This is a genomic window from Chryseobacterium taklimakanense, from assembly GCF_900187185.1.
Taxonomy (GTDB): domain Bacteria; phylum Bacteroidota; class Bacteroidia; order Flavobacteriales; family Weeksellaceae; genus Planobacterium; species Planobacterium taklimakanense.
Genome location: NZ_LT906465.1, coordinates 459,680 through 517,350, shown reverse-complemented (window position 1 = coordinate 517,350; position 57,671 = coordinate 459,680). Strand labels below are relative to the sequence as shown.

The 57,671-nt window shown below is 39.8% G+C and carries 58 protein-coding genes and 1 other RNA gene (2 of these 59 running past the window's edge); 30 read left to right on the top strand and 29 right to left on the bottom strand.

What is annotated here, in order from left to right:
• Window positions 1-327 carry the 3' end of an HNH endonuclease gene (locus CKV81_RS02550; RefSeq protein WP_095070138.1) on the top strand. Its footprint begins 444 nt before the window's first position, so 327 of the gene's 771 nt are visible here — the last part of the coding sequence; its start codon lies beyond the left edge, outside the window; the stop codon is at window positions 325-327.
• Between the two features lie 2 nt (window positions 328-329).
• Here CKV81_RS02550 and ffs read toward each other — a convergent pair.
• An RNA gene (ffs, locus tag CKV81_RS02545) (signal recognition particle sRNA small type) lies at window positions 330-427 on the bottom strand.
• Window positions 428-501: 74 nt separating this feature from the next.
• Between ffs and CKV81_RS02540 the strand changes: the two genes are divergently transcribed.
• From CKV81_RS02540 to CKV81_RS02505, 9 genes are all read left to right on the top strand, one after another.
• Complete coding sequence (locus tag CKV81_RS02540) at window positions 502-1,083, top strand: DUF4199 family protein (RefSeq protein ID WP_095070136.1); 582 nt, start codon at window positions 502-504, stop codon at window positions 1,081-1,083.
• A 49-nt stretch (window positions 1,084-1,132) separates the two neighbouring features.
• Window positions 1,133-1,276 carry a hypothetical protein gene (locus tag CKV81_RS13280; protein ID WP_157727346.1) on the top strand — a complete coding sequence of 48 codons (144 nt, stop codon included), beginning with the start codon at window positions 1,133-1,135 and terminating at the stop codon, window positions 1,274-1,276.
• A 15-nt stretch (window positions 1,277-1,291) separates the two neighbouring features.
• Window positions 1,292-2,251: a glycosyltransferase family 2 protein gene (locus CKV81_RS02535; protein WP_095070134.1), complete on the top strand. Its 960-nt coding sequence runs from the start codon at window positions 1,292-1,294 to the stop codon at window positions 2,249-2,251.
• 12 nt (window positions 2,252-2,263) lie between these two features.
• Complete coding sequence (locus CKV81_RS02530; RefSeq protein WP_095070132.1) at window positions 2,264-2,968, top strand: GIN domain-containing protein; 705 nt, start codon at window positions 2,264-2,266, stop codon at window positions 2,966-2,968.
• A gap of 13 nt (window positions 2,969-2,981) precedes the next feature.
• On the top strand, window positions 2,982-4,709 hold the full coding sequence (locus tag CKV81_RS02525; protein WP_095070130.1) for a phospho-sugar mutase: 1,728 nt from the start codon (window positions 2,982-2,984) through the stop codon (window positions 4,707-4,709).
• 114 nt (window positions 4,710-4,823) lie between these two features.
• Window positions 4,824-6,077, top strand: coding sequence for a pyridoxal phosphate-dependent aminotransferase (locus tag CKV81_RS02520; RefSeq protein ID WP_095070128.1), 1,254 nt, complete (start codon window positions 4,824-4,826; stop codon window positions 6,075-6,077).
• Window positions 6,077-6,811: a 3-deoxy-manno-octulosonate cytidylyltransferase gene (kdsB, locus tag CKV81_RS02515; protein WP_095070126.1), complete on the top strand. Its 735-nt coding sequence runs from the start codon at window positions 6,077-6,079 to the stop codon at window positions 6,809-6,811. The genes CKV81_RS02520 and kdsB overlap by 1 nt, the downstream gene beginning before the upstream one ends.
• 104 nt (window positions 6,812-6,915) lie before the next feature.
• Window positions 6,916-7,581, top strand: a complete 666-nt coding sequence (locus CKV81_RS02510; RefSeq protein ID WP_185116911.1) for a histidine kinase — start codon at window positions 6,916-6,918, stop codon at window positions 7,579-7,581.
• A gap of 48 nt (window positions 7,582-7,629) precedes the next feature.
• Window positions 7,630-8,205, top strand: a complete 576-nt coding sequence (locus tag CKV81_RS02505) for a glutathione peroxidase (protein ID WP_095070122.1) — start codon at window positions 7,630-7,632, stop codon at window positions 8,203-8,205.
• An 84-nt stretch (window positions 8,206-8,289) separates the two neighbouring features.
• Here CKV81_RS02505 and CKV81_RS02500 read toward each other — a convergent pair whose 3' ends face one another.
• Window positions 8,290-8,946 (bottom strand): NAD(P)H-binding protein, encoded by a 657-nt coding sequence (locus tag CKV81_RS02500; RefSeq protein WP_095070120.1) that lies wholly within the window; start codon window positions 8,944-8,946, stop codon window positions 8,290-8,292.
• Between the two features lie 119 nt (window positions 8,947-9,065).
• On the opposite strand from CKV81_RS02500, the gene CKV81_RS02495 reads away from it, so the two are divergent.
• The 4 genes from CKV81_RS02495 (at window position 9,066) to CKV81_RS02480 (ending at window position 13,292) form a co-directional block, all read left to right on the top strand.
• Window positions 9,066-9,431 (top strand): MmcQ/YjbR family DNA-binding protein, encoded by a 366-nt coding sequence (locus CKV81_RS02495; RefSeq protein ID WP_095070118.1) that lies wholly within the window; start codon window positions 9,066-9,068, stop codon window positions 9,429-9,431.
• A gap of 136 nt (window positions 9,432-9,567) precedes the next feature.
• Window positions 9,568-9,846: a hypothetical protein gene (locus CKV81_RS02490; RefSeq protein ID WP_095070114.1), complete on the top strand. Its 279-nt coding sequence runs from the start codon at window positions 9,568-9,570 to the stop codon at window positions 9,844-9,846.
• A gap of 42 nt (window positions 9,847-9,888) precedes the next feature.
• The gene (locus CKV81_RS02485) at window positions 9,889-10,644 is read left to right on the top strand and encodes a GLPGLI family protein (protein ID WP_095070109.1); all 756 of its coding nucleotides are present in this window, start codon (window positions 9,889-9,891) and stop codon (window positions 10,642-10,644) included.
• A complete protein-coding gene (locus tag CKV81_RS02480; protein ID WP_124806549.1) occupies window positions 10,644-13,292 on the top strand; it encodes a TonB-dependent receptor in 2,649 nt (882 codons plus the stop codon). The genes CKV81_RS02485 and CKV81_RS02480 overlap by 1 nt, the downstream gene beginning before the upstream one ends.
• On the opposite strand, the gene CKV81_RS02475 is transcribed toward CKV81_RS02480, so the two are convergent.
• Entirely contained in the window at window positions 13,276-14,211 is a 936-nt protein-coding gene (locus CKV81_RS02475; protein WP_095070101.1) for a bifunctional riboflavin kinase/FAD synthetase, read from the bottom strand. The two genes, CKV81_RS02480 and CKV81_RS02475, sit on opposite strands and share 17 nt — an antisense overlap.
• 207 nt (window positions 14,212-14,418) lie before the next feature.
• Here CKV81_RS02475 and atpD point away from each other — a divergent pair, with 207 nt between their 5' ends.
• Window positions 14,419-15,927, top strand: coding sequence for a F0F1 ATP synthase subunit beta (atpD, locus tag CKV81_RS02470; RefSeq protein WP_095070097.1), 1,509 nt, complete (start codon window positions 14,419-14,421; stop codon window positions 15,925-15,927).
• A 78-nt stretch (window positions 15,928-16,005) separates the two neighbouring features.
• Window positions 16,006-16,287 carry a F0F1 ATP synthase subunit epsilon gene (locus tag CKV81_RS02465; protein ID WP_095070096.1) on the top strand — a complete coding sequence of 94 codons (282 nt, stop codon included), beginning with the start codon at window positions 16,006-16,008 and terminating at the stop codon, window positions 16,285-16,287.
• A gap of 88 nt (window positions 16,288-16,375) precedes the next feature.
• Here CKV81_RS02465 and rnk read toward each other — a convergent pair whose 3' ends face one another.
• From rnk to CKV81_RS02450, 3 genes are all read right to left on the bottom strand, one after another.
• Window positions 16,376-16,786, bottom strand: a complete 411-nt coding sequence (rnk, locus tag CKV81_RS02460) for a nucleoside diphosphate kinase regulator (RefSeq protein WP_095070095.1) — start codon at window positions 16,784-16,786, stop codon at window positions 16,376-16,378.
• Between the two features lie 82 nt (window positions 16,787-16,868).
• On the bottom strand, window positions 16,869-18,143 hold the full coding sequence (locus CKV81_RS02455) for an aminotransferase class I/II-fold pyridoxal phosphate-dependent enzyme (RefSeq protein WP_095070094.1): 1,275 nt from the start codon (window positions 18,141-18,143) through the stop codon (window positions 16,869-16,871).
• 93 nt (window positions 18,144-18,236) lie between these two features.
• Entirely contained in the window at window positions 18,237-19,274 is a 1,038-nt protein-coding gene (locus CKV81_RS02450; protein ID WP_095070092.1) for a PLP-dependent cysteine synthase family protein, read from the bottom strand.
• A 220-nt stretch (window positions 19,275-19,494) separates the two neighbouring features.
• Here CKV81_RS02450 and CKV81_RS02445 point away from each other — a divergent pair, with 220 nt between their 5' ends.
• The 4 genes from CKV81_RS02445 to kdsA all read left to right on the top strand — a co-directional run bounded on the left by CKV81_RS02445 (window position 19,495) and on the right by kdsA (window position 25,926).
• Window positions 19,495-22,980 carry a protein O-mannosyl-transferase family gene (locus tag CKV81_RS02445; RefSeq protein ID WP_095070087.1) on the top strand — a complete coding sequence of 1,162 codons (3,486 nt, stop codon included), beginning with the start codon at window positions 19,495-19,497 and terminating at the stop codon, window positions 22,978-22,980.
• Between the two features lie 108 nt (window positions 22,981-23,088).
• Window positions 23,089-24,579, top strand: coding sequence for an LTA synthase family protein (locus CKV81_RS02440; protein WP_095070085.1), 1,491 nt, complete (start codon window positions 23,089-23,091; stop codon window positions 24,577-24,579).
• On the top strand, window positions 24,579-25,103 hold the full coding sequence (locus CKV81_RS02435) for a DUF1697 domain-containing protein (RefSeq protein ID WP_185116910.1): 525 nt from the start codon (window positions 24,579-24,581) through the stop codon (window positions 25,101-25,103). The genes CKV81_RS02440 and CKV81_RS02435 overlap by 1 nt, the downstream gene beginning before the upstream one ends.
• A 13-nt stretch (window positions 25,104-25,116) precedes the next feature.
• The gene (gene kdsA, locus CKV81_RS02430) at window positions 25,117-25,926 is read left to right on the top strand and encodes a 3-deoxy-8-phosphooctulonate synthase (protein ID WP_095070082.1); all 810 of its coding nucleotides are present in this window, start codon (window positions 25,117-25,119) and stop codon (window positions 25,924-25,926) included.
• 60 nt (window positions 25,927-25,986) lie between these two features.
• On the opposite strand, the gene CKV81_RS02425 is transcribed toward kdsA, so the two are convergent.
• Window positions 25,987-26,658: a hypothetical protein gene (locus CKV81_RS02425; protein WP_095070077.1), complete on the bottom strand. Its 672-nt coding sequence runs from the start codon at window positions 26,656-26,658 to the stop codon at window positions 25,987-25,989.
• Between the two features lie 10 nt (window positions 26,659-26,668).
• Window positions 26,669-27,355: a hypothetical protein gene (locus CKV81_RS02420; protein ID WP_095070074.1), complete on the bottom strand. Its 687-nt coding sequence runs from the start codon at window positions 27,353-27,355 to the stop codon at window positions 26,669-26,671.
• A 126-nt stretch (window positions 27,356-27,481) separates the two neighbouring features.
• Here CKV81_RS02420 and CKV81_RS02415 point away from each other — a divergent pair, with 126 nt between their 5' ends.
• The 3 genes from CKV81_RS02415 to CKV81_RS02405 all read left to right on the top strand — a co-directional run bounded on the left by CKV81_RS02415 (window position 27,482) and on the right by CKV81_RS02405 (window position 31,087).
• Complete coding sequence (locus tag CKV81_RS02415; protein ID WP_095070070.1) at window positions 27,482-28,360, top strand: IS982 family transposase; 879 nt, start codon at window positions 27,482-27,484, stop codon at window positions 28,358-28,360.
• 111 nt (window positions 28,361-28,471) lie between these two features.
• On the top strand, window positions 28,472-30,661 hold the full coding sequence (locus tag CKV81_RS02410; RefSeq protein WP_407641680.1) for a TonB-dependent receptor plug domain-containing protein: 2,190 nt from the start codon (window positions 28,472-28,474) through the stop codon (window positions 30,659-30,661).
• Between the two features lie 6 nt (window positions 30,662-30,667).
• Window positions 30,668-31,087 (top strand): hypothetical protein, encoded by a 420-nt coding sequence (locus CKV81_RS02405; protein WP_095070065.1) that lies wholly within the window; start codon window positions 30,668-30,670, stop codon window positions 31,085-31,087.
• 33 nt (window positions 31,088-31,120) lie between these two features.
• Here CKV81_RS02405 and CKV81_RS02400 read toward each other — a convergent pair whose 3' ends face one another.
• From CKV81_RS02400 to CKV81_RS02385, 4 genes are all read right to left on the bottom strand, one after another.
• Window positions 31,121-32,629, bottom strand: coding sequence for a bifunctional GNAT family N-acetyltransferase/carbon-nitrogen hydrolase family protein (locus CKV81_RS02400; RefSeq protein WP_095070063.1), 1,509 nt, complete (start codon window positions 32,627-32,629; stop codon window positions 31,121-31,123).
• Window positions 32,630-32,634: 5 nt separating this feature from the next.
• Window positions 32,635-33,996, bottom strand: a complete 1,362-nt coding sequence (locus tag CKV81_RS02395) for an MATE family efflux transporter (RefSeq protein WP_095070061.1) — start codon at window positions 33,994-33,996, stop codon at window positions 32,635-32,637.
• A gap of 122 nt (window positions 33,997-34,118) precedes the next feature.
• Complete coding sequence (locus CKV81_RS02390; RefSeq protein WP_095070060.1) at window positions 34,119-35,303, bottom strand: sigma-54-dependent transcriptional regulator; 1,185 nt, start codon at window positions 35,301-35,303, stop codon at window positions 34,119-34,121.
• A 113-nt stretch (window positions 35,304-35,416) separates the two neighbouring features.
• Window positions 35,417-36,076 (bottom strand): YggS family pyridoxal phosphate-dependent enzyme, encoded by a 660-nt coding sequence (locus tag CKV81_RS02385; RefSeq protein ID WP_095074155.1) that lies wholly within the window; start codon window positions 36,074-36,076, stop codon window positions 35,417-35,419.
• A gap of 84 nt (window positions 36,077-36,160) precedes the next feature.
• On the opposite strand from CKV81_RS02385, the gene CKV81_RS02380 reads away from it, so the two are divergent.
• The 3 genes from CKV81_RS02380 (at window position 36,161) to CKV81_RS02370 (ending at window position 38,150) form a co-directional block, all read left to right on the top strand.
• Window positions 36,161-36,496, top strand: a complete 336-nt coding sequence (locus CKV81_RS02380) for an ArsR/SmtB family transcription factor (protein ID WP_095070059.1) — start codon at window positions 36,161-36,163, stop codon at window positions 36,494-36,496.
• Window positions 36,497-36,532: 36 nt separating this feature from the next.
• Entirely contained in the window at window positions 36,533-37,372 is an 840-nt protein-coding gene (locus CKV81_RS02375) for an arsenite methyltransferase (RefSeq protein WP_095070057.1), read from the top strand.
• Window positions 37,373-37,538: 166 nt separating this feature from the next.
• On the top strand, window positions 37,539-38,150 hold the full coding sequence (locus CKV81_RS02370; RefSeq protein WP_095070056.1) for an arsenate-mycothiol transferase ArsC: 612 nt from the start codon (window positions 37,539-37,541) through the stop codon (window positions 38,148-38,150).
• Here CKV81_RS02370 and CKV81_RS02365 read toward each other — a convergent pair whose 3' ends face one another.
• The 15 genes from CKV81_RS02365 to CKV81_RS02295 form a co-directional block, all read right to left on the bottom strand.
• The gene (locus CKV81_RS02365; protein ID WP_095070052.1) at window positions 38,151-38,831 is read right to left on the bottom strand and encodes an SIR2 family NAD-dependent protein deacylase; all 681 of its coding nucleotides are present in this window, start codon (window positions 38,829-38,831) and stop codon (window positions 38,151-38,153) included.
• Window positions 38,828-39,553 (bottom strand): DUF72 domain-containing protein, encoded by a 726-nt coding sequence (locus tag CKV81_RS02360; RefSeq protein WP_095074153.1) that lies wholly within the window; start codon window positions 39,551-39,553, stop codon window positions 38,828-38,830. Before CKV81_RS02360 ends, CKV81_RS02365 begins: the two co-directional genes overlap by 4 nt.
• Before the next feature lie 58 nt (window positions 39,554-39,611).
• Window positions 39,612-40,214 carry a hypothetical protein gene (locus CKV81_RS02355; RefSeq protein ID WP_095070048.1) on the bottom strand — a complete coding sequence of 201 codons (603 nt, stop codon included), beginning with the start codon at window positions 40,212-40,214 and terminating at the stop codon, window positions 39,612-39,614.
• Window positions 40,215-40,267: 53 nt separating this feature from the next.
• Window positions 40,268-40,804 (bottom strand): type 1 glutamine amidotransferase domain-containing protein, encoded by a 537-nt coding sequence (locus CKV81_RS02350; RefSeq protein WP_095070045.1) that lies wholly within the window; start codon window positions 40,802-40,804, stop codon window positions 40,268-40,270.
• 91 nt (window positions 40,805-40,895) lie between these two features.
• Window positions 40,896-43,028 (bottom strand): catalase, encoded by a 2,133-nt coding sequence (locus tag CKV81_RS02345; RefSeq protein WP_095070041.1) that lies wholly within the window; start codon window positions 43,026-43,028, stop codon window positions 40,896-40,898.
• Between the two features lie 37 nt (window positions 43,029-43,065).
• Window positions 43,066-43,599 carry a ferritin-like domain-containing protein gene (locus CKV81_RS02340; RefSeq protein WP_095070037.1) on the bottom strand — a complete coding sequence of 178 codons (534 nt, stop codon included), beginning with the start codon at window positions 43,597-43,599 and terminating at the stop codon, window positions 43,066-43,068.
• A gap of 127 nt (window positions 43,600-43,726) precedes the next feature.
• Entirely contained in the window at window positions 43,727-46,489 is a 2,763-nt protein-coding gene (locus tag CKV81_RS02335; protein WP_095070033.1) for a heavy metal translocating P-type ATPase, read from the bottom strand.
• Between the two features lie 77 nt (window positions 46,490-46,566).
• Window positions 46,567-47,127 (bottom strand): helix-turn-helix domain-containing protein, encoded by a 561-nt coding sequence (locus CKV81_RS02330; RefSeq protein ID WP_095070030.1) that lies wholly within the window; start codon window positions 47,125-47,127, stop codon window positions 46,567-46,569.
• The gene (locus CKV81_RS02325; RefSeq protein ID WP_095070026.1) at window positions 47,124-47,531 is read right to left on the bottom strand and encodes an acyl-CoA thioesterase; all 408 of its coding nucleotides are present in this window, start codon (window positions 47,529-47,531) and stop codon (window positions 47,124-47,126) included. Before CKV81_RS02325 ends, CKV81_RS02330 begins: the two co-directional genes overlap by 4 nt.
• Window positions 47,532-47,765: 234 nt before the next feature.
• Window positions 47,766-48,317 (bottom strand): hypothetical protein, encoded by a 552-nt coding sequence (locus CKV81_RS02320; RefSeq protein ID WP_095070023.1) that lies wholly within the window; start codon window positions 48,315-48,317, stop codon window positions 47,766-47,768.
• Between the two features lie 182 nt (window positions 48,318-48,499).
• Entirely contained in the window at window positions 48,500-48,694 is a 195-nt protein-coding gene (locus tag CKV81_RS02315) for a hypothetical protein (protein ID WP_095070019.1), read from the bottom strand.
• 11 nt (window positions 48,695-48,705) lie between these two features.
• Entirely contained in the window at window positions 48,706-49,314 is a 609-nt protein-coding gene (locus CKV81_RS02310) for a DUF4230 domain-containing protein (protein ID WP_407641676.1), read from the bottom strand.
• Between the two features lie 3 nt (window positions 49,315-49,317).
• On the bottom strand, window positions 49,318-49,881 hold the full coding sequence (locus tag CKV81_RS02305) for a TlpA family protein disulfide reductase (RefSeq protein WP_095070014.1): 564 nt from the start codon (window positions 49,879-49,881) through the stop codon (window positions 49,318-49,320).
• 3 nt (window positions 49,882-49,884) lie between these two features.
• On the bottom strand, window positions 49,885-50,352 hold the full coding sequence (locus tag CKV81_RS02300) for a pyrophosphohydrolase domain-containing protein (RefSeq protein ID WP_095070013.1): 468 nt from the start codon (window positions 50,350-50,352) through the stop codon (window positions 49,885-49,887).
• A 77-nt stretch (window positions 50,353-50,429) separates the two neighbouring features.
• A complete protein-coding gene (locus tag CKV81_RS02295; protein ID WP_095070012.1) occupies window positions 50,430-51,569 on the bottom strand; it encodes an acyl-CoA dehydrogenase family protein in 1,140 nt (379 codons plus the stop codon).
• Between the two features lie 188 nt (window positions 51,570-51,757).
• Between CKV81_RS02295 and CKV81_RS02290 the strand changes: the two genes are divergently transcribed.
• From CKV81_RS02290 to purF, 4 genes are read left to right on the top strand one after another with little or no spacing between them, the layout of a single operon-like run.
• Complete coding sequence (locus CKV81_RS02290; RefSeq protein ID WP_095070010.1) at window positions 51,758-52,363, top strand: SatD family protein; 606 nt, start codon at window positions 51,758-51,760, stop codon at window positions 52,361-52,363.
• Window position 52,364: 1 nt separating this feature from the next.
• A complete protein-coding gene (locus CKV81_RS02285) occupies window positions 52,365-53,063 on the top strand; it encodes a DUF3307 domain-containing protein (protein WP_095070009.1) in 699 nt (232 codons plus the stop codon).
• A gap of 50 nt (window positions 53,064-53,113) precedes the next feature.
• The gene (purC, locus tag CKV81_RS02280) at window positions 53,114-53,836 is read left to right on the top strand and encodes a phosphoribosylaminoimidazolesuccinocarboxamide synthase (RefSeq protein ID WP_095070007.1); all 723 of its coding nucleotides are present in this window, start codon (window positions 53,114-53,116) and stop codon (window positions 53,834-53,836) included.
• A gap of 17 nt (window positions 53,837-53,853) precedes the next feature.
• Window positions 53,854-55,347: an amidophosphoribosyltransferase gene (purF, locus tag CKV81_RS02275; protein ID WP_095070005.1), complete on the top strand. Its 1,494-nt coding sequence runs from the start codon at window positions 53,854-53,856 to the stop codon at window positions 55,345-55,347.
• A gap of 102 nt (window positions 55,348-55,449) precedes the next feature.
• Here the strand turns inward: purF and CKV81_RS02270 are convergent, their stop codons facing one another.
• Both CKV81_RS02270 and CKV81_RS02265 read right to left on the bottom strand, forming a co-directional pair.
• On the bottom strand, window positions 55,450-56,997 hold the full coding sequence (locus CKV81_RS02270; RefSeq protein ID WP_095070003.1) for an IS1182 family transposase: 1,548 nt from the start codon (window positions 56,995-56,997) through the stop codon (window positions 55,450-55,452).
• 148 nt (window positions 56,998-57,145) lie between these two features.
• Window positions 57,146-57,671, bottom strand: the 3' portion of a protein-coding gene (locus CKV81_RS02265) for a porin family protein (protein WP_095070001.1). Its footprint extends 95 nt past the window's final position; the window shows 526 of its 621 coding nt (coding positions 96-621); the start codon falls outside the window, past its right edge; its stop codon occupies window positions 57,146-57,148.

Sequence of the window (57,671 nt, the reverse complement as noted above, 5' to 3'; positions counted from 1 at the left end):
AAAGATTTCGACAAAAAAAATAACCATGTGGATAACCTCGCCTGGGCAAGCCAGGACGAAATAAGTGCGCGGCATTCGCAACAGCCGAAACTGCTGCTGCATAAATTCAAAAGGCAACTCTACAATATTCCGCAACCTCCGCGAAATATGAAGCTCTCGGAAAATGATGTGCTTTATATCAAAAAAAGACTAAAAAAGGACGATAAAATAGAAAAACTGGCACAGCGGTTTGGTGTTGCCCACAGTACCATAAAAAACATCCGGGACGGTAAAACCTGGAAAAATGTAAAACTCGTTGAAGACCTGCTGGATGAAAGAGAGAAATAAAAAAACGGCAAGCGATCTACATCACACCGCTACAACCGATTACCTTTGCTGCGTTCCCACCCTGGAGGATTTTCAGGAGCTGGTTGTGTAGGACTTGCCGGCTGCAAAGATACGGGAAAAATTTAAAATTCAAAATTCAAACAATATTTTTATAAAAAACTAAAGAGGAGAAGTATGTTCAGAAATGTTTATGCAGTTGGTTTCATGATATTTATCGCGATTATGGCCGCGTTTTTTATCACCAATATTTTTTTCAGGGATGTGAATTATTACCGTACTTCGATGACGCTGAATGCGTTTTTGCTGCCGTTTATCTTCGCAGTTGGCGCATTTCTTTCGGTGACAGCTTACAGCAGGTGGAAGAAAGCTCTGAGTTTTAAGGAAGCGTACGGTCGCGCCTTCATCCCGATGTTTATTGGTGGGCTGCTTTCAATCGCGACTATTTTTCTTTATATCACTTATGTGGATAAAGACACAAAAGACCTTTTGAATCACCAGTATATCGAAAGTTTCAGAACGTCTCTTGAAGATGAGTATCAAAAATCGACCAAAGTTTTTAAACCTGGAAGCGAGGAGATGAAAGATGTGGAGAAAAAATATGCCGAAGGTAAGATCCGACTGGCTGAGAAGGAAAAGAAAAATGAAGATATGTTTTCAGGTAAGTATTTTCTGTATGTTTTTGCCGGATATTGCGCCTATTTCCTGATTTTATCTTTATTTTTTGGAAGTTTTTTCAGGACGAGAAGTTATCAGTAGATTTCAAATTGGTTTGGCATAAATATTTACACGTATATTTGTAAATAACATGGATTTTGAAGATGCCATCCAGATTTTCTGCGCACATCAAATCAAAAAAATAGACGGAATCATCACCAGAAACATCAAAGATTTTTCAACTTCTGAAATTGATGTATTTACCCCGGATGAAGTCATAATTTATATTAACTAAAAACTCAAGAAATAATTGAATCAGCCTAATTTATCTATAGTAATTCCGCTTCTGAACGAAGAAGAAAGCCTTGAAGAACTTTTTTCCCGTATCGACAGCGTTTGCAGAACCAATAATCTGTCCTACGAAATATGGTTTGTTGACGACGGCAGCACCGATTTATCGTGGACCATCATTGAAAATCTAAAAATAAGCCATCCGCAGATTCATGGGATTAAATTTTCCAGGAATTATGGTAAATCACAGGCGCTTCATGCCGCTTTCGAGAGGGCGAAAGGTGATGTTGTGATTACCATGGATGCTGACTTACAGGATTTTCCTGAGGAAATTCCTGAACTGTATTCGATGGTAAAAAATGAAAATTACGACATCGTCTCCGGCTGGAAAAAGAAGCGCTTCGACAATGTGATGACGAAAAATCTTCCGTCAAAGCTGTTCAATGCTGCTGCCAGCAAGGTTTCCGGTGTATCGCTACACGATTTCAACTGCGGCCTGAAAGCCTACAAACACCAGGTGGTAAAATCTATTGACGTTTATGGCGACATGCACCGCTACATCCCTGTTTTGGCAGCCAATGCCGGTTTCAGAAGAATTACTGAGAAACCTGTTCAGCACCAGGCCAGGCCGTACGGAACTTCAAAATTTGGTACGGAAAGATTTGTACGCGGATTTTTGGATTTGGTGACCTTATGGTTTGTGAGCCGTTTTGGCGGCCGGCCCATGCATTTTTTTGGTGCGGTGGGAACACTGATGTTCATCGTCGGATTTCTGTCGGCTCTTTGGTTGGGAATTTCCAAGCTCATCGACGTTTCCAGAGGGATTTATGGAAATTTAATCGCAGAAAATCCGTGGTTTTTTATCGCTTTGACGATGATGATTTTAGGAACTTTACTGTTTATCGGGGGTTTTCTGGGAGAACTGATTATCAGAACGAACCGCGAGCACAAGAATTACCATATTGAAGAAGTGATTTAATTGAACTTAAAAATGAAACGAATTCTTCTCGTTCTTTGGATAAACCTAATTGTCATTTCCTGCGGAAAAGTCACTCCCAAAGGCAATATTGAAAGCAAAGACATTCAGGTTGAAGATTTCAGTAACTTGAACCTTCAGGGTAAATTTAAAGTATTTTTTGTCAACAGTCCCAAGAATTTCGTGAATGTTGAAACTTACGAAAATGTAGCAAAAAATCTTAAGATCAATGTTTCTGACAAAACTTTAAATATTGTTGAAAAGCGTGAGACACAAGGTGTGGATTTCTATAATATCACCGTTTATTCCAAATACAATCCTGAAAAAATTTCAGTTTCCGACAGCGTCGAACTCAATATCTCAGGGGATATAAAGACCGATAATTTTAAACTGAATTTAAAAAATAACGCTAAATTTATAGGAGCTTTAAACTCAAGACGGGCAGCAGTGGAAATGCAGAATACCAGCCGTGCAAATTTTACCGGAAAAACCAAAGATGCCCTGATTAAAATTGGAGATACAGCCCATATCATCGCACCTTACTGGGTAATTACAAATCTGGATCTGCAGGCGAAAAACGGCAGTTATACTGAGGTTGATGTGAAAGACACTCTGAAAGGAAACCTTCAGAATACTTCTAAACTGTTGTTTTATAATGATCCGGTCAGGCGCTTTAAAGCGGATAAAACTGCTAAGATTGAAAACAAAGAATTAGATTAAAAAATTAAATTTTATGATAACAGAAAATTTATCACCGTTAGAAAAAGCCAAACTCTGGCTCGGTGAAGGATTTGACGAAGAAACAAGAAATGCCGTAGAAATGCTCATCAAATCCGGTTCTGCAGACCTTGATGACTCGTTTTACAGGGCTTTGGAATTCGGGACCGGCGGTATGCGCGGAATTATGGGCGTGGGGACAAACCGTCTCAACAAATATACACTGGGACAGGCCACTCAAGGTTTGGCAAATTATCTTTTGCAGCAGTTTCCGGGAGAGGAGATCAAAGTAGCCATTGCCTATGACGTTCGCAACAACTCAAAAGAATTCGGGAAACTGGTTGCTGACGTGCTGACAGCCAACGGTATAAAAGTTTTACTGTTTAAAAACCACAGGCCGACACCGGAACTGTCGTTCACCGTTCGTCATAAAAAATGTAACGCCGGAATCGTTCTCACCGCCTCTCACAATCCACCGGAATACAACGGATACAAAGTCTATTGGAATGACGGTGCACAGGTAGTTCCGCCGCATGATGAAAATATCATTAAAGAAGTGTATTCTACAGAATTTGATATGATTAAATTCAATGGTAATGATGATTTAATTGAATGGATCGGTGAAGAACAGGACGATGTTTATATCAATGCGTGCATAGAACATTCACTCTACCAAAAAGATAGAACGGGATACGATGATCTGAATATCGTATTTACGTCCATCCACGGCACAACCTACACAACTGTTCCTAAAGCGCTTGAGAAAGCCGGTTTTAAGAAAATTGACCTCGTAACAGAACAGATGATTCCGAGCGGAAATTTCCCAACTGTAGAATCTCCAAACCCGGAAGAACCTGCTGCCCTGGAAATGGCAATGAATTTAGCCAGAATCACCAACGCCGATATCGTAATTGGTACAGATCCGGACGGCGACAGGCTTGGAATTGCGGTAAGAAATTTAGACGGTGAAATGCAGCTGCTGAATGGCAACCAATGCAATACAATCTTAACTTACTACATCCTCGACCAATGGAAAAAAGCCGGAAAAATCACCGGAAAAGAGTTCATTGGTTCTACCATCGTAACTTCGGATATTTTCTTTGATATCGCTGAAAAATTTGGTGTGGAATGCAAAGCTGGGCTTACAGGTTTCAAATGGATCGGCAAAATGATTCGCGACGCAGAAGGCACTGAAAAATTCGTTTGCGGCGGTGAGGAATCCTTCGGATTTATGACCGGAGATTTCGTTCGAGACAAAGATTCCTGCGGTTCCATACTTTTGGCCTGCGAAATTGCAGCCTGGTGCAAAGCCAACGGAAGCTCGATGTTCCAGTATCTGATTGATATCTACAAAGAAACCGGAATGTACTACGAAGGTTTGATCAATGTAGTGAAAAAGGGCAGAACAGGGGCAGAGGAAATTCAGCAGATGATGGTAAACTTCCGGGAGAATCCACCAAAAGAAATCGCAGGTTCACCGGTTGCTGAAATCCGCGATTATAAGGAGCAAACTAAAACACTCGCCCACGGAAAAGAAACTATGGATGACATTCCGAAATCGAATGTATTGATTTATTATACTGAAGACGGCACAAAAGTTTGCGTTCGCCCTTCAGGAACTGAGCCGAAAATCAAGTTTTATGTTTCAGTGAAAGATCAGATTGCTTCTCAGGATGATTTTAAACAAAAACTTCAGACATTAGGTGCCAAGATTGATCAGGTAAAGACAGATTTAAATCTATAAAAACGAGAACCGGAAGATAAGTCCGGTTTTTTTATTTGGAAAATCATTTAATTACTTCAAAAATTAAAAGCAGAAATAGACTAAATTTGCGTAACGAAATTAAAATTATATCAAGTGAAAATTTCAAAGTTAGCGGCCAGTCTGATTGGTTCGGAGATTATTAAAATTGGTAATGAGGTCAATGATTTAAGGGCGAAAGGTGCAGAAATTGCCAATCTGACCATCGGTGACTTAAATTCAGATATATATCCAATTCCGTCAAAATTAAAAGAAGGAATTCAGGAAGCCTATAAAAATAATTTGACCAATTATCCGCCGGCAAACGGACTTTTAAGTCTCAGAAAATCAGTTTCCGAAGATTTGAAAAACCGTTGGAATCTGGATTATGCACCAAACGACATCTTGGTTGCAGGCGGTTCGCGCCCTTTAATTTATGCGACATTTAAAACTATTGTAGATGAGGGTGATAAAGTGGTTTATCCGGTACCTTCATGGAATAATAACCACTACGCATACCTGACCTCTGCCAATAAAATCGAGGTTGAAACTTCTAAATCAAACAATTATCTGCCAACAGCCGAAGACCTGAAGCCGCATTTGGATGGCGCTGTTCTTTTGGCGTTGTGTTCGCCTTTAAATCCTACCGGAACGATGTTCACCAAAGAACAGCTTTCTGAAATCTGTAAGCTGGTGCTCGACGAAAATTCCAAAAGAGGTGAGGATGAGAAGCCGCTTTACCTGATGTATGACCAGATTTATGCGATGCTAACTTTTGGGGAAGAGCATTACAATCCGGTTTCGCTTTTCCCTGAAATGAAAAAGTATACCATCTTTATCGACGGTACTTCCAAATGCTTTGCAGCTACAGGCGTGCGGGTTGGCTGGAGTTTCGGCCCCGCTGAAATTATCGATAAAATGAAAGCACTTCTCACTCATGTTGGGGCATGGGCTCCGAAACCTGAACAGGAGGCAGTCGGCGTTTTTATGCAAAATGCTGATGATGTAAATGAATTCGTGGATGACTTCAAAGGGAAGATTGCTGAGAGTTTGCAAACGCTTCACGAAGGAATTCAGAATATGAAAACAAAAGGTTTCTCCGTTGAAAGCATTAAACCGATGGGGGCACTTTACCTCACAATTGAGCTGGATTATATCGGTAAAACAAAACCGGACGGCTCACAAGTAGTAGATTCAACAGATCTGGTTTTCTATCTCATTAAAGAAGCCGGAGTTGCGCTGGTACCTTTCTCGGCATTTGGAAATTCGCGAAATATGCCTTGGTTCCGGGCTTCTGTTGGAGGTTTGAGCATAGAAGAAGTTAGAGATCTGTTCCCGAGACTGGAAGCCGCTTTGAATAAACTGAAATGATGAAGATCATCGCCGTAATCCCAGCCCGCTACCAAGCCAGCCGTTTCCCCGGGAAACTGATGCAAATGCTGGGCGACAAAACCGTGATATCCACAACCTATGACAATGTCGTGGAAACAAAACTCTTTGATGAAGTTTTCGTGGCGACGGATTCAGAAATTATTTTCACAGAAATTGAAAAAAATGGTGGAAATGCCGTAATGACAGGACTGCACGAAACCGGTAGCGACCGCATTGCAGAAGCTGTGCAGGATATAGACTGCGATATCGTGGTGAATGTCCAGGGCGATGAACCGTTCCTGAAAACGGATCCTTTAAAACAGCTTATTCAGGTTTTTCGCGAAGATGAAAATAAGGAGATATCTCTGGCTTCATTAAAAATTAAACTCACCGAACAGGAAGAAATTGAAAACCCGAACAATGTTAAGGTAATTACGGATTTGGAGGGTTTTGCTCTTTACTTCAGCCGTTCCGTCATTCCATATCACCGCGAAAAATCGGTTGATGCTTGCTATTTCAAACATATTGGCGTTTACGCATTCAGAAAGGAAGCGCTGCTTAAATTTGCACAGCTTGAAATGTCACCCCTGGAAAACCTCGAAAAAATAGAGTGCATTCGCTATTTGGAACACGGCATGAAAATCAAGATGATTGAGACCGATTTTGTAGGTGTCGGCATCGATGTACCGGAAGATCTGGAAAAAGCCCGCAACATCCTGAACGGCAATATTTAAAAAAAAATTACAGAACTTAATCGGCCGCTGATGAATGTCAGCGGCACTTTTTTATGGTTTTATTTTAAAAATTTTATATTTGGAAGATTTTAAGAAAGAATTTGATGAACAAAATATTTTTAGTTTTTGCATTTGTAATTTCACAGTTGATTTTTGCGCAAACAGGAAAAGAAATTATAGACAAAAACATTGAAGTCTCTGGCGGACTGACGAACTGGAAGCTCCTGAACAGTGTTTTTCTCCAGGGAAAAGTAACATTGGGAGTGAATGATGAGTATCCCATAAAAATATACCAGGCACGCCCAAACCTCACCAAAACATCGATCATCATCGGGAAAAAAGAAAGTGCCATTGAGGGTTATGACGGTAATAAAGGTTACGCCATGAACTACGCTACCAATAAACTTCAGGAATATCCCAACTATGCGGCAGAAGGTTTCGACAATGATTTTATAGATTTTGAGAGCAAAGGATTTGAAGCAAGATATTTAGGAAAGGAAAAGGTGGGCAATGCCGTTTGCCACAAGGTAGAACTCACTAAAAATGTGAATAAAACCTATTATTATTTTGATTCTAAAAACTATATGCTTCTGAAGGAAGAAAAGAAAGATGAGACGCTGTTATATTCCGATTACAGGAAGGTTGGGAGTCTGATGTTTCCTTACAGGATCGAAAGTTCCAGTGCTAAAAAAGACAGTGATTACGTTATGCTGATTGGCAAGGTTGAAATTAACAAAGTTTTTCCTGCAAATACATTCAAATTTAAATAATATAAAACCAACAGAATTTTAGTCTGTAAACCTTAAAAATATATAATTATGAAACGCGTATTCATTTTCCTTTTGTCAGCAGTCGCTTTCCTGCAAAGCTGCATGAACCAGAAAACGGAAGTTTCACAACAAAAAACCGCAGAAAATATGGGCAAAACAATTTACGATTATAAAGTAGAATCCCTGGACGGTGGCGAAATTAATTTCGCAGATTATAAGGGAAAGAAAATCCTGATAGTAAATACCGCCTCTGAATGCGGTTTCACGCCGCAGTATGCCGATTTGGAAAAGGTTTATCAGCAGTACAAAGATAAAGTCGTTATCATAGGTTTTCCGGCAAATAATTTTGGGGGGCAGGAGCCGGGAACCAATGCAGAAATCGGTGCTTTTTGTCAGAAAAACTATGGTGTCACTTTCCCGATGGCCGCCAAAGTTTCCGTTAAAGGTGATGATACCGCACCCATCTTCAAATACCTGACTGAGAAGGAGCTGAACGGCGTAAAAAACACGGCAATCCTTTGGAATTTTACAAAATTTTTAATTGATGAAAACGGTAAACTGATTGATACATTCATCAGCACGACCAAGCCGACTGATGATGCGATTGTGAAATATTTTAAATAGTTTCCATCCTGAAAATATTTTGCCACGAATGCACTAAATTTTTCTCAGTGAATTCGTGGCAATTTTTTTAAGAATCTGATAAAATTAACTGTTCGTTTTCTCGGCAAAACTGAAAATATTGCCCAGTTTTATTTTTGAATATCCGTTTGATTTTATTTTGGCAGAATTCACCATTGCCTGTGCTAAAACATCAGTAGGCAAGGGTTTCTGGCTTTCGCAAATTCCCAGTTTGTTGACAAATTTTATGATTTTTCCGCCCAAAACTTCACCGGTGCGCTCCGAGTCTTTTCTTTCGAGCATGCCGGGCTGGAAGATGGTAATCTTGTTGAAGTGCAGGTCTTTCACCGCCTGTTCCAGTTCGCCCTTCATTCTTGAATAAAATATTTTGGACTTCGGATTGGCCCCGTATGCTGAAACCAAAACATAGTCTTCAACTTCATTTTCTTTAGCAGCTTTCGCAAAATTATACTGGTAATCGTAATCCACTTTGCGCTGTGCGTCCTTGCTGCCGGCATCTTTCAGTGTGGTTCCCAGGCACGAAAAGGCAACATCGCCTTTTACCAAATCCTTCCATTCTTCGGGCTTTTCAAAATTTACGACGTGGGATTTTAGTTTTTCGTTGTCTATGTCCAAAGGGCGTCTCGCAAAAGCGTGAACTTCCTCAAAATCTTTATCGTTGAGCAGTTTGTGTACCAAATCTTTTCCTGTAGCGCCTGTGGCACCTATAACAAGTGCTTTCATAATTTTATAAAAGATAAACGATGGTTGATGAATGATTTTGAAACTAATTTAGTAAATTTTTTAAAATAAAAAGCTAAACTTGTATCATTAATCATTTAACACTTATCATTTATACTGCTATGGATATTACCCAAATTCTTGATTACTGCAACGCCAAAAAAGGAGTAAAAGAAACGTTTCCGTTTAATGAAGAAATGCTGGTGATGAAGGTTGGCGGTAAGATGTTTATGCTGGTTCCTTTAGAAACACAGCCTTTAACGATTTCTGTAAAAACCGATCCGGAATGGAGCGAGGAACTGCGCGCTGAATTTCCACAAATTACAGGTGCTTACCATATGAATATAACACATTGGAATTCGGTAGTGTGTGAAGGTTTGAAACCAAGTTTAATTCTGAAAATGATTGATCAGTCTTATGATTTGATTTTTGATTCATTGACTAAAAAAGTAAAAGATGAAATTAATAAATATTACACAAAAGGGTGATTTTTATGATTGTTTAGCGAAATTTGCATAATAAATTTGCACAAATAGTTTTTTTTTTTTTTTCTTTGATGTGTTCTTAATATTTGCGCACTTTATTAAAACAAAAAACCAAGTTTAACTAAAAAATTAAAACGTTATGAAAAATTTACTATTAGGACTGTTTTTAACAGTTGGAACTTCTGGATTTACTTTAGCAAATGGAATTTATGAAAGTAATGAATTGAATATCATTAATAATGAGAAAAATGCTGATGCTATCAGTTGTACAACAGGCATAAGAGTCACTATGAAAATGTGTGACGGAAGCAAAGAGGTAACTAACCTTGGAAGTTTTGAGACTGATTGTGGATCAAATGAAGATGGTTCTGTAATCATTAGAAATATACAATTAGAAGAAGATTGTGGTCCAAACTAAAAAAATTGTTTTAAATTAATGTATTAATAATTTTATCTTTTTATGAAAAGGTTAGCAATAATTTTAGTATTTATATTTTGTAAAAACCTTTATGGACAGAATCTTATTGTTGAATATGAATCAATTAAGAAAAGTGCAGAACAGAATTATATTACATACTTAATTGATGGTGTCGATGGAATCTTTAATATTAATATTTTTCATAAAACTTATTCCGATTATGGTGAATTATTAAAAGATAAGGATTTCTTAGAATCACCTATCTATGTAAACAGTTTAAAAAAAGATAAGGAAAATGTTTACTATGGAGCAATTTTTTTTAAAAAAAATAAAGTTTTTTACAAAGATGTTATAAAACCCATAGAATGGAAATTATTAAATGAATTTAAAACAATTTTAGGATATAAGTGTAGGTTGGCAATTGGAACATTTAGAGGAAGAGAGTATAAAGCTTGGTATACTGATGAATTACCTTCATCCGAAGGTCCTTGGAAACTTTCCGGATTACCGGGCTTAATTCTTTCTGCTGAAACTGGAAATAGTTTTTCATTTGAAGCAGTGAAGGTTATGATTAATTCTAATTTGAGTGTTCCAAGTAAGTTTAAAGAAATTTATTCACAAAAAGCGAGTGCTGTTGATTATAAAACATTTATTAAAGATGAAAATGCTTATTACACTGAAATCAGAGACAAGCAAATCGCAAATCTTCCGAAAAACATCGTTTTATCAAATACACCACCTATAAGAAGTGAATTTATTGAAAAATCTTTCGAATGGGATGACACTAAAACACCTTAATGAGACAACTATGTTTATTACTATTCATATTTTGTATCAAAATTTCTGCTCAAACGGAAGTTAAAGGTTTTGTAATTCCTGTAGAAAGACAACAAACATTTAAGGCAAATATAATTTTGCTTGATGAAAACAATGAAATAGAAACTTTCGGTTTTAGTGATAAAACCGGAAGTTTTTCTGTTTTTACAGATAAGTTGGGAACTTTTAAACTTCAGATAAAAGCTTTCAATTTTAATTCAAAAGAAATAGATGTAAAAATTACATCCCAAAACCAAATTATTAATTTAGGAACTATTGAAATTGATAAACTGAAAGAGACCGAGATTAAAGAAGTGGTTATTACCAGAGCTAACCCAATTAGAATCCAAAAAGATACGGTAGAATTCAAAGTTCAGAATTTTTCTACAGGAGCAGAACTAAACGTAGAAGAACTTTTGAAAAAACTGCCGGGAATTACCGTTGAAAGTGATGGTAAAATAAAATTTGGCAACAAAGAGGTGGAACGTGTTATGGTAGAAAACGATGATCTGTTTGAACGTGGTTACCAAACATTAACCCAAAATATGCCAACAAAACCTTTGGATAAAGTGCAGGTTCTGAGAAAATACTCCCGAAATAAACTTCTGAAAGGTATTGAAAATTCTGAAAGCGTTGCCATAAATCTTACACTGAAAGAAGACGCTAAAAGCAAATGGTTTGGCAATACATTATTGGCATCTACGAGTTATAAAGAAAATATGCATCAGGCAAAACTGAACCTGATGAATTTTTCTAAAAGAAAGAAAATCTATACTTTACTCAACTATAACAATTTGGGATTGGATGAAATGAAAGGCGTAGATTATTTGATTAATCCCAGTTCAGACAAAGATGTGGAAAATGTAGGGAGTAATTTAAGAACGCTTTCAATAATTAATTTACATTCTAAAAACGCACAGTTTGAGGATAAACGCACGAATTTTAATAATGATAAATTGGCTTCGCTCAATTATATTTTCAATTTCCCGAAAGATTGGAAGCTGAAGTTTGTCACCGTTTTCAACCAAACGGAAAACAGAAATTTTATCAACAGTTACACTAAATTCAACTATAGCAATGTGAATTTTACCAACATAGAAAGTAAAACTTGGAAACAAAGCCGCCAAAATATTGTGGGGAAATTTGAATTACTGAAAGAGTATAAAAATGCTTCACTAATGTTCTACAACAAACTTTCTCAGTTGAATGAAGATAACAACAATAATTTCATTTTTAATGGAAAAACCAATTTGCAGAATGGGGAAAATAAACTTTTCGCCAACGAAAACCGATTGGTTTTTACGCAGAAGATAGATTCGAGCAGAGCTTGTGTTGCGGTAGCCAAATATTTACAGCAAAACCGATCTTATTTTTTTACAGATGAAAACGAGGTCTTTCAGTTCATTACCGAAAACCCTAACGCTCAAAAAATAGAGCAGTCCATAAATTCAAAAATGCAGTTTGGCGGTGTGAAATTTTCATACTTAAAGAGCTGGAGCGAGGATAGAACTTTTGAGTTGCAGATGGGGGATGAGTTTCGGAAGGATTTTTTACATTCAGACATAGCATTATACAACAGTGCAGGACAAAATATCACGTTTGATAATTCCGGATTTATAAATAACAATGATTTTTTGCAGAATAATTTGTTCTCACAAATAAAATATATTAATAAAAGAAACAAATGGAATTATGGATTTACCGTTCTGAATCAATTTATTTCTTCAGAAAGTAATTTTGAAAATAAAAATGGATTTTACATCTCGCCAAGTTTTAGTTTGGGTTATCAAAATAAAAAAACAGGAAATTTTAATTTAAGTGCAGCACGTAAATTCTCTTCGACAGGAATTACTGATGTTTTCACAAATTATATATATCAGGGAAACAGAAACTTTAAACAAAATAATATCGGTATTCAGCAATTACCGGAGTACAATATTTCATTTTCTTATAATTTGGGCGATGTTTTATCAGAATACTTGCAATTGAATGTTTTTTATTTCAAAAATGAAGAGTTTATTTCCAATAATATGATTGTAAACCCCAATTATACATTTAATCAGAGCATTTTAGTAAAAAATAATACTAATCTATCTGCAAATATGGAACTTCGAAAATATTTGAAATTTCTAAAATCAAGATTCAGTTTTTTAAATTCTTTCTTTCAGTCCAATTATCAGAACAGCGTAAACAGCGGTGAATTAATAAAAACACAGTTTTCAAATTTTAAAACCGGCTTTGAAATGAAATCAGGTTGGACAAAAAAAATCAATTATGAAGCAGGCTACGAATGGGTTTTTAATAATATAAACTCAGAAATTAATCAAAGAAAATATACCGATGAAAAGGGATTTGTAAATCTGTATTACAGTTTCAATCCTTTGTTTAGGTTTGAGTCTTATTTTGAGTTTTTTAAGTACGGAAACACTTCACAGAAGATACTTCAGTTTCTTGATTTTAAAGTAAATTATCAATTAAAAGATTACAAGATGAATCTGTTTTTAATGGGAAATAATCTTTTAAACTCAAATGAAATTCAAAGATTTTCGATTATCAATATCAGCGAAAGCCTATATACACAAAAACTTTTACCGAGACACCTCGTTTTTGGAATTAATAAGAATTTTTAGAATTGTAGAATTCTTCTGTCAGTCTTCTGTCCTCATCCAGTCTCTCAATCAGTTTTTCAAGACCATCAAATTTTACTTCTTCGTGAAGTAAATCTCTGAATTTTACGGTGATTTCTTTTCCGTAGATGTCTTCATTGAAATCTAAAATATAGACCTCAGTCGTAAGTTTTTGGCCGTTAACGGTAGGGTTGGTTCCGATGCTCAGCATGCCTTTATAATTATTTCCGCCAAGTGAAACTTCCACGATATAGGCGCCTTTTTTTGGTAAAAGTTTTAGAGAATCTGTTTCAATATTGGCTGTAGGATAACCAATTGTGCGGCCGATTTTTTTTCCGTGAACCACTGTTCCGGTGAGGCTGTAATTGTAGCCCAACATCAGATTGGCGTCTTTAATATTGCCTTCCAAAAGCGCATTGCGAACTTTGGTTGATGAAATATTGTTATTGTAGATGTTTACCGCTTCCATCTGTTCGACGCCGAACCCTAATTCCGGACCCAGTTTTTCCAACAGCTGGAAATCTCCGCTGCGGTTTTTCCCAAAAACATGGTCGTGGCCAACAATCAGGTGTTTTATATTCAGTTTTTCAACCAAAATCTGTTTTACAAACTCTTCGCCGGTAAGATTTCTGAATTCTTCATCAAAACTTTTCAAAAAAAGATTTTCAATTCCAAAATTTTCAAGAAGGGCAGTCTTTTCCTCTAATGTATTGAGCAGTTTCAAATCTTCATTCGGGTTGAAAATCAATCTAGGATGTGGCCAGAATGTTAAAACAGCAGATTCGAGATTTTTCTCCGAAGCGATCCGCTTCAGCTCGCTGATGATGGTCTGATGCCCAAGGTGAACGCCATCAAACATACCTAAGGAAAGTGCCAAAGGTTTACCAGAACTGAAGCCGCGGAAATTTTGGAAGATTTTCAAAACTGAAAAATTTAGCTGCAAAATTACGGAATAGTTTTCAGAAGTTTAGCGCTGCTGATATCGGTACAACTGACGCTGGAGTTGGAAGTTTAATTACCCGATTTTCAACCCAAAAATTCTTGAAGAAAATTATGATAAAAATCTTCTTTTTAGCGGATTGCAGAATTGTTAAATATCATTATATTTGCACAACGAAAAAATTTAGCAATGGCAAACCAAATTAAAGGAAAAATTTCTCAGATTATTGGCCCGGTAATCGACGTAGTTTTCGCTACTGAAGCAGAGCTGCCAAAAATTTATGATGCACTGGAGGTAACAAAAGATAATGGTGAAAAACTTGTTCTGGAAGTAGAACAGCACATCGGTGAAGACAGCGTAAGATGTATCGCGATGGATGCAACCGACGGACTGCAAAGAGGGCAGGAAGTGGTTGGCCAGGGTAGACAGATTACAATGCCCACCGGTGAAGCCGTATACGGACGCCTTTTCAATGTGGTTGGAGATGCGATCGACGGTCTTCCGGAAATTTCGAGAGAAGGCGGTTTGCCAATCCACAGGGAAGCACCAAAATTCGACCAGCTTTCTACATCTGCAGAAGTTCTTTTCACAGGTATTAAAGTAATCGACCTTATCGAGCCTTATGCAAAAGGTGGTAAAATCGGTTTGTTTGGTGGTGCCGGTGTAGGTAAAACAGTATTAATCCAGGAACTGATCAACAATATCGCTAAAGGCCACGGTGGTCTTTCCGTATTCGCAGGAGTAGGGGAAAGAACGCGTGAAGGAAACGACCTTTTGAGAGAAATGTTGGAATCCGGAATTATTAAATATGGTGAAGGTTTCATGCATTCTATGGAAGAAGGCGGTTGGGATCTTTCCAAAGCCGATCTTGAAGAAATGAAAGATTCTAAATGTACTTTCGTTTTCGGACAGATGAACGAGCCACCTGGAGCGCGTGCAAGGGTAGCCCTTTCCGGTCTTACCATTGCAGAATATTTCCGTGATGGTGACGGTGCAGGGCAGGGAAGAGACGTACTTTTCTTCGTAGATAATATCTTCCGTTTCACACAGGCAGGTTCTGAGGTGTCTGCACTTCTTGGGCGTATGCCTTCAGCGGTAGGTTACCAGCCAACGCTTGCTTCTGAAATGGGTGCGATGCAGGAGAGAATTACTTCTACTAAAAACGGTTCCATTACTTCAGTACAGGCGGTTTACGTACCTGCGGATGACTTAACAGACCCGGCGCCGGCTACAACCTTTGCCCACCTTGATGCTACTACCGTATTGGACAGAAAAATTGCTGCATTAGGTATTTATCCGGCGGTAGATCCGTTGGCTTCAACTTCAAGAATTCTTACTCCGGAAATCCTTGGTGAAGACCACTACAATACAGCTCAGAGAGTGAAAGAAATCCTTCAGAGATATAAAGCACTTCAGGATATCATCGCGATTCTTGGTATGGAAGAACTTTCTGAAGAGGATAAACTTGTGGTTTACCGTGCAAGAAAAGTTCAGAGATTCCTTTCACAGCCTTTCCACGTAGCAGAGCAGTTTACAGGTCTTAAAGGTGCATTGGTTGACATTAAAGATACCATCAAAGGCTTCAACATGATCATTGACGGTGAGCTTGACCAATATCCGGAAGCGGCTTTCAACCTGAAAGGAACCATCGAAGAAGCCATCGAGCACGGACAGAAACTTCTTGCTGAAAACGCATAAAATTATTAACAATTTGAGATTGAAATTTGAGTTGATCGCAATTTCAGATTTCAAATATCAAATTTCAAATTTGTTTTTATGAATATAAAAATTTTAACTCCGGAATTCGTGGTTTTTGATGGTGAGGTAAGTTCAGTACTGCTTCCCGGAAAAAACGGTGATTTCCATATCAAGAAAGATCACGCGGCGATTGTGGCTTCATTGGTAAACGGCAAAATCAAAGTTTATACAGACCGTATCGACGAAAAATTTGCCGGAAAATTCACCAAGGAAAATGAAAGGGAAAGTGTTTACTCTTTCAGAGTGAAAAGCGGCGTGGTAGAATTCAGTAACAACAAAGGGATTATCCTGGCTGAATGAAGAGACCCTTCCACAGATAACGAAAAAGCCTCTCAGAAATGAGAGGTTTTTATTTTTATCCTGAAAATTAATCGGTCTGTTACAAATTTTATAAGTCTAAATCACCCGCCGCTTCAGGTTGGTAAATAATTTCATCAATCACAATCTTTGTCATTCCCGACGGCAGAAGCCATTCGATCTCGTCACCAACTTTATAGCCGATCAGTGCGCTGGCAACGGCGGAGAAAATGGAAATTTTATTTTCTTTCAGGTTAGCATCCTTCGGATAAACGATTTTAAACTGCATTTTCTGTTTGTTATTCTGGAAATGAATTTTTACTACAGAGTTCATCGTTACCACATCTTCCGGTATGTCGTTCGGTTCCACAAGTTTCGCAGATTTCAGCTCATTCATCAGTTTTTCTGCCTCATCTTTTTTTATGGCGTTGTTCTGCTTTGTAAGATTGATGCTTTGATGGATCCGCGTATAGTCATTCTTGTTGATAATTATCTGGCTCATATTTTTTTTATTTTAGAAATTACACAAAAAGAAAACCGTCTGAAGAGTTTCAAACGGTTTTAATATTTATATTTAAATAAAATTAAAGCGGTTTAAAACTTAAATTTTGTTCTTCCAACAGTTTCTCAGCTGCAGTTTTGTAGTGGCCATTCACCAGTTTGTCGTGGATTGCATCAAACGCATCGAGGGTTTCATTGATCTCAGCATCAGTATGCGAAGCGGTAGGAATTAATCTTAATAAAATCATTCCTTTTGGAATTACCGGGTATACGACCACAGAAGTAAAGATTCCGAAATTTTCTCTTAAATCTTTTACCAAAAGGGTAGCTTCCACTGGGGTTCCCTGCATCATCACAGGCGTAACGCAAGTATTTGTGTTACCAAGATTGAAACCTCTTTCTTTAAGCCCGTTTTGTAATTTGTTTACGTTTTCCCAAAGTTTAGCTTTGATTTCGGGTCTTGTTCTTAGAAGTTCAAGTCTCTTCAACCCACCGATTACCATCGGCATTGTAAGCGATTTTGCAAAGATCTGCGAGCGGAGGTTGAATTTCAGATAACGGATAATTTCTTTATTTCCGGCGATGAATGCTCCAAAACCTGCCATAGATTTGGCGAAAGTGGAGAAGTAAACATCAATCTGGTCCTGGCAGCCCTGCTCTTCACCGGCTCCGGCTCCGGTTTTACCTAAAGTCCCGAATCCATGCGCATCATCCACCAGCAAACGGAAGTCATATTTCGATTTAAATTCGCAAATTTCCTTCAGTTTTCCCTGTTGTCCGGTCATCCCGAAAACGCCTTCAGTCACCACAAGGATTCCGCCGCCGTTTTCCTCAGCAACCTTTGTTGCCCTTTTGATGTTTTTCTCAAAACTTTCCATGTCATTGTGGCGGTACATGAAGCTTTTTCCCATGTGAAGGCGAACACCGTCCACGATACACGCATGAGAATCAGAATCATAAACAATAACATCGTGTCTGGAAACCAAAGCATCAATTGTAGAAACCATTCCCTGATAACCGAAATTCAAAAGATATGCAGACTCTTTACCTACAAAATCTGCAAGTTCACGCTCAAGCTGCAGGTGCTGTTCTGTTTCTCCTGACATCGCTCTGGCGCCCATTGGATAGAACATACCATATTCAGCAGCGGCTTTTGCATCAGCTTCCTTCACTTCAGGATGATTGCAAAGCCCTAAATAATCGTTGGCGCTCCAGAACACCACTTCGCGTCCTTGGAATTTCATTCTCGGCCCGATAGGTCCCTCAAGTTTCGGGAATATAAAATATCCTTCTCCATAATCAGCAAACTGGCCCAATGGTCCTGGGTTTTGCTTGATTCTTTCAAATATATCTACCATCAAATTTTGAATTTTATAATATTACAAATTTATTAATTTAAAACTAAAAAGCCCTTTGTTCTATCAAAAGGCTTTTACAGATATTTTTAATTTTCATTTTACGTATTCGGTTTTGAAAACCTCATCGTAATTGTGAACGCAGTTATTGATAAAGCCCTGTTCTGCCATCCACTGGTCGCTGTACACTTTGGTAATGTACCGCGAACCATGATCCGGGAAGATCAGTACCACCAAATCACTTTCCTTGAACGGATGAGAATTCGCATACTGAATAAATCCCTGAGTAACGGCGCCGGTTGTGTAACCGCCCATAATGGCTTCTTTCAAAGCGATTTCTCGGGTTCTGTAAGCGGACATTTCGTCATTTACCCTTACAAATTCATCAATTTTGTCGAAAAGAAGGGCAGAAGGTATCAGGTTTTTACCCATCCCTTCAATTTGGTATGGCCGGATGTCTTCTTTGTGGATTTCGCCGGTTTCGTGGTAGCTTTTCAGGATTGAACCCAAAGCATCAACACCAATAATTTTAATGTCTGGATTTTTTTCCTTTAGGAATTTAGCAGAACCAGAAAGTGTACCGCCGGTCCCTGTACAGGCAAACAGGTGCGTCACTTTACCTTCGGTCTGTTCCCAGATTTCCGGGCCTGTGGTTTTATAATGTGCATTAATATTCAGTTCGTTGAAATATTGATTGATATAAACGGAGTTAGGGGTTTCAGCAGCGATTCTTTTTGCCACTTCATAATAAGATCTGGGATCATCTGCAGGAACGTTTGCCGGGCAGATGTAAACCTGTGCACCAAGAGCTTTCAGATAAGCGATTTTTTCCGGTTTTGTCTTGTCGCTTACGGCAAGGATACATTTGTAACCTTTCACGATGGAAACCATTGCTACTGAAAAGCCTGTATTTCCGGATGTAGTTTCCACGATTACGGAATCAGATTTCAGGATTCCCTGCTTTTCGGCGTTTTCAATAATATGAAGTGCTATCCTGTCTTTGGTAGAGTGCCCGGGGTTGCAGGATTCCAGTTTTGCAAATACTTGCGCTGGAATATCCTTAACAACGGAGTTAAGCCTCAACATTGGCGTATTACCAATCAGTTCCAGAATATTATTGTAAACATTCGTCATTTTACTAAATCATTTTTTCACTAAAAACCATCGGCAAAATTACAATTTTTTTTTGGTTTCCGGTTATTTTGCGAATTTAGTTAAGTTTAATAAGCAAAAAAATGACTTCAGTCATATTTTTACATTCAGGGCCGTTTTGTCAAAAACTGAGCCAAAATCCCTTGGTTGCTTAATGGGGTTCAATTAAAAAATCTTATTTTCGCAACATCTAATTTTATATATGAAAAACTGGACTTTCAAGACCTGGAATACTGTATTGGGCTGGGTTGTTTTTGTGATAGCATTCATAACTTATCTATCCACGATGGAGCGCAAATTCAGCTTTTGGGATACAGGTGAATACATTTCATCTGCAGTTAAATTAGAGGTGACCCACGCTCCTGGTGCGGCGCTTTTTCAGTTGGTAGGCGCGGTTGCGGCAATGTTTGCGTTTGGAAATGAAGCCAATTATGGGGTGGTGATCAATGCCATGTCGGCCCTGTTCAGTGCCTTTACGATTTTATTTCTGTTTTGGACCATTACGCACCTGGTGAGAAGGCTTTTAAATAAAGATTTTGAGGAAGTTAGCAGACATCAGGAAATTTCCATTCTTTTTGCGGGTTTGGTAGGTGCTTTGGCATTTACTTTTTCAGATACATTTTGGTTTTCTGCGGTGGAAGGCGAGGTTTACTCGATGGCTTCCATGTTCATCGCGCTGATTCTTTGGCTGATGATGAAATGGGAAAATGAATACCACGAATCGGACAATGAACGGTGGATACTCCTGATTTTCTTCGCGACCGGGCTTGGCGTTGGGGTGCATATGATGGTAATGCTGGTGATTCCCGCGGTTTGCCTTATTTATTACGCCAGAAATTATAAGTTCACATGGAAGAGTTTTGCCATTGCAAACGTCATTACTTTGGGCGTATTGATTTTTGTGTTTAAACTCATTTTCCCATTAATCATGACGATGTTTGGGAAAATTGAAATATTTGCGGTAAACGGAATTGGTTTGCCCTTCCATTCAGGAACTGTGATGGCGTTTGTCATTTTGGTTGCGCTGTGTTATTACGCGGTAAAGTTTGCTAAAAAACAGAATAATAAAATTTATCAGACGGCTGCTTTATCAGTAATTTATTTGATTATCGGATTCTCCTGCTGGCTGGTGATTCCAATCCGGGCGAATGCAAATCCACCGATGAACCTTAATAATCCGGATAACGCCATCGGAATGCTTGATTACTACAACCGTGTGCAGTACGGCGACTGGCCAACACTTTATGGGCAAAACTACACCGCAACACTGGATTACAACGGAATGGTAAAAAATGAGGACGGTAGCTACAAGCAGGATAAAACTGGAGATATCTATGAAAAAGATGAAAAAGCCGGCAATTACAGGAAAGTGGGCGAGCGCTTCAATTATGTTTACAGCAAGGACCATGTGAGCATCATGCCGAGAATGTTCAATGATGATAAAGACGTGATGTCCAACTATATTTCAATGTATGGCGCACCGGATTTTACGTTCAACTTTGATAATCCGGATATTGCAGATAATCCGCAGGCTAAAAAAATATTTGATGATTTAAGGGCAAAATATGACAACGGCACCATAAAAGTTGATGACTATTTGGATGTGAAAGGTTATGATCTGATAAACGTTCAAAGGCCTTCACTAGCTCAAAACCTTGATTATTTCTTCACTTTTCAGAATTATTACTATTTCGTCCGCTACCTGATGTGGAACTATGTTGGCCGTCAAAACGATTTGGAAGGTCATATGGAAAATAACCGCGGAAACTGGATTTCAGGAATTTCTTTCATAGACAATGCGCTTTGGGGAAATCAGGATAAGATGCCTGCGAAATTTAAGAATGAAAGTACGGTTGCGTTTTTCTTTCTGCCTTTAATTTTGGGATTGATTGGGCTTTTTTATCAGGCAAACAAAGATTTTGAGCGGTTCTATGCGATATTGGCGCTTTTCATTTTAACCAGTGTCGGAATTATCTTCTACACCGGTGTTAAACCTTTTGAGGCTCGTGAAAGAGATTACGCGATGGTCGGATCTTTCTATGCCTTTGCCATTTGGATCGGCCTGGGCGCAGCTGCCATTCTTTGGTATTTACAGAAAAAAATAAAGTCAGATGCTGCCAATATCGTTGCAGGATTGGTTTTGCTTGGTGTTCCTTTGATGATGGGCTTCCAGAATTATAACCCGCACGACAGAAGCGGCAGAAGTACGGCTTACGATTATACGTATTCAACGATGAAATCCCTGCCGAAAGACGGTTTGCTTTTCGTGTACGGTGACAATGACACTTATCCGCTTTGGGGAATGCAGGAGACCGAGCGTTTCCGCGACGATGTGAAGTTGGTGAATTTTACCTTACTTTCTACACCCTGGTACATTGACCAGATGAAGCGCAGGACCTATAATTCCATGCCTGTACCCTCAGTTCTTACTCATGAAGATTATCGGGAAGGAACCAACGATCAGGTTTATCTGATGTCTCCGGACCAATGGAAAGATCTGTTTTCATCATTGGCCGAAAGAGGAATTCCTGAAAGTTCACTTTCGGAGTTTAAACAGTTCCAGACACAGGATTCAATGACGGTGAAGGATGCGGTAAATTTTTTAAAGAAAAAGTCTGAAGGCAAAGACGCAATCCTGAAATTACTTTTTGGTGAATCAAAATACGAGCGGTTTAATTTCCTTCCGGTTTCCAGATTCGTAATTCCGGTGAATAAAGCTAATGCAGTGAAATCGGGCATCATAAAGCCACAGGATGCGGCGTTGGCTGTAGATCAGATCACGGTTGATTATAAACGCCAAAGTATGTTTAAAAACAGCATGCTTTTGATGGATATTCTGGCAAATTTCGACTGGAAAAGGCCAATCAGTTTCTCCTCCGGCGGAGTTTATGATCCTGAAAATATCTTTTACCTGGGTGATTATTTGCAGTTTGACGGCTTTAGCTACAGACTGGTTCCAATCAAAACTCCTGAAGATGAGTCCGGGGACATGGGAAGGGTAGATGCTGATGACCTGTACAGAATTGTTAAAAATTTCAAGTGGGGTAATTTCAAGGATTTGAATGTTCATTTTGATGAAACCTGTACACAAAACATCATGGGGTACAGAAGTTCGGCCAGCCGCGCTGCGGAAGCACTTGTAATGAAAGGTGATAGGCAGAGAGCTGTAGAGCTAATGGATCTGGTTACCAAAGAAATTCCGGTGCAGAAATACAATGATCCACGCTCGCTGAGTGCCGTAGTTTATGCCTATATCCTTGCGGGCCAGGAACAGAAAGGCCTTCAGCTGGCAGAAGAGCTTAAAAAAGGCATTTTTGAAGAGTATGATTATTATACCAGCCTCTCACCGGAAGATCAGCGTTTTGCCGGCAGACAGATGCGTACAAAACCTCTGGAATTTTCAATGGTGGTGCAGGCCGTAACCAATGCCTACGACAAACTCGGACAGAAAAATAAATCCTATGATTATCTCGTAAAATCATTGGGGCCTCTGGACAAGCGCTACAATACCTTCATCAAAGACCTTGAAGCAATGGGCAAGGAAAAAGCTTACAGGGAGGCTGATAAGATACAGAATATCGTTCCTTTCTACCATTATATTTTTGATGTGATGAAGCCTTACGATTCCACCTACGGGCCGGAAAAACTTAAGCAGATTGAAACGCAGATCATGCGGGCGACACAGTAAAACTTATAGGATTTATTTCATTGGCGGGCTTTGTCCGCCTTTTGTTTTAGCTTAATTTTAAAAACTATCTTTGCAGTTAATATCACTTTTGTAGCCTGAAAATATCTGATGGAGCGCACGCAGCAATTTGAGAGGATGCCAGTTTATGCGGTAGTTTTTACCGTCGTTTTCAAACTTTTATTTTTACTGACTCACCACATTCAGGAGGATGCCTTTATCACATGGCGCGTAGCACAAAACCTTTTAGATTATGGCGTCATTGGCTTTAACGGAGATACCAGGATTTCAGCTTCTACTACGCATCTTTATGTTTTTGTGTCGTGGTTTTTTAATTTAATTTTTGGTAAAGATCACTTCGTAATTCCTATTTTGATCTTCAACTCTCTCCTTTTCACTGCTGGCAGTTATCTTCTTTCTAAAATCATCCTTACAAACCCAATACATCAGGCTGTTTTCATTTTCTTATTCGGAATACTTCCACCATCAATAAAAATTTCAATTCTTGGTATGGAGTACGGAATACTGTTTTTTCTGGAAATGAGTCTGCTTTATTTTGGTTTTACGAAAGGAAAAAACTGGGCTTTGGTGATTTTACCGGTACTGATTCTTTTTACAAGAATTGATACGGTCATATTCCTGGGAATCGTATTTATCGTGGATTTGGTTTTCAGCAAAAAAATAAACTGGTATTACGTTTTAGGCGGAATTCTTGGTTTAATTTCGGTTTTAAGTTTCAATTGGTTTTATTTCCATGAGATTGTAAATAACACAATCGTCGCAAAGCAGACCACATATGATCAGGCCTTTACTTCGCGGCAAAACTGGATATACTTTCTTCAGAATTTCGGAAATTATTGGGGCATGCTCAAGTTGCCCGGCAGTTTTAATCCTTTTACCATTTTGGTTATGGTTTTCGAGCTTTTATGTTTTATTTTTTTAATCAGGAAGAAAGATTCCAGAAACAAATTTCTCTGGATCATTTTTGTTTTTGCGTGGACGAAGCAGATCATCTTTATATCACAGAAAAGCTATTTCGACTGGTATTATTGGGTGCCGCAAATCCTGCTGTTTGTGCCAGTTTTGATATTTGTGATCGAACAGAAGCATAGAAAATATCTGTGGCTTACACTCCTTGTAGTTTTCTATATCCTGCCAATGTTGGCGTTTCAGACAATACATTCAATCGCAACCGGAAATGGGGAATGGAATTATAGAAGGAACATCGGCATTTTCCTGAATAATTATGAACAGGACAAAAACCAGTGGATTTTACTGGAACCGGCCGGCTATGTACCGTATTTTTCAGGCTTAAAAACCATTGATGAAGTTGGTTTGGTAGATAAAGAAATACAGGCTGAAATAAAGAAAGATAAAGCGAATTACTGGGTCAATACAGTGAAAAAACGTCAGCCTAAATATCTTCTTTCTTACAGGGATTTATTTGTGGGTAAAGATGCTGTATACTACAGAGGCCATTATAAACTTTTAAAGGAATTCAGGATAAACGATTATCTTCAGAGCGAAAATAAAATCCTTGAAAAAGTCTATAAATTAAAACCTTCAGGAACTGATTATAATCTTTATATAAGAATAAAATAATGAGATACTGCGCATTTTTAAGAGGTGTAAATGTAAAAGGAACTGCCATGAAAATGGCCGATGTTTGTGCCGTTTTTCTAAACGCGGGAATGAAAAATGTTGTGTCTGTTTTAGCAACCGGCAATATACTTTTCGATTCTGAAAAAAATGAAACACAGCTGAAAACGGTTCTGGAAAAATCAATGGCTGACTATTTTGATTATGAAGCATTTATGTTTATTAGAAAGGCAGACTTCGTCACCCATGCTTTGAAAAACAATCCTTTCACTAAATCTGAGGAATATCACAGTTATGTTTTTATTTCTTCTGATGAAATCGTGGAAGAATTGATGAACGAATTTGCTAAAGGAATAAAATCAGACGGCGAAGCTGCAAAAATTGTCCAAAAAGTCTTTTACTGGAAAATTAAAAAAGGTGAAACTTTGAATTCTGATTTTGGTAAAATTTTAGGCAAAAAATCATTTAAAGACAAAATCACTTCAAGAAATATCAATACCTTTGAGAAAATAGTTGCTAAGCTTTAATTTATAGAAAAAAATGATTCAGTTCTTAGATAAAATTCACCATAAAGATTCAAAAAATTTCTTCCTGATTGCCGGGCCGTGCGCCATAGAAAGCGAGGATATGGCGTTTGAAATTGCAGAAAAGATTGTGAGGCTTTCAGACAAATATCAGATTCCCTACATCTTTAAAGGAAGTTTCAAAAAAGCCAACCGCAGCCGTGTAGATTCCTTTACCGGAATCGGCGACGAAAAGGCTCTCGAAATCCTGAAGAAAGTTGGCGAAAATTTCAATATTCCCACCACCACAGACATTCACGAAAATGAACATGCAGCATTAGCCGCAAAATATGTTGATGTACTGCAGATTCCGGCTTTTCTGGTGCGCCAGACTGATCTTTTGGTGGCTGCAGCCAATACGGGGAAGTGTGTAACATTGAAAAAGGGCCAGTTTCTGTCACCGGAATCCATGAAATTTGCCGTGGAAAAAGTAAGGGATTCTGGCAACGAGAAAACGGCCATCATTGAGCGCGGAAACTCGTTTGGTTATACCGATTTGGTGGTGGATTTCCGCGGCATTCCAACAATGCAGAATTATGCGCCGGTAATTTTAGATGTAACGCATTCTTTGCAACAACCGAATCAAAATTCCGGCGTTACAGGAGGTCGTCCGGAATTAATTGAGACCATCGCTAAAGCTGGAATTGCCGTGGGTGCCAATGGAATTTTCATTGAAACCCATCCGGATCCCTCATGCGCAAAATCAGACGGTGCCAATATGCTGAAACTTGATCTGCTCGAGAATTTATTGGGAAAATTAACAAAAATCAGAGAAGCAATTTTATAACAAAAAAAGTCACTTCAAAACGAAATGACTTCTATGTAATTTTTTACTGTAAAGTTTTCTTTATGGCCTATCATCCGTAGCCACATACTTTTTGTTAATAAAAATAATATCTATTTTAGTAGGCTGCTCTTTTATACTATTAAAATCTCCAATAATCCTCCATGTTCCACTATTTTTTCCGAGTGCCCATCCAAAAGTTTGAACGGTTGTTCCACTCCCTTCAGAACCAAATACGTTGGTTAAAAATGTATTAATAAATGGGTTGTTAGCAGCAGTACTACCTGTCGTAGTATATCTATCAGACAATTTGTAGCTGATATTAGATAAGATGGCTTCCCATTTTGTAGTGGACATCCCGGTATCAAAACCGCTACCCGAAGACGGCCAGTCACCTACGGTATACTGGCGTGTTACAAATATGGCGGTGGAATTATCCAGTGCATTAAACCCTGTATAATTTTTATTTGGGATCAAATCTTTATTTAGCGCTTTTCCTAAGTTGCCGTTAGCATCGGTCATCATAACGTTCGTAGCTGTAAACGTGGTAGATTTGGTAGCACTGCCATTATATAGGGCATTCGTAGTTCCGTCTATTTGGATGTCTCTAACCCTCATTGTTCCGTTAACATCTAAAACCTCGGTAGGTGCAGTATTTTTAATACCAACTTTACCAAGCTGGGCTTTTAAGGCAAAACTGAGTAATACAGAACCCAATATTATTATTTTTTTCATTGTCTCAATATTAAGGTCTATCAGTTGCTACATAATTTTTATTGATGAAAAGGATATCTACCGGAGTAACCTGCTCAATTATGCCTCCAAAATCTCCTATTACCCTCCATGTGGTTCCGGATTTTCCTAATGTATAGCCAAAAGTTGCTGTGGTTTTAGTACCTGCACTGACCTCGGAGCCGAATAATTTGGATAAAAAGTTGTTTACTGCTGTATTGGCAGCACTGGTGTCGTTGCTCGTAGTATCTCTGTTGGAAAGTTTATAACTTACATTAGACATTACGGCTTCCCATTTTGCGGTGGACATTCCGGTATCGAAACCTGCTCCTGCATTTTGACCGGAAGGCCAGTCTGTAACAGAGTATCTCCTGATAACAAACATAGCTGTAGAAGCATCTGTAGCTGTAAAGCCAGTTGTAGCATTATTAGGAACAAGATCTTTATTCGCGGCTTTGCCTAAATTGCCGTTCGCATCTATAAGAACCGGGGCTGTTGCTGTAAATGTAGTGGCTTTCGTTGCAGCACCATTGTATAAAGCATTGGCAGCACCATCTACAGGTAAATCTCTTACTCTTGCAGTTCCGTTAACATCTAAAACTTCTGTTGGGGTAGTTGTATTGATACCAACTTTCCCTGTTTGTGCATTTAAACTAAAGCAGAACGCTAAAGTTCCTAAAATAAAAAATTTTTTCATCATTTTTTCTAAAATTTGTTTTGCAAATATAATGAATTACCTGTTGTGCATTTAGAAATTAAAAAGAAAAAAGATTGTTCATTTGATTAAAAAATCGTATATTTAATTGGTTACCAAGCCATTAAATACATGAACAATCTCATTCAAAACTACGAAATTATTTTAAAAGAATTGACAAAAACCTGCAACCATATCACCACTAAGAAGCAAATCAGACTTCCAAAAATGTCCGACTTGGAACTTGTGGCACTTAATATTACCGCAGAATACATGTCGATTAACTCTGAACTACAGTTGTTTAGGTGTATTTCGGGAACTGGTTTGGACGAAAAGATAGAAAGAAGCGTATATAACAGAAGGAAAAGAAAACTTTTCCCTTACATTGAGAAAATTCGGGAAACTCTGAGCGGAAAGTTTGCAGACTTTACCGACGTCTTCATTGTGGATTCAACACCCATTGAAATATGTAAAATAAGCAGGGCAAATCGTTCCGCAATTTGCTCTACGGATGAAATCAAACCTGCATTTGGATATTGTGCGGCGCAGAAGTCAAGATATTTTGGCTATAAACTACATGCAGTTTGTGATAAGAATGGAATCTTTCACTCTTTTGATTTTTCGCCCGCAAATGTCCACGATGTAAATTATCTTTTCGATATTAAAGAAAATTTTCAAAATTGTTTATTAATCGGAGACAGAGGATATATCAGCAAAGAATTGCAAGTGGATTTATTCAATTTCTCCAAGATTAACCTTTCGGTTCCTATGCGCAGGAATCAACATGGTTTTGTGGAGTTTTCAAGGACGAAATCAAAAATAAGAAAGAGAATTGAAACCAATATCTCGCAACTGTGCGGACAGTTCACCATAAACACGAACTTTGCAAAAACCTTTCAAGGTCTTGCGACAAGAATAGTGTCAAAAATAACTTCTTTCACAATGATTCAATACCTGAATTTCTTCGTGTTTAAAAGAAGTTTAAATAAACTAAAAGTTAATTTGTGCTAAATGCACAACAGGTAATGAATTTTAAAAACGTACATATTATGAGGTAAGTTAAAAATCATTAAATTTGAAAAAATTTCAGTTTTGAAAAAAATAATTATTTTTTCTTCCGCATTGGCACCTTTTTTTTTCTTTTCGCAGGAAAAAGAACGTGTAAGAGACATAGAAGAAGTGGTGTTTCAAAAGAAAGCCAAGAAAAAAGTGACAGACCTTTCCACAACGGTGATTTCCGCTAAAAATGCGCAACAAGTAGCGTCTATTTCCGGAGGAATTGAAGGCGTCATTAAAACTTTGCCTTCCGTAAACTCCAATACGGAACTGTCTTCGCAATATATGGTTCGCGGCGGCAACTACGATGAAAACCTTATTTACATTAATGATATTGAAATCTACCGCCCGTTTCTCATCAGAAATTCTTTGCAGGAAGGGATGAGCATCATCAATCCTGATATGGTTTCGCTGATCAATTTTTCGCCGGGTGGTTTCGAGGCTAAATACGGCGATAAAATGTCCTCGGCACTTAATATTTACTATCGCCAACCCACAAAATTTGAACTGTCAGGCGAAGCAAGTTTGATTGGAGGAAGGCTTTCAACTGGTTTTGCTTCCAAGAATCAGAAACTTTCAGCCTTATTTTCCGGGCGTTACAGAAATACCAATTTGGTACTGAATACCATGAAGGAGGATGCCGACTTTAATCCGCAGTATATGGATTTTCAGTCGTACATCAATTACAGCATCAATCCTAAATGGAACGTTTCATTTATCGGGTATTATTCTAAAAACGATTACGAAATGGTGCCGAAGAAAAAGGATGTCGATTTTGGAACGCTCCAGCAACCACTTAAACTCACAGTATTTTACACCGGCAGGGAAGATGACCGCTACCGGAATATGATGGGCACGGTATCCGTTAATTATAAACCTAATAAGAAATGGTCTTTAACTTTGGACAATTTTGCCTACCAGAATCGCGAGCGGGAGTATTACAGCATCGCTTCAGGGTATATGCTGCAGACTTTTGATCCGGTGACCGGCGATCCGGTTACGTCTTACGATGCAGGCGGGCAAATAGATCATGCGAGAAATGATTTGTTTGTAAGGACGTTGGGAAGCCAGTTCAAAGCGCGGTTTTCTCCCGATGCAAACACCGATTACGAAATTGGAGCCAAATTTGAAAAAGAACGGCTTCAGGATTTAACGAATGAATGGCAACTAATTGATTCGCTGGGTTATTCACAACCGCGCAATTTTGTTTTGCCGGGAAATCTGGATGCATCAAGTTTGGAATTGAAATACCATATCAGCGGGAACAATGACATCTCGCCGGAGCGAATCTCAGCTTATGCACAATATTCCAAAAAATTCTACTGGGGAACAAGCCGGATGTTTGTAAATGCCGGCGTTCGCGCACAAAACTGGACATTCAATAAAGAAACTTTGATCAGTCCAAGAATTCAGGTTGCTGTAAAACCGGATTGGGACGCTGATATGCTGTTTAAACTTTCGGGCGGAGTTTATTACCAGGCCCCTTTTTACAAAGAAATTAAAGATTTAAGCGGGAATTTTAATTCTGAAATTAAAGCACAGCGGTCTTATCAGTTGGTTTTGGCCAATGATTATGAGTTTCAGATGGTTGAAAGGCCATTCAAACTCACTACGGAAGCGTATTACAAAAAAATGGACCGGCTGATTCCGTATTATATCGACAATGTGCGGACGAGATATTCCGGGAAGAACAACGCCACTGGTTATGCTTATGGGATAGATACGAGATTGTTTGGAGAATTTGTTCCGGGTGTGGATTCTTGGATTTCTGCAAGTTATGCCCGTATTTACGAGAATATTGAAGGTAAGGGCGACATTCCGAGGCCGACAGATCAGCGGTTCCGGTTCTCGATGTTTTATCAGGATTATATGCCGAAATTCCCAAGTATGCGGGTGAATCTTACTTTGGTTTATGCCAACGGTTTACCGACGGGAACACCGGTTACGGTTGATCCTGCGACCAATCTTCCGGTATTTGATGCACAGTACACTTACCAAAAGACTTTGCCGTCGTACAAAAGGGTAGATATCGGCTTATCAAAGGTTTTTATAGATCAGGGAGATAATCAGGCAACGGGAAGTTTCTGGAAAAACTTCCGCGAACTGACGTTAGGTGTTCAGATTTTCAATGCCTTTAATATTCAGAATACCGTTGCAAACCAATGGGTGACTGATGTGTATTCAAATTATGTCTATCCTGTTCCTGTACGTTTGACGGGGCGTTTCTTTAATGTGAAATTAGAATTTAAACTGTAATATTTTATGAAAAAAATTTTAGCTTTGATGTTGATTTTACCAACAATGGCATTTTCGCAAAAGTTTGACGGTAAGAAAGAATACGACAAAAAAATGGTTGGCTGCTGGAAAGGTTCTGAAGAAGGCCAGCAACTGGAAGATGTGAATAAATATTGGGTAAACTGCCGTCTTGAAAATGGAAAATTTGTACTACTTTTCGTGGCATTGAATCCAAAAAATGGAGCCGTGATGCAAAGTACTGAAAACGGTATCTGGTGGACGAGCAAAGGAAGATATTATGAATTCCACAAAACTTCCGGTCTTACAGACATTTACAAGTACGAAGTGAGTCCTGACGGTCAGTTTGCAAGTTTCGAATCGCAATTTATCATCGGAAAAAACGATTCGTCCTATAAATTTACTGACGAAAAGACCGAAGACCTTTAAAATAAGAAGCCGTCTCACAACTGAGGCGGTTTTTTAATTTTCTTTCAACCCGACCGTGTACAAATCTCTTCTCCGGTCGCTCATCGTGCGCACGGCACCGTTGTGGTGAAGTTCTTTCAGTAAATTCAAATCAACGTCTACGATCAAAGTCATCTCGGTATTTGGCGTCGCTTCCCCTTTAATCGCATTGGATGGAAATGCAAAGTCAGAAGGCGTGAAAACCGCCGCCTGTCCGTACTGAATATCCATATTGTTTACACCGGGTAAATTTCCTACACATCCGGCAATCGCTACGTAACACTCATTTTCAATGGCTCTTGCAGCGGCGCAGTGACGAACGCGTGTGTAAGCATTTTGCGTATCGGTAAGATAAGGCACAAACAGAATTTTCATGCCCTGGTCTGCAAGAATTCTCGGTAGTTCCGGAAACTCGACGTCGTAGCAAATCAACAGTCCAATTTTTCCACAATCGGTATCGAAAACTTTGATTTCGCTGCCGCCTTTCATGCCGTAATATTTCTTTTCATTTGGCGTAATGTGGATTTTCCGGTATTCATCAATTTTTCCGTCACGATGCAGAAGATAGCTGATGTTGTATAATTCGCCGTCCTCTTCCAAAGGCATACTTCCGGCGATGATATTCACGTTGTAACTGATGGCGAATTCTGAAATTTTTTCTTTAATGGTTTCCGTCAGTTTTGCAAGTTCGAGCATGCTTTCACGTTCAGAAAGGTGATTGTAAGGCGCTAAAAGCGGTGTATTGAAAAGCTCGGGGAACATCACAAAATCAGATTTGTAATCGCTCATCACATCCACAAAAAATCTCACCTGCTCGAAGAACGCGTCCAGATCATTGAAATGCCGCATCTGCCACTGAACTAGCCCCAACCTCACCACGCTGTCCTGCATCGTGTTTGGCCTGCGGCTGTAGTAGATATTGCTCCATTCCATCAGAACTGCATTGTCCTGGGAAGATGTATCACCCGGCAAATAATTTTTTAAAATCCTGATCGGCTGAAAACTGTTGGAGAGCTGAAACGTAAGCACAGGATCATAAATTTCCTTTTTCCTTACTTTCTGAATATACTGCCTCGGCGTAAGCTCATCCATGTACTGATGGTAATTCGGAATTCTGCCGCCGATGACGATTGATTTTAGATTTAATTTCTCGCAAAGTTCTTTTCTCGCATCATAAAGCCTTCTTCCCAGGCGCAGCGAGCGGAATTCCGGATCCACAAACATTTCGATGCCGTATAAAACATTTCCGGAATTGTAATGCGTATTGAAGGTAGAATTTCCGGTAATTTCAGCATAAGTGTGATCATCGCCATAAAGCTCGTACTGCACGATGATCGAGAGGGAAGCGGCCGCAACTTTGCCGTCAACAGTCACACAAATTTGCCCGTCCGGAAAAATGGAGGTCAGTTTTTGGATATTTCTTTTATCCCAAACATCGTCGCGCATTTCGGGATATGATTTTTTCATCACCTCGATCAGCGCATCGTAATCGTCTAAAGTAAGCCTTCGTATTTCTACCTGCATAATTTCTAAGTATTTGCCTTAATTCGTTTGCCCGAAAGTTTCAGAAAACGGTACACCAAAAGCACCGCTGAAATCGTGAGCCCTAATCCCAATGCAATCCACATTCCAAATGCACCCATTTTTAAAGTGACGCAGAGGTAAAATCCTAATGGGATCGTAATAATCCAATACGCAAAAAATGTGAGGTAACTCGGGATTTTTACATCCTGAATTCCCCGTAAAATACCCAGTGCGGTCACCTGAATTCCGTCAGAAAGCTGGAAAAGTGAGGCAATAATCAAAAGTTTTGAAGCCAGCTGAATCACTTCCACATCTTCTTTTTTGGTGAAAAATGTCGGCAAAGTATTTCTTGCCAAAATGAAAAAAGCGCCACATAAAACCATAAAAATGAAGGCGATTTTGATGTTATTGACCCCCACTTTTCTCAGTTCCATAAAGTCTCTTTGGCCCAGTTTTCTGCCGATCATCACTGTAGAAGCAACACTGAAGCCAATGCATAAATTAAAGGTGAATGAAGCCATACTCAGCGCAATCTGGTGCGATGCGATGTCTTTCGCGGAAATCATCCCGCAAATAAATGCAGCACCGGCAAAGGCCGTAACTTCAAAAAACATCTGTAAAGCCGTTGGCAAACCGAGTTTCAGCATTTTGGTGAACATTCTTTTAGTGAAAAGCCCGATTTTTAAACTGAAATCTTTCACGTAACGTTTTGTGGTCTGATGATTTACCATGACAAAATAGAGGAAAGCTAGCATGAAAATTCTCGCAATCAGCGTTGCAATTGCGGAACCTTTTACGCCCATCGGCGGAAAACCGAACATTCCTTTGATGAAAACGTAATTCAAACCAATATTAATCACATTTGCAAAAATTGTCGCCTTAGTTACCCCAATCGTATAACCCAAACCTTCCGAAACTTCACGAAGGGTCTGAAATGTCATAAACGGCAAAATACTGAACGCCATGACGGTGAGGTAAATTTCGGTATCGGGAATAATTTCTTTTGGCTGATCCAAATGATAGAGCAGCGGGCGGAACGCGAGTAATAAAATCATCAACAGTAATCCCACGGCCATATTCAGGACGAAGCCATGACGAAAAACTGAATTGATCCTGTCGTGTTTGTTCTGCGAATGCGCTTCAGAAACCAGCGGTGGAATTGCAAATGAAATTCCCAATCCGAAAACAAAAACCGAGAAAAAAAGTGCGTTACCCAGGGAAACTGCTGCCAAAGCATTGGCACCGAGTAAATTCCCAACAATAATATTGTCAAAAAGCTGTACCGAAACCTGTCCCAGCTGTGTAAGCATCACTGGAAGTGCCAGTTTCACAGTTTGTTTGGTATAGTTTCTATCCAAAAAATTCATTTTGCAAAAGTAATGATTAATGTTTGCCCTAAAATTGGATTGCCAATAGATTAAGCAGAATTAATAAATAGGCAAAAAAAAACCGGCAAAAAACCGGATTTGAATTTTATATATTAGAAATATTACTTCCGTACGAAAGCAGCAACATCTTCTTCAGTTACCGGGTTTCCACCTAAGATGATCAGTCTTTCAACCACGTTTCTCAGCTCACGGATATTTCCGGTCCAGGAGAACGACTGTAAAGCCTGGATGGCATTGTCGTCGAATAAACGCGGTGTATTGCCCTGTTCATCTGCAACAAGTTTCGCAAAATGATCCACTAAAAGTTTGATGTCCTCTTTTCTGTCATCCAAAGGCGGCACATAAATTTCTATTACCGAAAGCCTGTGATAAAGGTCTTCCCGGAAGCGCCCGGCCTCGATCTCCTTCTGCATATCCTTGTTGGTTGCCGCTACCACGCGAACGTCAACTTTTATCTCCTTGTCGCTTCCAACCGGGGAAACTTTACTTTCCTGCAATGCACGAAGAACTTTGGCCTGAGCAATTAAACTCATATCACCAATTTCATCCAGGAAAATTGTTCCGTTGTTGGCAAGCTCAAATTTTCCCTGCTTGTCTTTGATGGCTCCTGTAAATGAACCTTTTACGTGTCCAAAAAGCTCAGATTCAATAAGTTCTGAAGGAATTGCGGCACAGTTTACTTCAACCATGGGGCCGCGGCTTCTCTCACTTTGTGCATGGATGGCGTGTGCAACCAGCTCTTTACCGGCTCCGTTTGGTCCTGTGATTAAGACTCTGGCATCAGAAGCGGCAACTTTATCGATCATATCCTGAATTTTTTTCAGGGTAGCACTTTCGCCGATCATCTGGTATTTTTTGTTGACTTTTTTCTTTAAAGTCACATTTTCTTTTTGAAGGGACTGGTTTTCCTTTGCCAGCTTTTCCTTATCCAGTGCATTTTTTACGCTGGTCATCAGTCTGTTGATATCGATCGGTTTCGAGATGAAATCATAAGCACCCTCCTTAAGGCAGTCCACAGCGGTATCAATATCCGCATGGCCCGAAATCATTACAAAGGTGGTTTCCGGTTTCAGTGTTAAGGCCTGTTTCAGAAGTTCCGTACCGGATAACTTTGGCATTTTAATATCTGAAATTACCAGCGCAAAGTCTTCTTTTTCAATATTTTTGTAACCTTCAAGCCCGTCTTCGGCCACTAAAAATTCATAATCTTTTAATTCGTCTGAAAGGATGCTTTGTAACACACCTGAAATAGATTTTTCGTCTTCTACGATAAGGATTTTCTGCATAAGGGCAAATTTACGGATTATTTAAGGATTTTTGGGAATTTCAGTTGTTTGCAGCAAAAATTATTCCCAATGCAGTAAGGATTTTCAGAAACAAAAATCTTAAAAACAATATATTAATTTGTATAAGATCTTTCACCAAAAATTGCTGAGCCAACTCGTACCGAATTTGCACCGCAATCGATGGCAATAGGGAAGTCGCCGCTCATTCCCATGGAAAGAGTTTGAAGCCTGTGCTGCAAAGAAAGTTGGTCGAAAAGCCTTTTGAGGAAAGAAAATTCTCTGCGTATTTGAGCTTCATTGTCTGTGAAAGTGGCCATTCCCATTAGTCCTGTAATTTCGACATTTGGGAAATTGCCCTGAAGCCATTTTAAAAACAGTTCTTTGGTTTCGGAAACTTCCAAACCAAATTTGGTATCTTCTTCAGCAATTTTAACTTGCAGAAGCACTTTTATTTTTCGGTTGCATTTTTTCGCCTGGCGGTTGATTTCATCTAAAAGTTTTTCAGAATCCACGCTTTGAACTGTATCTACAAATTCTGCAATATATTTTACTTTATTTCTCTGAAGGTGCCCGATCAGGTGCCACTGAATGTCATTGGGAAGGAGAGGCGCTTTTTCTACGAGTTCCTGAACTTTATTTTCTCCGAAAACTCTTTGTCCGAAGTCGTACACCTGCTGTATTTTTTCAACCGGATGTGTTTTGGAAACGGCCACCAGCTGAATGTGAGAGGGGAGTTGCTGTAATACTTCTTCGTATTGTTCTTTTAATGACATTTTTAATTTTTTTACAAATTTAACAAAGAAAAATTTGGTCTTCAAATAACATATCGTAATATTGCAATATGAAAATAGTAAAAAATGGGGATCACTAAAACACACCATTTCACTGAAGAACAGAACGAAATCGCAACAGTGCTGAAAGCACTGGCACACCCAGCGAGAGTAGCGATTATTGAATATTTATTATCAGTTGAAACCTGTATCTGCAACGATATCGTGGCGGAAATCAATCTTGCGCAACCTACCGTTTCTCAACATTTAAAAGAACTCAAAAATGCCGGAATCATTCAGGGAGAAGTGGAAGGGAAAACAGTTTGTTACTGCATCAATCCGGAAAGTTTTAAAAAGATGGAAACGTTCATCGACCAGATTTTTCACAAAATTCACCAGCAGAACAGCTCAAAGTGCTGCTAAGATAATTTTCAACTCTCAATTTTCAATTAAAAAAATATGAATACCAACGAAGAAATTAAAGAAATGGTAAAGCAAAAATACTCTGAAATTGCTTTACAGGACAAGGATACCAACGCTTCTTCCTGCTGTGGTGCAGGTGGCTGCAGTACCGAAGTGTACAACATCATGAGCGAAGACTACGACGAACTGAGCGGTTATAATCCTGATGCGGATTTGGGTTTAGGTTGTGGTTTGCCAACGAATTTTGCTAAAATTAAAGAAGGCGACACCGTTGTCGATTTAGGCAGCGGCGCCGGAAACGACTGCTTTGTAGCGCGCGCCGAAACCGGTGTAACCGGAAAAGTAATCGGAATCGATTTCACCGAAGCGATGATTGAAAAAGCCAGAATGAATGCTGAAAAACTAGGTTTTAATAATGTGGAATTCAGGCAGGGCGATATTGAGAAAATTCCAATGACCAGCAATGTAGCAGATGTCGTGGTGAGCAATTGCGTGATGAACTTGGTTCCGGACAAACCCAAAACGTTCGGTGAAGTGTACCGAATTTTGAAACCGGGAGGTCATTTCTCCATTTCGGATATTGTATTGGTGGGGGAGCTTCCCGACAAAATAAAAAACGCAGCGGAAATGTATGCCGGTTGTGTTGCCAGTGCGATTCAGAAAGAAGATTATCTGAAGATCATTAAAGATGCAGGATTCGGTAACCTGATGCTGCAAAAAGAAAAGGCCATCATCATTCCAGATGATATTCTGAAAAATTATCTGAACGAAGATGAAATCGAACGATATAAAAATTCTGAATCCAGAATCTACAGCATCACGGTTTATGCCGAAAAAGGCGAAGCGTGCTGCGATCCAAAAACCGGCTGCTGCTAAATGAATTCTGCGAGAAAATATATCCAGCAACATCAAAAAATGCTGTTCATCCTCTGCGGAATCACGGCGCTTAATTTTATGTTCGGTTTTGATGCACGGTTTACGATCATCAGCTGCCTTTGGGTTTTAATCAATCTTAATTTTCCAAAATTTAATAAAACAAAAAATGTTTAAAAACCTTGTAAACTCCATTGGTGAAATCGCTATACTGAGAGTTTCAGACGAAAGGAAAGAAATTCTAAAACCGCTGATTGATTTTATTCAAAGCAAACTGGAGCAGAATGAACCTATCAATCTGAATTTTATCTGCACCCACAACTCGCGGCGCAGCCATTTGTCACAGATTTGGGCGCAGACCATGGCAGAGCATTTCGGAATTAAAAACGTTTTCTGCTATTCCGGCGGAACGGAAGCTACGGCAATGTTCCCAAAAGTGGCTGAAACCCTTACCAAGCAAGGTTTTAAAATTCAAAAGCTTTCTGAAACGGAAAATCCGGTGTATGCCGTGAAATTTTCGGAGAACGGTCGCCCCTTGATTTGTTTTTCCAAGAAATATGATGATGGTTTCAATCCCGTTTCAGATTTTGCGGCGATCATGACCTGTTCCAATGCCGATCAGGGTTGCCCATTTATCCCGGGTGCCGAGAAAAGAATTGCCGTAAAATTTGAGGATCCAAAAATCAGCGACGGTACGCCTGGAATGGATGAAACTTACTTCAACCGCAGTTTTGAGATCGCTTCGGAAATGTATTTTGTGTTTTCGAAAATCAGGAAATAATTAATGTAAAAGAAGATCACGCAATTTTTTCATTCCCTCGGAACCACCGCATTTAAAACAGTTTTCAGGTTTTGTGTAGGAGTGCTCCAAATTTGGATCAATCACAAAAACTTCGCAGCCTTCCGGAACATAATGTATGAGTTCTGCGGCGGGATAAACCTGCATCGACGTACCAATCACCACGAAAATATCGGCTGTTGAAGTGATAATTGTGGCTTCCTCCATCGCGGGAACCATCTCGCCAAACCACACAATGTGCGGCCGCAACTGAATTCCGTTCTCATCAAGGTCGCCTAAATTTAAATCATCTTCCCAGGGAATTGAATTGCCGTCCGAATTTACCGGCCGTGCTTTCAGAAGTTCGCCGTGAAGATGTAAAACCTTTGTAGAACCGGCTCTTTCGTGCAAATCATCGACATTTTGGGTGATGATATTCACATCAAAATCCCGCTCTAAATCGGCTAAAATTTTGTGTGCATCGTTGGGCTCCACCTCCTTCAGTTGGCGTCTTCTCAAATTATAAAAATCCAGGACCAATTGTGGATCACGTGCAAAACCTTCCGGCGATGCCACATCTTCCACACGGTGGTTTTCCCACAATCCGTTGGAATCCCTGAAGGTTTTTATTCCGCTTTCCGCCGAAATTCCGGCACCTGTAAGTACGACGAGTTTCTTTTTCATTTCAGAATTTTGTCTAAATATAAGGCATTTTTTATTCCCGCAATTCCGAAGGTATTGTTGAAATAGATGTATTTTATCCCATTGAATTTTTTGATTTCTGTGGCAAGTTTGTCCAGTTCTTCTTCAGAATACTCTGACTTAAAAAGTTCGGGAACGCCGTGCAGCCGGTAGTAGATCGCATCATCACTGTTCACCATCACATCATCAGGAATACCTTTTGGGAATGATACGCCACAGAAAATGATTTCATGTTTCTTAAGTTTATCCAGAACCGTTTGGTTCCACCAACTGTTGTGTCGGAACTCAACCACATTCAGATAGTTTTTGTCAGCGGTTTCGATAATGCGTTGAAGATTTTCTTCAGAATATTTAAAAGACGGCGGCATTTGGAAGAGAAATCCTGCCATTTTTTCTTTCAGGATTTTTGAGATATTATCGCAGAAAACCGTCAGTTCCTCTTTGCAGTCCTGCATCCGCTTATTGTGTGAAAAATATTTGTGCACCTTGATGAAAAACCGGAAATCTTCAGGGGATTCATCGTACCATTTCTGAATGGTGGTTGGCCGAGGTCTTCGGTAGAAAGTCGAATTGATTTCGACAGAATTCAAATGCCCGGAATAGTATTTCAAATAATCTTTTGAAGGCAGATCTTCCGGATAGAAAAATCCTTTCCACAGACTTTCAGAAAACCCGGAACAGCCAATGAAAACTTGATCCTTCATTGTTTTTGAATTTTGAATTTTGAATTTTGAATTGAATTGAATTTTCAATTTTCAACTTTCAATTTTCCATTGAAATCAATCCTTCCGTCAGCGATTTCCACTGAAATTTACTTCCGGCGATCATTCCGCCTACGGCTACGAGAAAATTCCTTACTTTTTCCAAAGCAGACAGATCGTCGGTGTTTGGTTTCTCATTTCGTCCGTGTACTTCCGCACTGATTTTATTTCCCTCTCTTTTAATCAGAAAATTGGAAGTGGCTTTTTCATCGAAGAAATGCGCAGTTTTATCCTCAGGTTTTGTGGGATCGGAAGTTGGACGGACGCGGATGTATATGCTTTCTGAATTTTCGGTTTTTTCCTCCTTTATTTCCTCAATTTTCACCCAGTCGAAACCCTCACCAGTTGGGTTGTGCAGTCCGGGAATCTGAATTTTGAAGTAATTTCCAACCTTTGGTTTTTCAAGCAGAAGAGTTCCCAGTTCATCACGAAGCGTAAAAGACGCCTTTTCTTCACCCGCAAAAAATTCCCAGGAGTTCACATCCAGAAATCTTTTTTTCACGGTTTCAAAATGAGCAATGGCTTCGCTTTCGGTATTCAGTTTGACTTCTGAAACCGTATCACTTTTAGCACCGGTGTATTGCTGCGGTATGTTTTCTTCCATGATAAAAAAATGCTGTCAGGTTTCGAACCTGACAGCGTGACTTAAAAAAATAATTACTTAGCGAATTCTTCAATAATCCTTTTATTGAAGGCTGGTATATCTTCCGGTTTGCGGCTGGTGGTAAGGTTTCCGTCAGTTATAACTTCTTCATCCACCCAATTTGCCCCGGCATTCTGAAGGTCTTTTGAAATGGCCTTAAATGAGGTCATTTTCTTACCTTCAACCACCTCTGCGTCGATCAGCGTTTGCGGTCCGTGGCAGATTGCTGCTACCGGTTTATTTTCCGTAAAAAAATCTTTAACAAACTTTACGGCATTCTCATCACCACGCACAGTATCGGGGTTCAGCACGCCACCCGGCAAAAGCAGTCCGTCGTAATCGGAAACTTTTGCGTCGGAAACCGTTCGGTCCACTTTCACAGAATTACTCCACTCGTGGTCTTTCATCGCTTTGATTTCACCGCTCTTCAGCGATACAATTTCTACGGTTGCTCCCGCATTTTTTAACGCTTCTACCGGTTGTTCAAGTTCGCTTTGTTCATAACCGTCAGCAGCTAGTACAGCGATTTTTTTGTTTGATAATGTTGACATATAAGTTGATTTTTGATTAAAAAGGGCAACAAGAATATTGCCACCCCTTGAATTGTTGATATTTATTAATATTTTTTGGCAAAGTTTAAGACTATGCCGGAACAATAGGATTTAATTCCCGGTTCCAGTTTCTTCCTGCTGCAATGGCTTTCACAAAATCAGCCGGTTTTTTATCTATTAAAAGTGCCGGATCTTCTTTATCTGTTGGGATATTGGTATTCGAGAGCAATTCTTTTCCGTTACCCTCCACAGCAATCGCTTTGCAGTGTTTGAAGGTTTCATTCAGCAAATGTCTGGAAACTTCGTGGGAAACTACGACGTCTGAAATCCCGCTCGGAACGAACATCGCATCGAAAACCACGGAAGTTGCGGTGAGGAAATTCTCATCCACCTTCATCTCAGTGCCGTTGTTTCCTTTTATTTTTCCGCCTTTCGGGGCAACGATTTTATAGTCTGCGCCTTCTTTTTCCAGTGCTGTTTTGTAGTTGTTCAATGAAGTTTCATCCACACCGTTATCGCAGATAATGCCGATCATCCGCGTTTTGATGTCGCCTTTGTTGTGTGCGGTCATTGAAAGTTTATCAGATTTTGCCGTAACGCTGTTGGCATCTTTTGGCTGATGGTTATTCGGATTTTCATCGGCACCGATATTCTGGTTCAATGGCATATCAACTTTTTTCGGAATGTCTATTCCAAGTTTGTCTGCGACTTTTTTTGCCACATCCTTATCAATCATATTTAAATTAAAGCAAACGCGTTCCTTCACGTGGTCGTAATTTACTTTACTCAGTTCAAAAGCGTAAGCATCAATCATATGACGCTTTTCGTGTTCAGAAAGCGAATTCATAAAGAGTTTCGTCTGCGAAAAATGGTCGCTGAAGCTTTCGCTGCGGTTTCTGATCTTATGGGCATCCACACGTTCCGGAAAACTTGTAAATCCACCTTCTTTCATCATTGCCTGAAACGGACAGCCGCCGCCCAACGAATTCGGATGATATGCCGTGTTTCCTTTATTCACGGTCATCCGCATATGCGCATCGCGCTGGTTGTTGTGTACCGGCGCCACGGAACGGTTGATCGGTATTTCGTGGAAATTGGGGCTTCCCAAACGGGAAAGTTGGGTATCGGTATATGAAAATAATCTTCCCTGAAGCAGCGGGTCGTTGCTGAAATCAATACCGGGAACGATATGCCCCGGGTGAAACGCTACCTGCTCTGTTTCTGCAAAAAAATTATCGGGATTTCTGTTTAAAGTCATCTTGCCGACGATTTTTACCGGAACCAGTTCTTCGGGGATCAGTTTGGTAGGATCGAGCAAATCAAAATCAAATTTAAATTCATCTTCTTCCGGAACGATCTGCAAGCCCAGTTCCCATTCCGGATAATTTCCTTTTTCGATATTTTCCCAAAGATCACGGCGGTGGAAATCCGGGTCTTTACCTGAAATTTTCGTGGCCTCGTCCCAGCAAACAGAATGCACGCCCAGAAGTGGCTTCCAGTGGAATTTCACAAAATGTGATTTTCCCTCTTCATTAATCAGCCTGAAAGTATGGATGCCGAAACCTTCCATCATTCTCAACGATTTTGGAATGCCCCGGTCGCTCATTACCCACGACGTCATATGCATCGTTTCGGGAACAAGGGACACGAAATCCCAGAACGTGTCGTGTGCGGACGCTGCCTGCGGCATTTCGTGGTGCGGTTCCGGTTTTACGGAGTGGATAAAATCCGGAAACTTCATCGCATCCTGGATGGAAAATACAGGAATATTGTTGCCCACAAGGTCGAAAATTCCCTCGTCGGTATAGAATTTAACAGCAAATCCGCGAACGTCCCTTGCCAAATCGGTGGAACCTTTAGAACCGGCCACGGTTGAGAATCGCACAAAGACAGGGGTGGTTCTTGAGGTATCGTTCAGGAAACCGGCCTTGGTCACCTCTGCCTGGCTTTCATACAACTGGAACACACCGTGCGCCCCGCTTCCGCGCGCATGCACAATTCTTTCCGGAATTCTTTCGTGGTCGAAATGCGTAATTTTTTCACGCAGGATAAAATCTTCCAGCAGGGAAGGCCCGCGCTCACCGGACTTTAGTGAATTGTTGTTATCGTTGATTTTGACACCCTGATTCGTGGTAAGAAACTGACCTTCTGCTGAAGAAACATTTTGCTGCAGGTCCTCAGTTTTTTTATTGACGTTTTGTTCGTCTTTTTTTTGATTTTTCATAATAAATGTAAAAAAGCGGTCATATCACCGCTTTGCGTTATTTTGCTTTTAAATTTATTTCTGTTTTGGCAAGTTTTGTTAAATCCTTGTCGCAGTTTTTTTCTTCTGCCAATGACTGTAAGAGGAGTGCGAGAACTTCTTTATGTTTCAGCAATTTTGCATACGTTGCCAGCGTTCCGTATGAAGCAATTTCATAATGTTCCACTTTTTGTGCGGCGGCAATAATCGCGGCATCGCGCACCGCACCTGGTTCCGTTTCCTCCATAATTCCTTCTGCTTCTTTTAGCAGGCCGTCCATCGCATCGCACTTCACAGCTTCAGGTTTCAGTTTCAGCGCTTTAAAGGCATCTTCCAGCCTTTTTACCTGACCTTTGGTTTCTTCAATGTGACCGTTGATGGCCTCTTTCAAACTTTTGGAAGTTGCATTTTTATACATTTTTGGAAGGTTTTTTACCAGCGCTTTTTCTGCCCAGTACATATCCTTCATACCATCGACCATAAAATCTTGCAGTTGTTCTGCTGCGTCTGCCTTCGGCTTTACTTTGCCGGCAGTAGTGGTTTTCTTTGCCATATTTAGTTTAATTTTTAATTGTTACTTCAAATGTATTTCAAAAAAACTCAACAAAACGGCAAAATTTTAATTATATAAAAGAATGATTATAAAGTATAAAAGAATGTCTTTATATTGTTAATTTTTCTTAAAATTTTAATTCTGCACTGTTTAACCGCAGCGAATTTAAAATGACAGAAACCGAAGAAAAACTCATTGCCGCCGCCGCAATCATAGGGCTTAAAAGAATGCCGAAAACAGGATAGAGCAGGCCCGCCGCAACCGGGATGCCCAAAGTATTGTAAATAAAAGCAAAGAATAAGTTTTGTTTGATATTTCTCAATAATTTTTCACTCAAAATTTTGGATTTTGCAACACCCAAAATGTCGCCTTTCAGCAAGGTGATTTCTGCACTTTCAATCGCGACATCGCTTCCTGTTCCCATGGCAATTCCAATGTTTGACTGCGCCAACGCCGGAGCATCATTGATGCCGTCGCCGGTCATTGCTACGATTTTTCCTTCAGACTGCAGTTTTTTTACGGCCTCCATTTTGTCCTGAGGAAGCGCGTTTGCAATGTATTTTATAATGCCAAGCTCGGCTGCGACCGCTTTTGCGCTGTGTTCGTTATCGCCGGTCATCATGATGACTTCGATGCCTTCTTTTTGCAAAAACTGCACTGCTTTTTTGGAAGTCGGTTTTATTTTATCCGAGAAAGAAAGGAAACCCAAAACCTGATGGCCTTTTGCCAAATAAGACACCGTATGCGCTTTATCGTGAATATCAGCAACTTTTTGTTTTAAATTTTCCGGAATCTGAATGCTGAACTGATTCAGCAGCGCTTCGTTCCCCAATAAAACAGTTTCGTTACTGATGACTCCTTTTACCCCTTTTCCGGTGATGTTTTCGAAATCTTCAACTTTGTAGGAATTGTCATTCGCAGTTTCCATTTTTATTTCAGAAGAATGCAAAGCGTCCATAATGGCTTTGGAAAGGGGATGTTCTGAGTTTTGATTGAGTGCTGCTGCGAGAGTTAAAATTTTGTTTTTATCAATATTTTCTAATGCCTCAATGTGCTCAAGCGATGGTTTTCCTTCGGTTAAAGTTCCGGTTTTATCGGTTATCAGCACGTTGATTTTGTCCATTTGTTCCAGAGCTTCGGCATTTTTGATGAGAATTCCGTTTTTTGCGCCTTTCCCGATACCGACCATCAAACTCATCGGCGTTGCCAAACCTAAAGCACAGGGACATGCTACAATAAGCACCGCAACAGCGTTTACCAGGGCCAGAATCATCCGGTTTTCACCACCAAAAATAAACCAAAGGATGAAGGTTAATATCGAAATGCCAATCACCGCCGGCACAAAAACCTTGGAAACTTTATCCGCCAGTTTTTGGATGGGCGCACGGCTGCGGCTTGCAGTGTTCACCATGTCGATGATTTTTGAAAGCAGAGTTTCATCGCCCACTTTTTCGGCAATCATGAGGAAAGTTCCGTTGCCGTTGATGGTTCCGGAAGTCACCTTATCATTCAGAATTTTCTCCACAGGAATCGGTTCACCTGTAATCATACTTTCATCAATGCTTGAATTTCCCTCAGTAATTTTACCGTCCACCGGAATTTTTTCGCCCGGTTTCACCCTTAGAACATCACCGATTTTTACTTCTGAAAGTGGTACTTTTCTCTCGGCGCCGTTCACAATTAAATTCGCTTCGTCCGGTGAAAGATTCATCAGTTCCTCTATCGCTTTACCGGTTTTCTGGTGGGCTTTGGCTTCCATTAACTGGCCTAAAATCACCAAAGTTAAAATTACGGACACGGCTTCAAAATAAAACGGAACTTTTCCTTCGTGCGCCATTTCGTGAGGCAGAATTTCCGGGAAAATTAAGGCAACCAAGCTGAACAGAAACGCCGCCGCAACGCCCAGTGCAATCAGCGAAAACATATTCAGGTTCCAGGTTTTGAAGGAACCCCAGCCACGTTTCATTAGAAACCAACCGGCATAAAAAAGAACCGGAAGCGTCAAAATCAGTTCCAAAATTCCCTGAATTTGATGAGAAAACGGCCAGTTGATCCACATTCCGCCCATTGACAGAATGAACACCGGAACCGTGAAGGCCAGGGCAATCCAGAATTTTCGTGTTAGAGTTTTTACGGTGTCATCCTCTGCCACTTCACCTGCTTTTCCGGGGATCTGCACCAAATCCATTCCGCAAACCGGGCAGCCGACGTTGGAATCATAGACCTTATCTCCCTCGCAGAACATGGGGCAGTAATATTTACCGGCGTTGCCTTTAGATTCGAGATTTGAGATTCGAGATTTGAGATTTTCTGCCGGTGGATGAGCATGATGGCTGTGATGTCCTTTGCTTGCTGCCACCAGTTCCGGGGTAATTTCCTTCAGATGCATATGGCAAACCGGACAGCCAGTGTCGGAATCATAGACTTTATCGCCTTCGCAGAACATGGGGCAGTAAAATTTCCCGATACGGGATTCGAGATTTGAGATTTGAGATTCGAGCGTTTTTTCGTTGGTTTTAAATCCGGCTTTTTCTTCAATTGGAACGAGGTACATATTGCAGACCGGACAGCGTTTTCCCTGCTGGAAATAAACTTTGTCACCTTCGCATTCCATCGGACAGTAATAAACAGAGCTCGGGGAAATGCGGTCTTTTGGGGGAATTTGAATGGTTTTTTCTGGTGAATTTAATTCTGCCAAAGCATAATTTCCGGCTTCTTTTAATTTGGAATTTAATTCATCTAAAGAAATTTCATGTTGAGAATGAATTTTAACCAATGAATCCTCAAGATTAACTTCCGCGTTAATTCCGCCGATTGAATTTAGAGTTTTTGATATTTTGTTTTGGCAACCGGAGCAAGTCATTCCGGTTACGTGATAGGTTCTTTCCATACGATTATTTTTCAGTTACAAATTTCGGGAGTCGAAATCGCAGGCAGTTACAAATATCGGGAAAAGACTTATGAAATTCAGAATTTGTCGAGTGGCATGCGGTTTTGGCCTTTCATCTTTTTAAATTCCGTTGGCGTGAATCCGGTTGTATTCCTGAATTGCGCCGAAAGATGCTGTACACTTTTGTACCCGAGTTTCCCGGCTATTTCGGTGAGGGAGAATTCGTTGTAGAAAAGCAGTTCCTTTACTTTTTCAATTTTTTGAAGGATGAAATACTGTTCCAGCGTGATGCCCTGGTTTTGTGAAAACAGTTTTGAAATCGAACTGTATTCGCGGTGCTGTTTGTCACTTAAAAATTCGGAAAGCACGAAGTCTTCGGAAATATCCAGTTCAGAAATCTTCCGGATAATGAGATTCTTGGTTTGCTCTATTTGTTTCTGCGACTGGTCTTCCAAAATTTCAAAACCGATTTTTTTCAGTTCGGCATCAAGATTCTTCAATTCCTTTTCATTCAGATCATTCTGAGTTTCCACCACGCCCAACCGAACGGAAACGGTTTCAGTTCCTAAATCTTTAAAAATTTGAGAAACCGCCATCTCGCAACGGCCACAAACCATATTTTTAATAAAGATTTTCAACGTGAAGGATTGTCAATATTCTGAAGTCTGTCGCTTATATATTCAATTTTCGTTTTGCCGTGTTTGGTAGGCTTTCCATGTTCATCCACGCCAACGAAAACAATTTTCTCGATGGTAATGATGGTTTGGCGTGTCATCATATTTCTTACTTCGCATCTTAAAGTAATCGAAGTATTGCCAAATTCTGTTGCTTCAATCCCAATTTCAATAATGTCACCCTGTTTTGCGGAACTTACAAAATTAATTTCCGAGATAAATTTAGTAACACAACGCGGTGTTTCCAGCTGAACAATGGCGTAGAGTGCAGCTTCCTCATCAATCCACTGTAATAACCGTCCTCCAAAAAGTGAATGATTTGGATTCAGGTCTTCAGGTTTTATCCATTTTCTGGTGTGGTAATTCATAACTTTTTATTTGATGCAAATGTAACGTTATATATCCTTGCATTCTTCATTTGTGTTCCTTTTTAGTTTTGTTTTAAAGTTTAAAATTATGAATTTTTCACCAATGATCATCAGAAGGAAAGCGAACGAAACAAAAGGGTTAAAACTCTCTAAATCGACTTGGCAAGAAGTACTGTCATAAAAAATCCGGCTTCAAGTAAAGTGAAGCCGGACTAAAAAATTATGAAAACTGTTTTATAAATCGTCCTCGCTGCCCATGGAATCCATATCATGGGTCATTCCACGCCTCCTCCAGGAATAATTTCTTTCGGAAGGCGACATATAGATATCATTTCGGGCTTTGTTGAGAATTCTTGCTCTTTCGCTCTCAGTAATTCCGTCGTTGTCTGTGCTGATGAATTCTTCTGCTTGAGTAGCTTCGGATGATACGTAATTTTTTGAAACATCGTTCACATCCAAAGCGCCGTTATCATTCATAATGTCTCTCGCTTTTTCTGCGCGGTCCATATCGTCAGTGTAAACGGTTACCACATTGCTTTTGGTACCGGCGTAGCTGTATCTTCTTCTTTCATCCGTGTCTTCACCGAACAGCCAGTCCCAAAATCCGCCTGTTTTTTCATCTTCGTCATATTCGAAACTGTCATCGATGTCGCTGTCGTAATCTCCGCTGTTGTTGTACCTGGAAACTGAGTAATCTTCTTTGCTGAAACCTGCTGAATCTAATTTATTTGAAGCAGTTTCGGCCATTTCATTGTTTGGGAACAATCCCACTACTGTATAAGCCATAACATTGTTTTTTAATGGTTAATATATTTGTGATTTGGTTACTTTACAGGCAACAAAAACCATGACAAATGAACTGGTTTCCCGATTTTTATATTTATTTAACAGATTGAGCATTGTTATGGCCTGAATATTAAAATATTTTAACAACTTATCAAATGTTTGATTAAAAAAAGAGCGAAAAACTAATTTTCACTCTTTTCAGTATTATCCGTTTTGCCGGTATCCGTAAGTTCAGATGATTTTTTAATATCTTCTTTTTTTATGTCCGGCGGATTTTGTTTTTCATTTGCTGCCGGAATATTCGGGAAATCCTGATTTTGCTTCTTGGTCTCCAGATTTGTGGTTTTTTCCGGAGTTTCTTTTTTGTCCTCGTTCATAATATTCTGTTTTAAAGTTTGGTTGTATCAATTTGCCCGGTTTCATCCTCGATGGTATATTTTAAGGCTTTTGCAAGGACAAAAATCTGGCTTAGGTTTTCGCTGAGCTGCTTTCTCCCAAGATCTCTCAAATAATTTTGGTTAACCGTTTTCACGGCGTTGTCCTTGGCATTATTCTGAATCTTTTTCAGGTCATTTTCATTAAAACGGTCAAAAAAGGAATCATCCATATTCTGAATTTCAACGCTGGGAGTGATCTTAATGTCGGCATTTGGCAGCTCACGGATAATCAGTTTTTTGTTGGCGCTGTCCACATCAATCTTCATTTTATTTAAATCATAAGACACCTGCGCATTGGTTTTGGTAAAGGTTACGATTTCTTTTTCCATGTTCGGTAGCAGACCTCCAAAAATCTGTGAAGTGACCTTCGTTTTCTGCATACTGCTGAAATCCTGTTCCACTACCACCATTTTATTCATTTTTTTAATCTGGTTGGTGATGATGTAGAAATCGTTCTGAATGTCCTCATTTTTTGGTTTAAAGGATTTCAGGGCTAAAAATAAGAGCAGCATCAGCAATGCTCCTCCTACAAATGCAAATATTGTATTTCTGTTTTTCAAGTTTTATTTTTTAAATAAATCTTTTACCGATGTATCGTTCTTTTCTATGATTTCCAGAAGGTCTTTTTCGATAAAGCCTGATTTTGGAAATTCAATAATTCTGCCAAATTCCTTACCATATTTTTTTACGATGATGGTCGGCACAAATTGTATGTTGTATAAACCTTCCTCACCGCTGGGCGACTCTTTTTTGCGGTTTACGGCAATAATGCTTAATTTTTCTGAAGGGAAATCCAGCTCATCCAGAATTTTCATCAGCCGCGGGAATTCCCTGTGGCTGTCGCTGCACCATGTCCCAATAAATACCACCAGCTGATACGATTTGAATTTTTTCTTTTTAAGTTCTGCCATTGTAGCCGCATCCAAGCTGTAACCGGAATATTCCTCATCGTACCAGTCGCTGTAAGGTTCTTTTTTAAACTGATCGATGGTTTGCGGGCCCAGCAGCATTTTTCCGTCTGTCTGGTTATCGACTTCGCGGTTTACTACGACTTTCTGCGCTTCGCAGGACTGAAGTGTAAGGGCGATCAAACCTACCGTAAATATGGATTTTATAATATTTCTCATAACCTATTTTTCTAAAATTGATCTTAAATCTGCCGGAGAATAATTTACGCTTTTCAAAACTTTACGGTCAGTCTTGCGGTGCACGTTAATTTTGTCCCCAGAAGTTTCTGAGTAAGCATCTTCGCCTTTATTTCTGTAGAATTCTATGGTTTTATCTGCTTCGTCCTGTGTGGAACACGCTTTCGACATGTTAGAGCGCTGCACCTCATTGAAGAGTTCTACAAATTTATTTCCTAAACCGAATTCCAAAACTGCGCCACTAAGAACGTATTGCAAATCGCACAGGGCATCTGCAACTTCAGTGATATCGTTGTCTGCAATCGCCTGTTTCAGCTCATCCAATTCTTCCTGTAAAAGCAAAACCCTTAAATCACATCTCTCTTTTGAAGGAATTTTCGGCGAATCTAAAATTGGAGCGTTAAAAGTTCTGTGAAATTCTGCGACCTGGTTCAGGCTGTCAATTTTTTCCATCTGATATTTTAAAGTTTAAAACAAATATAAAAAAAGCACCGGAAACCCGATGCCTTTATCTTTTAAGCAGTATTTTTTTATCTGGAGATATCCCTGCCGATCACCAGTCTCTGGATTTCAGAAGTTCCTTCACCTATCGTACAAAGTTTGGAATCCCTGTAGAATTTCTCTACCGGGAAATCTTTGGTATAGCCGTAACCGCCGAAGATCTGAACGGCGTTGTTTGAAATTCTTACACAGGCTTCAGAAGCGTAAAGTTTTGCCATGGCGCCTTCGCGGGTCATTTTCATTTTCGCATTTTTCATCGTGGCAGCTCTTCTAATGAGCAATTCCGACGCATCGATTTCTGTTGCCATATCGGCAAGCATAAAATTTACCGCCTGGAAATCGTTGATCGGTCTTCCAAATTGCTGTCTCTCCAAAGAGTATTTCAAAGCAGCCTTGTAAGCGCCTCTTGCTATTCCCAAGCTTAGGGCCGCGATAGAGATTCTGCCGCCATCCAGGATTTTCATTGCCTGTTTGAATCCTTCTCCAACTTCACCCAGTCTGTGGGAATCCGGAACTCTTACATTGTCGAAAATGAGTTCAGCCGTTTCTGAAGCTCTCATTCCCAGCTTATTTTCTTTTTTTCCTGAAGCAAAGCCAGGCATTCCTTTTTCCAGAACAAATGCGGTGGAATTATTTTTTGCGCCTTTTTCGCCGGTTCTGGTCATTACGACAGCGATGTCACCGGATATAGCGTGTGTGATGAAGTTTTTGGCTCCGTTGATGACCCAATCGTCGCCGTCCTTCACCGCAGTAGTACTCATACCTCCTGAATCTGAACCGGTATTGTGCTCCGTAAGTCCCCAAGCGCCGATAACTTTGCCCGAAGCCAGCTGTGGAAGCCACTTGTGACGCTGCTCTTCGTTTCCAAACTCATAAATATGATTGGTACAAAGCGAGTTGTGCGCCGCCAGCGATAAACCGATAGAAGGATCAACCTGCGAGATTTCATCAAGGATGGTAACGTATTCCTGATATCCGAGCCCTGAACCGCCATATTCCTCAGGAATAACGATTCCCATAAATCCCATTTCACCAAGCTGGTGGAAGAGTTCTACTGGGAAAGTCTGGCTTTCGTCCCAATCCATAATATTCGGGCGGATATTCTTTTCTGCAAAATCCCGTGCTGTTTCAGCAATCATCTGAAGGTTGTGATGTACTTCTGTATTCATAAAAATAGTTTGGTTCAAATATAATAAAAATGTGTCTTTTTTAATTTAATGTTAAGGCAAAAAAGATGATTAATATTAGGTTATTTTCTTATAAATGGAATTTATTAGCTTTTTATCTAATATATTCACAATATAAGCTATTTGTCTTATAATTTTGGTTTATAAGTTTATTTGCTTATTTTTGCCTAATGATTGCAGTAATTACCGGCGACATCATAAATTCTGAAAATTCCAACTCAGAAATTTGGCTCGATTCATTAAAAAAAATATTGATGAACTGGGGCAAAACGCCTGAAAAATGGGAGGTTTACCGCGGAGATGAATTCCAGATCAAATGTGATATTGATGAAGTTTTCAAAATATTTCTTGCGATAAAATCTCTGATCAAGTGCAATGAAAGCCTGGATGTGAGGATGGCAATCGGGATCGGCGAAGAGAATTTCTCATCAGAAAAAATCACCGAATCCAACGGTTCTGCTTACGTAAATTCAGGAAGACTACTTAATGACATAAAATCCGACGGCAAAACTTTAGCCATCAAAACTCCAAAAGACAGCGTAGATCAGGATTTGAACATCGTTTTCAAATGGTCATCCATAGATTTTGACAGTTGGACCCCGGCCGTGGCGGAAATTATTCACATTTTCATCATGAATTCCGGTATTACGCAGGAAGATATTGCCAAAAAACTCAATATTACCCAATCATCCGTAAGCCAGCGCCTGAAACGCGCCAACCTCGACCTGATTACCGAAACCGACAAATACTTCAGAAAAAAAATAGCCGAACTGTAGAATGCTCTTTATCAAACTCATATTGGCACATTTATTAGGAGATTTCATCTTCCAGCCTAATTCTTGGGTTGCCGATAAAGAAAGGGAAAAGGCCAAAAGCCTCTATCTTTATCTGCATACATTCATACATTTCGCTCTCATCATGCTCCTGCTATGGGATTTTCATCTCTGGTGGATTGCGGCTGCCGTGGCAGGATCACATTTCATTATAGATTTAGCGAAACTTCAGTATCAAAAACCAAACACCAGGAAGAACTGGTTTTTCATCGATCAGTTGCTTCACGTTCTGGTGATCGCTGGAATCACGCTTTATGTCATGAAATTTGATTTCAGCTTTATTGATAATTCTGATTTGTTGAAAGTGATTGCCGGTGCCGTTTTCGTTACAGTCCCGGCTTCAATCATTGTTAAAATGCTGATCTCGGGCTGGACGCCGGTAACGCCGAATCTAACTTCACCACAGACGGAATCTCTGGCAAATGCCGGGAAATATATCGGAATTTTAGAACGCCTTTTGGTTTTCATTTTCATCGTCGTAAACCATTGGGAAGGTGTTGGTTTTATGATTGCAGCAAAATCCGTTTTCAGATTCAGCGACTTGGCAGAAGCCAAACAGAGAAAACTTACAGAATATGTACTGATCGGCACTCTGCTGAGTTTCGGAATAGCTGTAATGACAGGAATTTTAGTGAAAATATAATTTAATAAAAGTAAAAAGGAAGCTGAAATGCTTTTGAAAAATTTTGAAAAATGAGCGAAAAACGTGAAATGCTTTACGAAGGTAAAGCGAAACAGATTTTCTTGACCGACAACCCAGAGGAAGTTGTGGTAAAATTCAAAGATGATGCTACGGCATTCAACGCGCAAAAAAGAGGTTCATTCGACAGAAAAGGCGAGATGAACAATGCTATAACAACTCTAATTTTTGAATACTTAAAGGAAAAAGGTGTTGAAACCCACTTTATAAAACAGCTCAATGACCGGGAACAGCTGGTAAGAAAGGTAGAAATCATCCCATTGGAAATGGTGGTAAGAAACTACGCTGCCGGTAGTATGGCGCAGAGATTAGGAGTGGAAGAAGGCATAAAATCCCCCGTCCCAATTTTCGATATCTGCTACAAAAAGGATGAATTGGGCGATCCGCTGATCAACGATTACCACGCGATTTTCCTTGGCGCTGCAACTAAAGAGGAACTTGATGAAATGTATGCCTTAACAGGAAAAATCAATCAGTTGCTGATTGAACTTTTTGATAAAATGAACATCATACTTGTAGATTTCAAAATTGAGCTTGGAAAAACCTCTGACGGAAAAATTATTCTGGCTGATGAAATATCACCGGATACCTGCAGGCTTTGGGACAAAGATACCATGAAAAAGCTTGACAAAGACCGTTTCCGCCGGGATTTGGGAGAGGTTACCGAAGCATACGTTGAGATTTATGAAAGATTAAAAACCGCTTTAAACAAATAATTTTCTGAAGGTAAATAATGAAAGATTTAAAAAATCAGAAAGAAGTATATCTAAATCAGTTCAAAACCCGGAGCTACGGGCGAAACCTCTTCCGTACGCAGGACGAGGAGCGCCTGGATGCACCGACTGAGGAATGCGGGATTTTTGGGCTTTACTCCGAAAATGATACCGATACTTTTTCGCTTTCACAATTCGGGCTTTTTGCACTGCAGCACCGTGGACAGGAGGCTTGCGGTATTTCTGTGATGAACAATAACAAGATCTTCAATATAAAAGATGAAGGTTTGGTTCTGGATGTTTACAAAGAAATACAGGAGCCGGAAACCTTCATGGGAAACGGGGTGATTGGCCACACGAGGTATACCACTGCCGGCGATAAGAAAAAATACAACTTCCAGCCGTTTTTCGCTAAAAATGAATATGACCAGATTATTCTTTCCATCGCACACAACGGTAATTTAACCAATGCCATGGAACTCAAAAAGGAACTGGAAGAAGAAGGTGTGGTTTTCAAGGCCACTTCCGATTCAGAAGTAATTTTGAGGCTTATCCAAAAAAATCTGGACCTCGGACTCCGTGGTGCCATCAAGGCAACGATGGACAAGATTGAAGGTGCCTATTCAGTGGTTGGAATTACGCGCAACAAATTTTTTGCCTTCCGGGATTTCCACGGAATCAGACCGTTGGTTCTGGGCGCCATGGATGAAAAAAGTTATGTCGTGGCCTCGGAAAGTGCAGCTCTGGATGCGGTAGGCGCACAGTATGTACGGGATATTTTACCCGGGGAAATTGTCTACACCAGCGAGAATGAAAAAGGGTTGCAGTCATTCCTGGTAAAAGAAAATTGCGAGCGGAACATCTGCTCTTTTGAATATATCTACTTTGCAAGGCCCGATTCCACGATGGAAGGCATTAACGTACACGAAATACGTGAAAAATCCGGAGAAAAAATTTGGTACCAGGCTCCTGTGGATGCTGATATTGTGATTGGCGTTCCAGATTCTGGCGTTCCGGCTGCAATCGGTTTTTCTAAAGTTTCGGGAATTCCTTTCCGTCCGGTTTTGATAAAGAACAGATATATCGGCAGAAGTTTTATCGTTCCCACTCAGGAAATGAGGGAGCGGATCGTAAACCTGAAACTCAACCCGATTATCTCTGAAATTAAAGATAAGAGGGTCGTGATCATCGACGACTCCATTGTCCGCGGAACAACTTCAAAAAGGTTGGTTAAGATCCTGAAAGATGCCGGTGTGAAGGAAATTCACTTCCGGAGTGTTTCTCCGCCAATCATCGCGCCTTGTTTCCTGGGCATTGATACGCCTTCAAAAGATGATTTAATTTCCGCTAATATGTCTGTAGAAGAACTTCGTAAATATCTGGGAGTAGACTCTTTGGAGTTCTTAACTATGGAAAACCTTACTGAAATCTTAGGTTCAGACAAACATTGCTTTGGATGTTTTACAGAAAAATATCCCGTGGAAAAAGGAGAAAATGTTGATTTGTTCAGATAGCCATTTACACCAATACAATCCGTCTCATAACTTGATGAGATGGATTTTTTTTGTGAGAGGACTTTTAATTTTTGAGGAAAAGATATGTTTGAAGGTGGCCTTTTAGGCCACTTTCTTCCTTAAGTTATGTGCAAGAGCGTGTAATCCGAACTCTATTTCGACTTTTTTGAGGGATTTTAGTGTAAACCTTCTAAACTGGTGGGCGTGTTTCATGTGGGCGAAGACGGCTTCCACGTCATAGCAGCGCCGTTTGCGTTTCCTGATGCCTTCGTCGCTTTTAAGGAGTTCCCGGACTTTTTCCCTGTGCCGCTCCAGATTGTGGTTGCGCTCCAGACTTCGGTTGTTTTTCGAGCCGTGGCACATGCTGCGTATCGGGCAGCCTTCGCAGTTTTTTGCCTGGTAGTGCGAAAGTTTTTGCTCAAAGCCGTTCTTGGTTCTCCTGCTGCTTTCGTGGGTTTTCTCCATCCGCTGCCCCATCGGGCAGACGTAAAAATCCTGTTCAGCGTTGTAATGCAGATGCTCTTTGCTGAAGGCCTTGTGCTTTAACTGGTAGTTCCCGTCCTGCTCCTTATCGAACGTGTTGTACTTTACATAGGCTTCAATGCCGCCCTGCTCAAGATATTCGTAATTTTCCTCGCTGCCGTAGCCCGCATCTGTGGTGATGCTTTCAAGCCCGGCGAAAACTTCTTCGCCGAAAGTTTCTTTAAAACCATCCAAATGATCAGGAAGCGTCGTGCTGTCGGTAGTTTGCTGGTGGATGCTGTAGTGCAGGATAAACTGGTTCTCGGTGGAGATCTGCGGATTGTACGCCGGCTTGAGCTGTCCGTTCCCCATATGGTCGTCCTTCATCCTCATAAAGGTAGCATCGGGGTCGGTTTTGCTGTAGGAGCCTCTTTCGCCTAAAATCTCTTCCTGAAGTTCGTACTTCTCCAGGTTCTGTTCAAAATTATTTTTAATATAACGAAGTTTGGCTTTGGCTTTTGCTTTCCCCTTCTTGTCCGGGATATCGCTGCCGCTGAGCTTTCTGTCGATACTTTCCACGGTTTCACGGATTTTCTCTTTGCTGATTTTGGTAAACTCCGGCGGCTCGGGATCCCTGTCCTCGGATGCGGCAATGTTTTGCGCGTAGGTCCAGAGTTCTTCCAGCTGCTGGAGCATCTTTGTCTTGCTTGTTTCTATAGATTTTTTCCACACAAAAGTATATTTTCCCGCCTGTGCCTCTATCTTGGTGCCATCCGTATATATTTCTTTCAGACTGACGAGTCCTTCGTCTGCCAAAAGCAGGACGACCTGACGAAAAATATCCTTGAAGGCATCCTGCAGGCGCTGGCTTCTGAAACGCGCAATGGTGTTATGGTCCACCATCTTCATTCCCGAAAGCCACATGAAGTTGACATTCTCGCGCACCAGTTTTTCAATCCTGCGGCTGGAATAGGTGTTTTCCATATAGGCGAAAACCATAATCTTGAGCATCATCTTCGGGTGGTAGCTCGGATTGCCTTCTTTTTTATAGGCTTTTAATAACGGTTCGATCTTTATCTTCTCAATGATATCGTTAACCACCCGAACCGGATGAGATTCCGGGATCAGGTCCTCAAAAGTTGGGGGAAACAAAAACAGCTGTGATTGATTATAGTCTTTGAAATTCATACATCGTATTGATTACCAGTACAATATACGAATTAATCTGAAAATAAACAACACTCTCTTGAAAAAAACCAAAAAAAAATCTGCCTCAGTTGTGAGACAGATTCTTTGTAATATTAAGTGTAATATGAGTGTTGTCTTTTTTCAGCAATTATTTTGCAAATTTATAAGCTAAACCTACTTGGAAAACATTGTTCTTAGAGTCTTTGTAAGGTTGTCCGTAAACATTATCATCCTTTCCGATTTTAGTCATACCCGCTACATATCTAGCAGTAAGACCTAACTGAGGAGTGAAATAGTAACCAGCTCCTAATCCAAGACCAAAATCAAAGGTGTTCAGATTGTCTTTAGCTAACTTCGTCCAATCATTCACTAAGGTATTATTATTACCATCCTTCAGTTTATTTTTAGCATTTACCAAAAAGCTAAACTGTGGACCTGCTTCTAAATAAAACTCTGGAGTTGCATTATACTGGAACATTACCGGTACAGAGATATAACCCAAATTAGTACTGTAGGAGTTATTGTCATTTTGTCCGTAAGTAATTTTTGAGCCAAGATCATTGTACAGAACTTCTGGCTGAATGCTGAAGTTTTCTGCAAGCGGAGCATTCATGAATACACCTGCATTAAAACCAATTTTAGAAGAGGTATCACTCAAAGTACCATCCTTGGAA

Bases quoted from the DNA above. Each gene is read 5' to 3' on its own strand.
- CKV81_RS02540 (WP_095070136.1), top strand. From the start codon at position 502: ATGTTCAGAAATGTTTATGCAGTTGGTTTCATGATATTTATCGCGATT.
- CKV81_RS13280 (WP_157727346.1), top strand. From the start codon at position 1,133: ATGGATTTTGAAGATGCCATCCAGATTTTCTGCGCACATCAAATCAAA.
- CKV81_RS02530 (WP_095070132.1), top strand. From the start codon at position 2,264: ATGAAACGAATTCTTCTCGTTCTTTGGATAAACCTAATTGTCATTTCC.
- CKV81_RS02525 (WP_095070130.1), top strand. From the start codon at position 2,982: ATGATAACAGAAAATTTATCACCGTTAGAAAAAGCCAAACTCTGGCTC.
- kdsB (WP_095070126.1), top strand. From the start codon at position 6,077: ATGAAGATCATCGCCGTAATCCCAGCCCGCTACCAAGCCAGCCGTTTC.
- CKV81_RS02510 (WP_185116911.1), top strand. From the start codon at position 6,916: ATGAACAAAATATTTTTAGTTTTTGCATTTGTAATTTCACAGTTGATT.
- CKV81_RS02505 (WP_095070122.1), top strand. From the start codon at position 7,630: ATGAAACGCGTATTCATTTTCCTTTTGTCAGCAGTCGCTTTCCTGCAA.
- CKV81_RS02500 (WP_095070120.1), bottom strand. From the start codon at position 8,946: ATGAAAGCACTTGTTATAGGTGCCACAGGCGCTACAGGAAAAGATTTG.
- CKV81_RS02495 (WP_095070118.1), top strand. From the start codon at position 9,066: ATGGATATTACCCAAATTCTTGATTACTGCAACGCCAAAAAAGGAGTA.
- CKV81_RS02490 (WP_095070114.1), top strand. From the start codon at position 9,568: ATGAAAAATTTACTATTAGGACTGTTTTTAACAGTTGGAACTTCTGGA.
- CKV81_RS02485 (WP_095070109.1), top strand. From the start codon at position 9,889: ATGAAAAGGTTAGCAATAATTTTAGTATTTATATTTTGTAAAAACCTT.
- CKV81_RS02480 (WP_124806549.1), top strand. From the start codon at position 10,644: ATGAGACAACTATGTTTATTACTATTCATATTTTGTATCAAAATTTCT.
- atpD (WP_095070097.1), top strand. From the start codon at position 14,419: ATGGCAAACCAAATTAAAGGAAAAATTTCTCAGATTATTGGCCCGGTA.
- CKV81_RS02465 (WP_095070096.1), top strand. From the start codon at position 16,006: ATGAATATAAAAATTTTAACTCCGGAATTCGTGGTTTTTGATGGTGAG.
- rnk (WP_095070095.1), bottom strand. From the start codon at position 16,786: ATGAGCCAGATAATTATCAACAAGAATGACTATACGCGGATCCATCAA.
- CKV81_RS02455 (WP_095070094.1), bottom strand. From the start codon at position 18,143: ATGGTAGATATATTTGAAAGAATCAAGCAAAACCCAGGACCATTGGGC.
- CKV81_RS02450 (WP_095070092.1), bottom strand. From the start codon at position 19,274: ATGACGAATGTTTACAATAATATTCTGGAACTGATTGGTAATACGCCA.
- CKV81_RS02445 (WP_095070087.1), top strand. From the start codon at position 19,495: ATGAAAAACTGGACTTTCAAGACCTGGAATACTGTATTGGGCTGGGTT.
- CKV81_RS02440 (WP_095070085.1), top strand. From the start codon at position 23,089: ATGGAGCGCACGCAGCAATTTGAGAGGATGCCAGTTTATGCGGTAGTT.
- CKV81_RS02435 (WP_185116910.1), top strand. From the start codon at position 24,579: ATGAGATACTGCGCATTTTTAAGAGGTGTAAATGTAAAAGGAACTGCC.
- kdsA (WP_095070082.1), top strand. From the start codon at position 25,117: ATGATTCAGTTCTTAGATAAAATTCACCATAAAGATTCAAAAAATTTC.
- CKV81_RS02425 (WP_095070077.1), bottom strand. From the start codon at position 26,658: ATGAAAAAAATAATAATATTGGGTTCTGTATTACTCAGTTTTGCCTTA.
- CKV81_RS02420 (WP_095070074.1), bottom strand. From the start codon at position 27,355: ATGATGAAAAAATTTTTTATTTTAGGAACTTTAGCGTTCTGCTTTAGT.
- CKV81_RS02415 (WP_095070070.1), top strand. From the start codon at position 27,482: ATGAACAATCTCATTCAAAACTACGAAATTATTTTAAAAGAATTGACA.
- CKV81_RS02405 (WP_095070065.1), top strand. From the start codon at position 30,668: ATGAAAAAAATTTTAGCTTTGATGTTGATTTTACCAACAATGGCATTT.
- CKV81_RS02400 (WP_095070063.1), bottom strand. From the start codon at position 32,629: ATGCAGGTAGAAATACGAAGGCTTACTTTAGACGATTACGATGCGCTG.
- CKV81_RS02395 (WP_095070061.1), bottom strand. From the start codon at position 33,996: ATGAATTTTTTGGATAGAAACTATACCAAACAAACTGTGAAACTGGCA.
- CKV81_RS02390 (WP_095070060.1), bottom strand. From the start codon at position 35,303: ATGCAGAAAATCCTTATCGTAGAAGACGAAAAATCTATTTCAGGTGTG.
- CKV81_RS02385 (WP_095074155.1), bottom strand. From the start codon at position 36,076: ATGTCATTAAAAGAACAATACGAAGAAGTATTACAGCAACTCCCCTCT.
- CKV81_RS02380 (WP_095070059.1), top strand. From the start codon at position 36,161: ATGGGGATCACTAAAACACACCATTTCACTGAAGAACAGAACGAAATC.
- CKV81_RS02375 (WP_095070057.1), top strand. From the start codon at position 36,533: ATGAATACCAACGAAGAAATTAAAGAAATGGTAAAGCAAAAATACTCT.
- CKV81_RS02370 (WP_095070056.1), top strand. From the start codon at position 37,539: ATGTTTAAAAACCTTGTAAACTCCATTGGTGAAATCGCTATACTGAGA.
- CKV81_RS02365 (WP_095070052.1), bottom strand. From the start codon at position 38,831: ATGAAAAAGAAACTCGTCGTACTTACAGGTGCCGGAATTTCGGCGGAA.
- CKV81_RS02360 (WP_095074153.1), bottom strand. From the start codon at position 39,553: ATGAAGGATCAAGTTTTCATTGGCTGTTCCGGGTTTTCTGAAAGTCTG.
- CKV81_RS02355 (WP_095070048.1), bottom strand. From the start codon at position 40,214: ATGGAAGAAAACATACCGCAGCAATACACCGGTGCTAAAAGTGATACG.
- CKV81_RS02350 (WP_095070045.1), bottom strand. From the start codon at position 40,804: ATGTCAACATTATCAAACAAAAAAATCGCTGTACTAGCTGCTGACGGT.
- CKV81_RS02345 (WP_095070041.1), bottom strand. From the start codon at position 43,028: ATGAAAAATCAAAAAAAAGACGAACAAAACGTCAATAAAAAAACTGAG.
- CKV81_RS02340 (WP_095070037.1), bottom strand. From the start codon at position 43,599: ATGGCAAAGAAAACCACTACTGCCGGCAAAGTAAAGCCGAAGGCAGAC.
- CKV81_RS02335 (WP_095070033.1), bottom strand. From the start codon at position 46,489: ATGGAAAGAACCTATCACGTAACCGGAATGACTTGCTCCGGTTGCCAA.
- CKV81_RS02325 (WP_095070026.1), bottom strand. From the start codon at position 47,531: ATGAATTACCACACCAGAAAATGGATAAAACCTGAAGACCTGAATCCA.
- CKV81_RS02320 (WP_095070023.1), bottom strand. From the start codon at position 48,317: ATGGCTTATACAGTAGTGGGATTGTTCCCAAACAATGAAATGGCCGAA.
- CKV81_RS02315 (WP_095070019.1), bottom strand. From the start codon at position 48,694: ATGAACGAGGACAAAAAAGAAACTCCGGAAAAAACCACAAATCTGGAG.
- CKV81_RS02305 (WP_095070014.1), bottom strand. From the start codon at position 49,881: ATGAGAAATATTATAAAATCCATATTTACGGTAGGTTTGATCGCCCTT.
- CKV81_RS02300 (WP_095070013.1), bottom strand. From the start codon at position 50,352: ATGGAAAAAATTGACAGCCTGAACCAGGTCGCAGAATTTCACAGAACT.
- CKV81_RS02295 (WP_095070012.1), bottom strand. From the start codon at position 51,569: ATGAATACAGAAGTACATCACAACCTTCAGATGATTGCTGAAACAGCA.
- CKV81_RS02290 (WP_095070010.1), top strand. From the start codon at position 51,758: ATGATTGCAGTAATTACCGGCGACATCATAAATTCTGAAAATTCCAAC.
- CKV81_RS02285 (WP_095070009.1), top strand. From the start codon at position 52,365: ATGCTCTTTATCAAACTCATATTGGCACATTTATTAGGAGATTTCATC.
- purC (WP_095070007.1), top strand. From the start codon at position 53,114: ATGAGCGAAAAACGTGAAATGCTTTACGAAGGTAAAGCGAAACAGATT.
- purF (WP_095070005.1), top strand. From the start codon at position 53,854: ATGAAAGATTTAAAAAATCAGAAAGAAGTATATCTAAATCAGTTCAAA.
- CKV81_RS02270 (WP_095070003.1), bottom strand. From the start codon at position 56,997: ATGAATTTCAAAGACTATAATCAATCACAGCTGTTTTTGTTTCCCCCA.